General features: G+C 58.3%; 52 protein-coding genes and 6 pseudogenes (1 of these 58 running past the window's edge). 25 read left to right on the top strand and 33 right to left on the bottom strand.

Translation table 11 applies throughout. The features are described 5' to 3' along the window. Positions 1-532 (bottom strand): DUF1214 domain-containing protein (locus tag EKN06_RS16185; RefSeq protein ID WP_164844058.1); only part of this gene is annotated, 532 nt, incomplete at its 3' end. A 230-nt stretch (positions 533-762) separates the two neighbouring features. Here EKN06_RS16185 and EKN06_RS12160 point away from each other — a divergent pair. Continuing rightward, positions 763-1470 (top strand): IS6 family transposase, encoded by a 708-nt coding sequence (locus EKN06_RS12160; protein ID WP_127613176.1) that lies wholly within the window; start codon positions 763-765, stop codon positions 1468-1470. A 256-nt stretch (positions 1471-1726) separates the two neighbouring features. Here EKN06_RS12160 and EKN06_RS12155 read toward each other — a convergent pair whose 3' ends face one another. The 5 genes from EKN06_RS12155 to EKN06_RS12135 all read right to left on the bottom strand — a co-directional run bounded on the left by EKN06_RS12155 (position 1727) and on the right by EKN06_RS12135 (position 6442). Further along, positions 1727-2494, bottom strand: a complete 768-nt coding sequence (locus EKN06_RS12155) for a tyrosine-protein phosphatase (protein WP_127613175.1) — start codon at positions 2492-2494, stop codon at positions 1727-1729. 157 nt (positions 2495-2651) lie between these two features. Continuing rightward, the gene (locus tag EKN06_RS12150; RefSeq protein ID WP_127613174.1) at positions 2652-3257 is read right to left on the bottom strand and encodes a hypothetical protein; all 606 of its coding nucleotides are present in this window, start codon (positions 3255-3257) and stop codon (positions 2652-2654) included. Next, the gene (locus EKN06_RS12145) at positions 3257-4750 is read right to left on the bottom strand and encodes a hypothetical protein (RefSeq protein ID WP_127613173.1); all 1494 of its coding nucleotides are present in this window, start codon (positions 4748-4750) and stop codon (positions 3257-3259) included. The genes EKN06_RS12150 and EKN06_RS12145 overlap by 1 nt, the downstream gene beginning before the upstream one ends. Positions 4751-4809: 59 nt before the next feature. Continuing rightward, positions 4810-5505, bottom strand: a complete 696-nt coding sequence (locus tag EKN06_RS12140) for a PEP-utilizing enzyme (protein WP_240654894.1) — start codon at positions 5503-5505, stop codon at positions 4810-4812. Between the two features lie 154 nt (positions 5506-5659). After that, complete coding sequence (locus EKN06_RS12135; protein WP_205693887.1) at positions 5660-6442, bottom strand: SDR family NAD(P)-dependent oxidoreductase; 783 nt, start codon at positions 6440-6442, stop codon at positions 5660-5662. A gap of 421 nt (positions 6443-6863) precedes the next feature. Here EKN06_RS12135 and EKN06_RS12130 point away from each other — a divergent pair, with 421 nt between their 5' ends. Beyond that, positions 6864-9446, top strand: a complete 2583-nt coding sequence (locus EKN06_RS12130) for a TonB-dependent receptor (protein ID WP_127613170.1) — start codon at positions 6864-6866, stop codon at positions 9444-9446. Between the two features lie 182 nt (positions 9447-9628). Here the strand turns inward: EKN06_RS12130 and EKN06_RS12125 are convergent, their stop codons facing one another. Then, on the bottom strand, positions 9629-10345 hold the full coding sequence (locus tag EKN06_RS12125; protein WP_164844057.1) for a GntR family transcriptional regulator: 717 nt from the start codon (positions 10343-10345) through the stop codon (positions 9629-9631). A 489-nt stretch (positions 10346-10834) separates the two neighbouring features. Between EKN06_RS12125 and bioB the strand changes: the two genes are divergently transcribed. After that, positions 10835-11788, top strand: coding sequence for a biotin synthase BioB (gene bioB / locus EKN06_RS12120; protein ID WP_240654908.1), 954 nt, complete (start codon positions 10835-10837; stop codon positions 11786-11788). An 81-nt stretch (positions 11789-11869) separates the two neighbouring features. Here bioB and EKN06_RS12115 read toward each other — a convergent pair whose 3' ends face one another. Continuing rightward, the gene (locus tag EKN06_RS12115; RefSeq protein WP_127613167.1) at positions 11870-13057 is read right to left on the bottom strand and encodes an acyl-CoA dehydrogenase family protein; all 1188 of its coding nucleotides are present in this window, start codon (positions 13055-13057) and stop codon (positions 11870-11872) included. Between the two features lie 767 nt (positions 13058-13824). On the opposite strand from EKN06_RS12115, the gene EKN06_RS12110 reads away from it, so the two are divergent. The 9 genes from EKN06_RS12110 (at position 13825) to EKN06_RS12070 (ending at position 23732) form a co-directional block, all read left to right on the top strand. Continuing rightward, complete coding sequence (locus EKN06_RS12110) at positions 13825-15579, top strand: pyruvate, phosphate dikinase (protein WP_127613166.1); 1755 nt, start codon at positions 13825-13827, stop codon at positions 15577-15579. Between the two features lie 13 nt (positions 15580-15592). Next, entirely contained in the window at positions 15593-16090 is a 498-nt protein-coding gene (locus tag EKN06_RS12105; RefSeq protein ID WP_240654891.1) for an acetyl-CoA carboxylase biotin carboxyl carrier protein, read from the top strand. Positions 16091-16100: 10 nt separating this feature from the next. Next, positions 16101-17462 (top strand): acetyl-CoA carboxylase biotin carboxylase subunit, encoded by a 1362-nt coding sequence (locus EKN06_RS12100; RefSeq protein WP_127613164.1) that lies wholly within the window; start codon positions 16101-16103, stop codon positions 17460-17462. A 138-nt stretch (positions 17463-17600) separates the two neighbouring features. Further along, positions 17601-19064, top strand: coding sequence for an AMP-binding protein (locus EKN06_RS12095; RefSeq protein ID WP_127613163.1), 1464 nt, complete (start codon positions 17601-17603; stop codon positions 19062-19064). Between the two features lie 94 nt (positions 19065-19158). Further along, positions 19159-19605, top strand: coding sequence for a biotin/lipoyl-containing protein (locus tag EKN06_RS12090; protein ID WP_127613162.1), 447 nt, complete (start codon positions 19159-19161; stop codon positions 19603-19605). A 173-nt stretch (positions 19606-19778) separates the two neighbouring features. After that, the gene (locus EKN06_RS12085; RefSeq protein WP_240654889.1) at positions 19779-21167 is read left to right on the top strand and encodes a pyruvate carboxylase; all 1389 of its coding nucleotides are present in this window, start codon (positions 19779-19781) and stop codon (positions 21165-21167) included. Between the two features lie 13 nt (positions 21168-21180). After that, positions 21181-22371: a thiolase family protein gene (locus tag EKN06_RS12080; protein WP_127613160.1), complete on the top strand. Its 1191-nt coding sequence runs from the start codon at positions 21181-21183 to the stop codon at positions 22369-22371. A gap of 151 nt (positions 22372-22522) precedes the next feature. Then, entirely contained in the window at positions 22523-23230 is a 708-nt protein-coding gene (locus tag EKN06_RS12075; RefSeq protein WP_127613159.1) for an IS6 family transposase, read from the top strand. A gap of 124 nt (positions 23231-23354) precedes the next feature. Further along, positions 23355-23732: a S1C family serine protease gene (locus EKN06_RS12070; RefSeq protein WP_240654886.1), complete on the top strand. Its 378-nt coding sequence runs from the start codon at positions 23355-23357 to the stop codon at positions 23730-23732. 51 nt (positions 23733-23783) lie between these two features. Here EKN06_RS12070 and EKN06_RS12065 read toward each other — a convergent pair whose 3' ends face one another. From EKN06_RS12065 to groES, 5 genes are all read right to left on the bottom strand, one after another. Beyond that, positions 23784-24284, bottom strand: coding sequence for an Hsp20/alpha crystallin family protein (locus tag EKN06_RS12065; protein WP_127613158.1), 501 nt, complete (start codon positions 24282-24284; stop codon positions 23784-23786). A gap of 103 nt (positions 24285-24387) precedes the next feature. After that, positions 24388-24897 carry an Hsp20 family protein gene (locus tag EKN06_RS12060; RefSeq protein WP_276317285.1) on the bottom strand — a complete coding sequence of 170 codons (510 nt, stop codon included), beginning with the start codon at positions 24895-24897 and terminating at the stop codon, positions 24388-24390. 218 nt (positions 24898-25115) lie between these two features. After that, positions 25116-25307, bottom strand: a complete 192-nt coding sequence (locus EKN06_RS12055) for a DUF465 domain-containing protein (RefSeq protein ID WP_066560826.1) — start codon at positions 25305-25307, stop codon at positions 25116-25118. A gap of 157 nt (positions 25308-25464) precedes the next feature. Then, positions 25465-27084 carry a chaperonin GroEL gene (gene groL / locus EKN06_RS12050; protein WP_127613157.1) on the bottom strand — a complete coding sequence of 540 codons (1620 nt, stop codon included), beginning with the start codon at positions 27082-27084 and terminating at the stop codon, positions 25465-25467. Positions 27085-27137: 53 nt separating this feature from the next. After that, complete coding sequence (gene groES, locus EKN06_RS12045) at positions 27138-27452, bottom strand: co-chaperone GroES (RefSeq protein ID WP_127613156.1); 315 nt, start codon at positions 27450-27452, stop codon at positions 27138-27140. 264 nt (positions 27453-27716) lie between these two features. Here groES and EKN06_RS12040 point away from each other — a divergent pair, with 264 nt between their 5' ends. Both EKN06_RS12040 and EKN06_RS12035 read left to right on the top strand, forming a co-directional pair. After that, positions 27717-27950, top strand: coding sequence for a hypothetical protein (locus EKN06_RS12040; protein WP_127613155.1), 234 nt, complete (start codon positions 27717-27719; stop codon positions 27948-27950). Next, positions 27947-28216 carry an usg protein gene (locus EKN06_RS12035; protein WP_007013261.1) on the top strand — a complete coding sequence of 90 codons (270 nt, stop codon included), beginning with the start codon at positions 27947-27949 and terminating at the stop codon, positions 28214-28216. Before EKN06_RS12040 ends, EKN06_RS12035 begins: the two co-directional genes overlap by 4 nt. 209 nt (positions 28217-28425) lie before the next feature. On the opposite strand, the gene EKN06_RS12030 is transcribed toward EKN06_RS12035, so the two are convergent. Genes EKN06_RS12030 through EKN06_RS12015 form a run of 4 tightly spaced genes read right to left on the bottom strand, consistent with a single transcriptional unit; the run spans position 28426 to position 31131 of the window. After that, the gene (locus tag EKN06_RS12030) at positions 28426-29301 is read right to left on the bottom strand and encodes a sigma-70 family RNA polymerase sigma factor (RefSeq protein WP_127613154.1); all 876 of its coding nucleotides are present in this window, start codon (positions 29299-29301) and stop codon (positions 28426-28428) included. Next, a complete protein-coding gene (locus tag EKN06_RS12025) occupies positions 29285-29749 on the bottom strand; it encodes a carboxymuconolactone decarboxylase family protein (protein ID WP_127613153.1) in 465 nt (154 codons plus the stop codon). The genes EKN06_RS12030 and EKN06_RS12025 overlap by 17 nt, the downstream gene beginning before the upstream one ends. 36 nt (positions 29750-29785) lie before the next feature. Further along, entirely contained in the window at positions 29786-30379 is a 594-nt protein-coding gene (locus EKN06_RS12020; RefSeq protein ID WP_240654883.1) for a glutathione S-transferase C-terminal domain-containing protein, read from the bottom strand. Then, a complete protein-coding gene (locus EKN06_RS12015; protein WP_127613152.1) occupies positions 30376-31131 on the bottom strand; it encodes an SDR family oxidoreductase in 756 nt (251 codons plus the stop codon). Before EKN06_RS12015 ends, EKN06_RS12020 begins: the two co-directional genes overlap by 4 nt. A 192-nt stretch (positions 31132-31323) precedes the next feature. Between EKN06_RS12015 and EKN06_RS12010 the strand changes: the two genes are divergently transcribed. Then, complete coding sequence (locus EKN06_RS12010; protein ID WP_127613190.1) at positions 31324-32067, top strand: isocitrate lyase/PEP mutase family protein; 744 nt, start codon at positions 31324-31326, stop codon at positions 32065-32067. 288 nt (positions 32068-32355) lie between these two features. Here the strand turns inward: EKN06_RS12010 and EKN06_RS12005 are convergent, their stop codons facing one another. The 3 genes from EKN06_RS12005 to EKN06_RS11995 form a co-directional block, all read right to left on the bottom strand. After that, positions 32356-33159, bottom strand: coding sequence for a hypothetical protein (locus tag EKN06_RS12005; RefSeq protein WP_127613151.1), 804 nt, complete (start codon positions 33157-33159; stop codon positions 32356-32358). 145 nt (positions 33160-33304) lie between these two features. Beyond that, positions 33305-34150, bottom strand: coding sequence for a hypothetical protein (locus EKN06_RS12000; protein WP_127613150.1), 846 nt, complete (start codon positions 34148-34150; stop codon positions 33305-33307). A 100-nt stretch (positions 34151-34250) separates the two neighbouring features. After that, a complete protein-coding gene (locus EKN06_RS11995; protein WP_240654880.1) occupies positions 34251-35426 on the bottom strand; it encodes a S8 family serine peptidase in 1176 nt (391 codons plus the stop codon). 113 nt (positions 35427-35539) lie between these two features. Between EKN06_RS11995 and EKN06_RS11990 the strand changes: the two genes are divergently transcribed. The 4 genes and pseudogenes from EKN06_RS11990 to EKN06_RS11975 form a co-directional block, all read left to right on the top strand. Further along, a complete protein-coding gene (locus tag EKN06_RS11990) occupies positions 35540-36046 on the top strand; it encodes a sigma-70 family RNA polymerase sigma factor (protein WP_127613148.1) in 507 nt (168 codons plus the stop codon). After that, a complete protein-coding gene (locus EKN06_RS11985; protein WP_127613147.1) occupies positions 36043-36732 on the top strand; it encodes an anti-sigma factor family protein in 690 nt (229 codons plus the stop codon). The genes EKN06_RS11990 and EKN06_RS11985 overlap by 4 nt, the downstream gene beginning before the upstream one ends. 74 nt (positions 36733-36806) lie before the next feature. After that, on the top strand, positions 36807-37052 hold the full coding sequence (locus EKN06_RS11980) for a DDE-type integrase/transposase/recombinase (protein WP_127613146.1): 246 nt from the start codon (positions 36807-36809) through the stop codon (positions 37050-37052). Continuing rightward, positions 36986-37690, top strand: a pseudogene (locus EKN06_RS11975) (IS6 family transposase); the annotation flags it as partial. The gene EKN06_RS11980 and the pseudogene EKN06_RS11975, both read left to right, overlap by 67 nt. Here EKN06_RS11975 and EKN06_RS11970 read toward each other — a convergent pair. The 3 genes and pseudogenes from EKN06_RS11970 to EKN06_RS11960 all read right to left on the bottom strand — a co-directional run. After that, positions 37682-40417, bottom strand: coding sequence for an EAL domain-containing protein (locus EKN06_RS11970; RefSeq protein ID WP_240654905.1), 2736 nt, complete (start codon positions 40415-40417; stop codon positions 37682-37684). The pseudogene EKN06_RS11975 and the gene EKN06_RS11970 overlap by 9 nt on opposite strands. 720 nt (positions 40418-41137) lie before the next feature. After that, the gene (gene ctrA / locus EKN06_RS11965) at positions 41138-41833 is read right to left on the bottom strand and encodes a response regulator transcription factor CtrA (RefSeq protein WP_127613189.1); all 696 of its coding nucleotides are present in this window, start codon (positions 41831-41833) and stop codon (positions 41138-41140) included. 187 nt (positions 41834-42020) lie between these two features. Continuing rightward, positions 42021-42297 (bottom strand): annotated as a pseudogene (locus tag EKN06_RS11960) (transposase); the annotation flags it as partial. Positions 42298-42514: 217 nt separating this feature from the next. On the opposite strand from EKN06_RS11960, the gene EKN06_RS15700 reads away from it, so the two are divergent. Further along, positions 42515-42685, top strand: a complete 171-nt coding sequence (locus EKN06_RS15700) for a hypothetical protein (protein WP_164844056.1) — start codon at positions 42515-42517, stop codon at positions 42683-42685. A gap of 176 nt (positions 42686-42861) precedes the next feature. Next, entirely contained in the window at positions 42862-43692 is an 831-nt protein-coding gene (gene istB / locus EKN06_RS11950) for an IS21-like element helper ATPase IstB (protein WP_127613143.1), read from the top strand. A gap of 41 nt (positions 43693-43733) precedes the next feature. Here the strand turns inward: istB and EKN06_RS11945 are convergent, their stop codons facing one another. Both EKN06_RS11945 and EKN06_RS15990 read right to left on the bottom strand, forming a co-directional pair. Then, positions 43734-44267, bottom strand: a complete 534-nt coding sequence (locus tag EKN06_RS11945) for an IS5 family transposase (RefSeq protein ID WP_240654902.1) — start codon at positions 44265-44267, stop codon at positions 43734-43736. Between the two features lie 26 nt (positions 44268-44293). Continuing rightward, positions 44294-44347: pseudogene (locus tag EKN06_RS15990) on the bottom strand (hypothetical protein); the annotation flags it as partial. Positions 44348-45055: 708 nt separating this feature from the next. Here EKN06_RS15990 and EKN06_RS11940 point away from each other — a divergent pair. Next, a complete protein-coding gene (locus EKN06_RS11940; protein ID WP_164844055.1) occupies positions 45056-45652 on the top strand; it encodes a PilZ domain-containing protein in 597 nt (198 codons plus the stop codon). A gap of 168 nt (positions 45653-45820) precedes the next feature. On the opposite strand, the pseudogene EKN06_RS11935 reads toward EKN06_RS11940, so the two are convergent. The 3 genes and pseudogenes from EKN06_RS11935 to EKN06_RS11925 form a co-directional block, all read right to left on the bottom strand. Next, positions 45821-46051: pseudogene (locus EKN06_RS11935) on the bottom strand (integrase core domain-containing protein); the annotation flags it as partial. A gap of 126 nt (positions 46052-46177) precedes the next feature. Continuing rightward, positions 46178-47277, bottom strand: a protein-coding gene (locus tag EKN06_RS11930) for an IS3 family transposase (RefSeq protein ID WP_420810793.1) whose coding sequence is annotated in 2 segments (ribosomal slippage) — positions 46178-47016 and positions 47016-47277 — 1101 coding nt in all. Because the reading frame shifts where the segments join, the coding sequence is not laid out codon by codon here. Between the two features lie 75 nt (positions 47278-47352). Continuing rightward, a pseudogene (locus EKN06_RS11925) lies at positions 47353-47810 on the bottom strand (integrase core domain-containing protein); the annotation flags it as partial. Between the two features lie 752 nt (positions 47811-48562). Between EKN06_RS11925 and EKN06_RS15695 the strand changes: the two are divergent. After that, on the top strand, positions 48563-48712 hold the full coding sequence (locus EKN06_RS15695; protein WP_164844054.1) for a hypothetical protein: 150 nt from the start codon (positions 48563-48565) through the stop codon (positions 48710-48712). 678 nt (positions 48713-49390) lie between these two features. Continuing rightward, entirely contained in the window at positions 49391-50281 is an 891-nt protein-coding gene (locus EKN06_RS11920; protein WP_127613141.1) for a GGDEF domain-containing protein, read from the top strand. Positions 50282-50653: 372 nt separating this feature from the next. Here the strand turns inward: EKN06_RS11920 and EKN06_RS11915 are convergent. From EKN06_RS11915 to EKN06_RS11895, 5 genes and pseudogenes are all read right to left on the bottom strand, one after another. After that, a pseudogene (locus EKN06_RS11915) lies at positions 50654-51046 on the bottom strand (Ros/MucR family transcriptional regulator); the annotation flags it as partial. 310 nt (positions 51047-51356) lie between these two features. Then, positions 51357-51740: a hypothetical protein gene (locus EKN06_RS11910; RefSeq protein ID WP_127613139.1), complete on the bottom strand. Its 384-nt coding sequence runs from the start codon at positions 51738-51740 to the stop codon at positions 51357-51359. A gap of 143 nt (positions 51741-51883) precedes the next feature. Then, positions 51884-52267 carry a PilZ domain-containing protein gene (locus tag EKN06_RS11905; RefSeq protein WP_127613138.1) on the bottom strand — a complete coding sequence of 128 codons (384 nt, stop codon included), beginning with the start codon at positions 52265-52267 and terminating at the stop codon, positions 51884-51886. Positions 52268-52881: 614 nt separating this feature from the next. Next, positions 52882-53835, bottom strand: coding sequence for a hypothetical protein (locus tag EKN06_RS11900; RefSeq protein WP_127613137.1), 954 nt, complete (start codon positions 53833-53835; stop codon positions 52882-52884). Further along, positions 53835-55265, bottom strand: a complete 1431-nt coding sequence (locus tag EKN06_RS11895) for a glycosyltransferase family 2 protein (protein ID WP_205693886.1) — start codon at positions 55263-55265, stop codon at positions 53835-53837. Before EKN06_RS11895 ends, EKN06_RS11900 begins: the two co-directional genes overlap by 1 nt. Before the next feature lie 150 nt (positions 55266-55415). On the opposite strand from EKN06_RS11895, the gene EKN06_RS11890 reads away from it, so the two are divergent. After that, positions 55416-56356: the 5' portion of an IS3 family transposase gene (locus EKN06_RS11890; protein WP_240654873.1), read on the top strand. The gene runs 232 nt beyond the window's last position; the window shows 941 of its 1173 coding nt (coding positions 1-941); its start codon is at positions 55416-55418; its stop codon lies off the right edge, out of view.

The raw sequence follows: 56356 nt of genomic DNA, 5'->3' as shown, positions 1-56356 counted from the left end.
GACAGACATTCAAGGAACGACGCTCAGCCGCGCTGGCTGAGTGGCAGAACCTTGCGGCATAACTGCGGCAAATCTTGGGTTGTTCTGTGCCAAGTGGAGAGAGGTTAGCGTCGGACTGACACCACCAGTTTTGTCCTTCTCCGTGTGCCGGTGGCGTCGAGGCGACGGTGACGACCACACTTCCGTCCGGCTCACGGATCAATCCTGCCGTACGATCCCCTACAGAGTAGCGATTTATCGGATTTGGTATCATGTGACCTAGATCGTCGTAAGCCGTGATCGACCAAAAGGCATTTACCGGGGGCAAGGCGTCAGCGGCAAATCGAATGCGATACCGCTTCGCGCCGTGCAAGGGCCGACCATCGGCATCTACCCGACCGATAGGGTAAACAGCCTCCTCGGGGATAGCGACGTAAATTTGGTCTTTTGCGACGGCTGCTCGAAGAAGCCAGTCTGTACCAAAGCGCGGTCCGCGATAGTTGGTCGTCCACCCATTCTGCTGAGTGCCAAGGGTAAGTGAAGCCTCCGCCACTTGCGATCGACCCGTGGCAAAGCCTTCGTCAAGCAGCGATAATTTTCGCGCGGAAAGCGTCTCAGGACGAAAGCCCTGATCGGGAGTTATACCTATCTCGGCGAGCGACTGGACGATTTCACGTTCCTCCGCATTAACGTGCCATCCCTGCAGTAACGACCCTAGGCGATAGTAAAAGGGGCAGTGTCAAAGGGATGACCGGGCAGGGGGGTGACTGCTAGCTGGGCCAGATGAGCAAGGCCCATAATCCGTTCAGATACTTCCACTCCTCGCCGGACGTCATCCGCATGGTGGTGATGCTGTACGTGCGATATCCGCTGTCCCTGCTGAACGTGGAAGACTTGCTTTTCGAGCGCGGCTACGACCTATGCCACGAGACGGTTCGGCTCTGGTGGAACAGGTTCGGACCGATGTTCGCTGCCGACATCCGGCGCCAGCGGGTCAACCGGATGAAGGGGTTTCGCCAGTGGCGTTGGCACCTCGACGAAATGTACGTGAAGCTGAACGGCGAGATGGTCTATCTGTGGCGCGCGGTTGATCACGAAGGCGAGGTTCTCGAGTCCTACGTTACGAAGAAACGGGATAAATCTGCGGCTTTGGCATTCATGAAGAAGGCGCTGAAACGCCATGGCAAAGCCGAGACAATCGTCACAGATGGGCTGCGTTCCTACCCTGCGGCGATGAAGGAACTCGGCAACGAGGACCGTCGCGAGATGGGGAGGTGGCTCAACAATCGCGCCGAGAATTCGCATCTGCCATTCCGACGACGAGAGCGCGCCATGCAGCGATTTCGGCGAATGAAGTCACTGCAGAAATTCGCATCAGTCCACGCTTCCATTCACAATCACTTCAACTCGGAACGTCACCTCGTCGATCGCCAGACTTACAAGACCCGTCGCTCGGCCGCCCTGGCCGAGTGGCAGAATCTTGCGGCATGAGGGCGTAATCGTCTGGGCTTCCTTGCGCCCGGTGGAGACGAGTTCGCATTGGACTGACACCACCTGGTGGATCTCAATCCCGTACTTTCAGTTCGAAGACTGAAACCACCCTCGGAACGCCGGTCCGCCGGGGCAGCGGCAGGAAAGCGGGTCGGCAGGGCCTTTGTCGATAGGCCTGCCTATTCAGCGGATCCGATCGCGGCGCCCCGCCAGGGTGCCAGCTGCCGGGCTACGAGAGCCCAAGGGATGAGTCCTTTTAGCTTTCGAGCGCAGTGCGGCGGATGGACTCAATATCCGCAGCACCTATTCCAAGCTGGGAGAGGTAACCCTCCGCCCCGCCATGCTGGTCTTCAAGGTGCGCAAACATGGCTTCGAGATAGCGGCGGTCGGATTGTACGACCGGCTCCCATATCTCTGCCGGCACTTCGGGCGGCGTATGCTCAAGATATCGCGTTCGAATAAGATCGATGTGAGCATTTGTCATGATGTAGTCGTCATATATATCATCGCGAGAGCAGCCCAGGATCTCTAGGAACAACGCAGCCACGATCCCCGTACGATCTTTCCCGGCAGCGCAATGGAAGAGCAACGGCGTCCGATCGTCTTTCAGAAGTTGAAAAATATCGAGAATGGACTCGGCATGCTCATAAGGGATCGTTCGATACAATTTTAACATGGCTTCGACGGCAAGCGATGGTTGTATTACGGGCGCACTCATGACTTCTGGAAATCCTGCCGCGCTGTCTTTATAATCTCTGCTGTAGATTTTAGCCGTGCCGAATTTGAATGATTCGCCGGGACGGCGCTCCCGCTCCAGTGAAGACCGGAGATCATAGATGGTGGCCAAGTCCAGGCCGCGAAATATCCTCGTGTCTTCGTCGGTAAGTCCAAACAGTTCACCGGACCTGAAATATCTTCCGCGCTTTATTCTTCTGCCGCCCAGGCCGATCAGCCCGCCTAGGTCCCGCAAGTTTGCCATGCCCGTGAGAGGTATATGGCGACCGGCAGCAAATTTCTCGCCCATACTCACTGAGCTCCAGATTTGATAAAGTGTCCGGTCATTAGCCCGCTCCCTTTACGCCCCCCCCTTTGCGGTACCGATCCGAAATCCGGCTCCGATGCGTTGGGCGATCAATCGCCTGAGATTGCGCTCGCCGCGTCCTGGGTTCAGGTCGGCCGCGTCACTCCGCGCGCTGATTGCCTGTAATGCGCAGCAGATCCTCATGCAGTTCAAACCAGAGGGTGTGATAGCTTTCGATCTTCACGTCGCTTACCCACTCGATTTCACCCGCTTCCGCGCGTTCCAAAGCCCGAGTGAGTGCGGCCGTGTAGAAGGTTAACCGGGGGATCCCCTGGCTCAATTTCGCCAGGATCACTTCCACGCGGTCGTGGATTCCCCCCAGCTTGTCGATGATCGCCATGTCATAGGATTCATCGCTATGATCATTGGCGACGGTCTGGCCGCCGACATTGACTGATTGCCAATCCGTAATGAGCGACTTCAGCTCGATGTTGACATGCTCGAAACTGTTATAGGCTGCCAGGAAGACATCGTTGCGGCGAATATCGGCATATTGGCGCGAGTAATCGGCATCGAGCGCCACACGTGCCAGCGGACCCAGCGTATAGGCGCCCGATATTTCGACGACCCGGCCCGACTGCGTCGCTTCATTGAGCCGCATCGCCACCTTCTCATGTGGCCAGCAAATCAGCCTCGCCACATCTTCGGGACGGGCATATTTTTTAATGGCGAGCCCGTGAAAGACCAGAGTTGCATCCATATCCATCACTGGCCTCCCGCAAGCTGCACGCCAGTGCCCCTGCCCTTCATCGTTCGAGATGTGCGCTGATCGATCTTGTAAAGTTCGTTTGCCAGGTCGGTATGCGCATTATATTTGACCCAGGTATCGCAAAGATACCGATATTCGGGCGAGCAGATATCGGGACGAGTCTCGCGAGCCGCGGCATTGTACTCCGACAACGTCATTTTGCCGCGTGTCGTCTGGTAGGTATCGACCTTTGGGTCTAGATAGGTGCCCCCCGGCAGCGTTCCTCCGACCGAGGGCACATAATCTTCACCGGCCAGGATCGAGTAGGGAAGAGGCGTGATCGTGCCGCTGGGCCCGTCAGAGTGCTGCATCATCGTAAACGGGGAACGTTGTTGCGTCGGCAACGTGATAGAACCGACAAGTTCGCCCAGAAAACTGTCCGCATATTCGTCGTTCAGCAGCGAGCGGAAACGTTCGGCGCGCGGGTCTATTTCAAACCAGTCCTCCACCTCGAACACGCCGGCGATGTGCGCAAGGTCCTTGATTACGGCAAAATAGGTGAACGCTCCGGCATCGAGCAGCTGGTCGCGCGACCAGCCCGCCATCCGCATCCAGAGCTTGTTGGTCGCGTCCTTGATCCGGTTGCCGAGATCGACAAAGGTCGCCGTCAGCTCTTCCGCCGACCCCATGCCGACCGGGATATAACCGCCCGAAAGCGGATCGGATGTATATAGGCCGATTCCGGTCATCATGTCGGGAACGAACTCAGGCTTGGATTCAAAGCTGCCCCAGTCATCGACGATGTCGAAATGGCACCCCTCGGTCGCCATCGTCACCGTCAGATTGTTATACGGTATCTCCGCCGCAACGCCGTCCAGCCATGGCAATGAGCATTCGCCCAGGTCCATGAAATCCCGGATCAACAATTGCCGTGTACCGTCCAGCCTGAACGGCCCGGTATTGTGAAGATTCAACCGGCTTTCACAGGCGGAGAGGAAGCAATATTGAGATGTCGCGGCCATAAAGCCGTGCGCCGCCTCGTGGAGCGGATCGCCCGACGAACAGTCGAACATGTCCGCCGCGAACACTTCCAGCAGACGGTGCGGCGCAATCTGCGCGCGATGCCCGAATTCACGGTTGGTGAGATGCCCGTCGTTGCGATGGCGGGCCAACTGAAAGCGTTTCCAGAAATCGAGTACATAGACGATGTCCTCGGCCGCGTCCTGGGGACGGATCAACCCATAGGACAACAGGCATTCGCGACCGAGCAGATAGAAGGCGGGCAGGCTCCAGCCCATATGCAGGCTCCCTACCTTCACCCCCATATTGCGGGCGAGATCGCCGAGTTCCTCAGCCGTCATCCTTTCCTCGATCTTGCGCAGCAGGGAGGGGTAGCGATAAAAGGCGTTCAAATAGGAAAACAGGATGTATGCCGAAACGGGAAATAATTTCGATCCCTGCACCGTGCGCGTCAGGCACAGCCAATAGGTTTCATCCCCATTAGTCTGCATAACATTGTTAGCTTCAAGCAATTGTGCGTAGGAAAGCGGGGTTTGAGGACTTTTGAAAATCATCGCGGAAGCCTCCAGATGTGTGCCGTCATTTCCTGCCCTGCTTGATAGGCCTCGGCGGTCTTGGCCGGGGCACTGACCTCCACTTCGACACTATCGCCATCCCGAACGCCTGAAAGCTTTGCGTTCATCAGGCACGGGATACCAAACTCCCGGGTCAGGATACCCAGATGCGAGCGCACGGTTCCGCCCGCGCAAATAACGGCCGTGAACTGTTCGAGAATCGGCGCGGTCAGCGTACCGCCGCTGTCGGCGATGATGGCTATCGTCCCGGCGGGAACACCGTTGCGCATATAGTCTATGACGTCCTCGCTCGTGCGAACATAGCGCGCTATGCCCACGATGTTCGTATTGCGCCGGACCACATTGTCGCCGCATCCGCACAATTCGCGTCCAGCCTCGTCCGGGGAAGCTGTCGGCGCGTCGGGATGAGCGAAGGCGCCTCCCCCATCAGCGTCCGCATCGTCGGTGGACTTGTATATTTCCGGCCGATCGCGGGCAGACGCATTCGACGAGGAGGAAAAGCGGTATCCCGTCGCGAGGATCTTGCCCTCAAGGGCGTCGATGTCAGCCTTCGTGACCAGCGCTTCCGAAGTGCCCAAGGCGAATGAAGACCAATCCCCTCCGCTCTCTTCCAGCCTCTTTCTGACGAGATCACGGACGAGGCCGTTGACCGCCTCGACGAGCGGGAACACCGGCGCGCGGTAGAAATAGTCGGTGTCCGTGTATAGCCTCATACATACTCCCAAAACTTCCCCGATCCATCTCAAGAGGCGGGTTATCAGCTTTTACGCTTCGCATGATCGAGCAGGGCCGTGCGGCGGGGCCGCGATCATGCCCATGCGCGCATCAGACGCTGGCGGTCGTGCCGCCGTCGATTACCAGGGTCGAGCCATTGCAATAGGAAGCTTCGTCGGAAGCAAGGAAAAGACACCCGTTTGCAATTTCGATGGGACGGCCGGCCCGCCCCATCGGCGACAACTGGGTCGCGGTCGATTCATCCTCGAAGTGATGAATCATGCTGGCGATCATCGGCGTATCGACGAACCCGGGACACAGACTGTTCGCGCGGATGCCATCCTTGGCGTAGGCGATGCAGAGCGAGCGGGTGAAGTTCACCACAGCCGCCTTTGCCGACGAATAGGCGTGAGCATCAGCCGTGCCGCCCAGTCCGAAAATGCTCGCGACATTGACGATCGAACCGCTGCCCTGCTCGATCATGTGGGGCAGTACCGCGCGGGCTGCATAGAAGCAGGCATCCAGATCGACGCGCATGACTTCGCGCCAGTTGCCGTCGGAAAGTCCGTTGGCGGCACCCATACTGCCGGGCAGCACGTCCTTGAGCGCATAACCGACACCCGCCGCATGAACGAGTATGTCTACGCGGCCATAGCGTTCGATCGTAACGGCGATCACATTATCCATCGCACCGGAATCGCCGATATCGGCCGCAACCACGAAACCCTCGCCGCCAGCCTTCGAAATTTCACCCAACGCGTCATCGAGATGCGATTTGGTACGGCTGGTTCCGACAACTCGCGCACCTTCGGCAGAAAACAGATTGAAGCAGGCGCGGCCGATGCCGGAACTTGCTCCAGTAATAACCGCAACTTTATCAGTTAGCCGCCCCATATTCCTCTCCATGATTCAGCACACTCATTTCTTATTTTTTGGGATGTCGTTTCCCATATTCGACGCTGCTGGCCTTAATATGCGAAACCACTAATAACTATGACTTTACTTCAGCTTAGTATCGGAATGCGTGCCTTGCACGACCTGTTCGCGTTTCAGAGACACGAATCATGTAGAATAAGAATGTAGGACAGTCAACCTCCCCGACGCTTTTGAGGCTACAGGATGTCCTACAATTCCGTAATATCGAGTTGACCTACAGTAGCTTTGGCCCTAGCACGATAGCGCACAAATCGAATCGTGCTGACGAATCGCTCGGTTCACTGCGGTTCCCAGGACAGCCGGCAAGGCGAAGCCCAGCCTCAAACCGTGGGGCAGCGGAGCCAAGCGACTTTCGAGCAGAGGCAGTGATCAGCCAATATTGGCGATCGAGACGACAAAAATGGAGGGGACTGTAAAAATGGAGGGGACTGTTATGTCGAGAAAGATGCACAGCCAATATATGTTGCTGTCGACTGTGGCGATTATCATGTCCGTTACTGCTCCGGCCGTAGCGCAGGCTCAGGCAAATGACGCCGTGCCTGAAGCAGCCGATGCCGACGGATCATCCAGCACCGTGGACGAGATCATCGTCACGGCCAATAAGCGCGAGCAGAAACTCAGCGATGTCGGCGTTACGGTTACAGCACTGAGCGGGGCAGCGCTGAAAGCACAGGGCATATCCGACATTGCATCTCTCGCTCAATTGACGCCGGGCCTGACCTACGCGCCGACGCCGAGCAGCACGCCGGTGTATACCATCCGCGGCGTCGGATTCTTCGAACCATCCCTGGCGGCCTATCCCGATGTCAGCCTTTATCTCGACCAGGTGCCCATGCCCTTTCCTGTCCTCGCGACCCATGTCGCGTTCGACCTAGAACGGGTCGAAGTGCTGAAGGGGCCGCAGGGAACCCTCTTTGGCAACAATGCAACGGGCGGCGCGGTGAACCTGATTCATGCGAAGCCGACGCCGACGTTCGAGGCCGGCGCCGATCTTAGCTACGGCCGCTTCAATACCGCTGAACTGAACGGCTTTGTGAGCGGACCGATCTCCGATACACTCACTGCCCGCTTCGCTATTCGCGCTGTGCGCGGGGATGATTGGCAGAAAAGCTATACGCGCACCAACCAGCCCGTGCCGCCGGAATATCTGGCCGTGGGTGTGCCGGACAATCCCGGACGCAGGCAGGATACGCTGGGCGCCAAGAACAACACCGCCGCCCGGCTGACGCTGGATTGGAAGCCGTCCGATCGGCTGAGCACCTCCTTTGTTCTGACGGGCTGGCTGGACCGCGATGATCCGACCGCGCCGCAGAAAATCGCCACCCAGCCTGGCAATCTTCCCGGCTCGACTGGCCCTGCGGGAACCGTTCCGGCCGATCTACCGATCTTTCTCTATCCCGTCGCGCCGAATAACGCCCGGGCGGCTGACTGGACGCCCAGCATTCGGCCCTATTCCGACAGCAAATACTGGCAGACGTCCCTTCGCGCCGACTATGAACTGAACGATGACCTGACGCTTACCTCGATCAGTTCCTACGCCAATCTGCGGTTCCTGAACGCCAATGAATATGACGGCACGGCTCTGATAGCGACCGATCTTGCCCGCGACTATGGGCGGATCAACACCCTCTCGCAGGAAATCCGGCTGGCCAATGCACCCAGAAATCCGCTGAGGTGGGTTCTGGGGGGCAACCTCGAACGGTCGCGTGTCTATGAGGTGATCGACTATCGTTATGTCGATGCTTCGACGTTCTTCGTCCTTGGCCTACCTGCCAACCGCTATGATTCCGACCAGAAGATGCGCAATTACGCACTATTCGGAAACGTCGAATATGATCTTGCCGACTGGTTGAAGCTGAAGGGCGGCGTACGCCATACCCGGGCCAATCGCAGCACGGTCAACGCGGGCTATCAGGCCCCCGGGACTTCGGAACCGGGACCGTTCGGGCCCGACGCCACGACCAATTTCTTCAACGCAATCTATCAGGCTGTCTTCGGCCCGCGGGTGCCACTGGTCACGGTGGGAGAGTCCTACGTCATCGATACGCGCGTCAATCCGGACGGAACGCCGGTCGACCCGGCAACCTACCTCATCCCGGGCCCCTTCCGGGATAAGCTCAAGGAACGGAACACGTCATGGAGCGTGGGCGTCGACATCAAGCCAAAACAGGGTCTGCTCGCCTATCTGAACGTGTCGAAGGGCTATAAGGCGGGGAGCTATCCGACCCTGTCGGGCGTAATTTACGACGCCTACTCTCCCGTTGTGCAGGAAAAGCTGCTGAGCGTCGAAGGAGGCATCAAGGCCGACTTGTTCGACAGGGCGGTGTCCTTCAGTGGCGCAGCTTTCTATTATGACTATCAGGACAAGCAGACCAGGGCCAAGTTTGTGGATCCGATCTTCGGCCCGCTGGACAAGCTGGTGAATGTGCCCAAGTCCAAGATCAAGGGTGCAGAAGCCGAAATCAGCCTTCGTCCGGTCGAAGGCCTGACAATGACTGCGGGCGTCACTTATCTTGATGCCAAGGTGGATAAATATGTGGGGGTCATCGACGAAGCGACCGATCCCGTTAGCGGCCTGAGAATTCCAGTGACCGCATCCTTCAGCGGCGTCGATCTGCCTTTCGCGCCAGACTGGCAATATTCGGCGCGTGCGGATTATAACTTCCCGCTGTCCCAAAGCCTCGGCGGGTTCGTTGGCATCGGCGTCAACGGTCAGTCGAAATCGATCGGCATTCTAACGGTGTCGGAGGCGGAACGCAGCGTCTACGAGATTAATGCCCGTGCGATCGTGAACGCCAATATCGGTATCAAGTCTTCGTCTGGAGACTGGAAAGTCCAGATTTGGGGAAAGAATATCTTCAACAAATATTATTGGACGAGCACTATTCGTGCATATGATGTCGTGATCCGCTATCCGGCAAGGCCGGCCGAATATGGAGTTACTCTTTCCCATCGTTTCTGACGTCAGAGGCGAGCGAAGGTATCTGGCTCCATGACTTCAAGGTCATGGAGCCAGTTGCTTCACAGGTGGAAATGCTTTCTTGAACCGAACGCGGCGGTAAAGCGCCACGGTGCGGCGCTTCAGCTTTGCTGGGACAGCTCAATTGCGCGACTCCTGAGTCAGTCCGCCCAGCAGTCAGGCGCTCAGTCGGGCGCGAACGCCCCATCGGGCATAGCCATCGTGGTCTCAATGTTCCGCTTCATATGGCGCCGCATGGCACGCTCGGCGGCTTGCGGATTGCCGACAATGACGGCGTTGGCAATGGCGACATATTCGGCCAAGCGCTTTTCGATGTCGTCCGGGCCGAAGAATTGCTGGGTCTGCAATCGTATCAGATGAACGCGCTTCGTGGGCATCACGGACTCAAGCTGGGTATTTTTCCCGACTTCTATGAGCAAATCATAGAATTGCCGCCGCCGCTCGAAAAGCTCGGGTGTGCTGGTCCGGCTCGATGTCAAGAAATTCAGCCATTCCTGCATCAGTCGTTTGCGCTCGCCGGACGTATCATCGGCGACTGCTTCCGCCGCCAGACGCGCAATCAGCGCGGTAAGCGATTCCAGCACGATTTCGAGGTCCAGCACCTCGCGCCTGGTCAAGAGGCGGATATAGGCCCCGCGGTGCGGAGTCAGCGTGACGACTCCTTCGGCGTCCAGACGCTTCAGTGCCTCGCGAACCGGCCCGCGGCTCACGCCAAGCGCCTGGGTGAGATCAGCCTCGATAAGCTTCTGCCCCGGTACGTAGCGCCCAGTCAGAATGCCGCGGGTGATGGCGTCAATCACCCGCTCGGGCGAACTCAGCGGAATGTCCGACGACATCCCCGTTTCAGGAAATGCCAAGCGCTTCCGGTCTTTGATCTTCACGAAAGCCATATTCACCTTGCAGTTTTATTAGGAGAAATCAGCCCAAGGAGTAAGCGCACCCCCGCGCCCTCTTCCATTCCGACGCCATTTACACCGACCAACCGCCAGGAAGCGGTCGAATTCAGCGATGGACGCGCCAGGCGACATATCCTCACAAATCCAAATTGTAGTGCATTTTCGTATTTCATCAACCCTTATCGCTCCGTTGTTTCAGCGCCGACGGTTGCGGACGCCGCCCCCTCTCTCCAAGCGATACATCGTCTATCTAAGACTGATGGATTGTAGGGCAATAATGTCTATGCATAATGTCCTTCGATATGCTATGGATTACTCTCGCTTGCGCCGCGTGGCCGCAGGATCCGCACGACCGACGTTTCAAAGGCGATTCCTCGCTGCTGGAAGACGGGCGAAAAGAGAGGTTAGATGGATGTCAGAAGCAACCGATGTGCTTGCAAAGCCGGATTCCATTCAGGGGGGGGATCGAGTTCGATCACCGCCGATGAAATTCGCCAGTTGTTCGATTGCGCGTTTCCCGAACTGGTCTTCCATGCCCACAGGGTGCATATCCAGAATTTCGACCCCGGGGTCATACAACTCGCCACTCTGCTCTCGATCAAGACCGGCGGGTGTCCTGAAGATTGTGGATATTGCACGCAATCCACGCACGCAGACAGCGGAATAAAGGCTTCTCGCCTCATGGACGCCGACGCGGTGCTGGCGGCAGCGCAGACCGCGCGCGATCGCGGGGCCACCCGCTTCTGCATGGGTGCGGCATGGCGCAATCCCAAGGATCGCGACATGGGCCGGCTGTGCGAAATGGTACGCGGGGTCAAGGCGATGGGCCTCGAAACATGTATGACTTTGGGGATGCTGAGCGAGAAGCAGAGCGAACAGTTGGCCGATGCAGGACTCGACTTTTATAATCACAATCTGGACAGTTCCCGCGATTTTTATGGGAAGATCATTACCAGCCGCGCCTATGATGATCGCCTGTCCACCCTCGCCCGTGCGCGCAAGGCTGGAATGGCGCTATGTTGCGGCGGCATCCTGGGCATGGGCGAAACTCGAAACGACCGCGTGGACCTGATACATGAACTCGCCCGGATGGATCCGGCGCCGGAGAGCGTGCCCATCAACGCACTGGTGCCTGTCGAGGGGACGGCGCTGGGCGATCAAAGCGCGGCAGGACAGTTGCAGGACATCGATCCGTTGGAATTCGTCCGTACCGTCGCCGTCGCACGAATCGCCATGCCAGCATCGGTAATCCGCTTGTCGGCAGGCCGCGAGGCGATGTCCGACGAGTTGCAGGCGCTTTGCTTCCTGGCAGGCGCAAATTCCATCTTCTCCGGCGACGTCCTCCTCACGGCGCCCAACGGCTCCGCGGACCGCGACCGGAGACTGTTCGACCGCCTCGGCCTGCGCGCGGCCCCGCAAGACATCTAGGCGGCCGAGGGCTGAGCAGCTAAGCCGACCCTCACAAATCCGACCATGTTGGCCAGGCTTGTGGGGGTGCGGCGGTTATGTTCAGGCAGCAGCTGGCTGTGCAGCTTGCCAATCGCGCTTGATCTTCTTGGCCAGACTCCAACGATGGACTTCCGACGGGCCGTCGTAGATACGAAATGCTCGCACCTCCCGGAATATCAGTTCGACGATCGTGTCGCGGCTCACGCCGGTGCCCCCCATGATCTGCACGCATCGATCGGCGACACGAAACAGAGCTTCAGAGACCGCAACCTTCGTCATCGAGCTTTCCGTCGTTCCGGGAGCGCCGGTATCCAGCGTGTGCGCACACCAGTCGGTTATGAGCTCCGCCTGTTTGAGGTCGATGAGATTGTCGGCCAACATGAATCCCACGCCTTCATGGTCCACCAGCGGTTTGCCAAAAGCCAGCCGGCGGTTGGCATAGGCGGTCGCGATCTCCTGCGCCCGTAAGCAAGCCCCGTGCCAACGCATGCAATGCGAAAGCCGCGCGGGCGCGAGACGGATCTGGGCATATTTGAAGCCCTCGCCGCTGTTACCCAGCATCTGATCGGCAGGAACTCGGAGATTTTCTATGGCAACAACCGCATGTCCGCCCGGCATCGTCTCGTCAATGGTGTCAATGACACGCTCCACGCGGATTGCCGGATCCGGAAGATCGACCAAGAACATGCATGCGCCCTCGCCTGACTGCGCCATGACAATGCCGACCTGCGCGCCTTCGACGCCGGTGATGAACGCTTTGCGGCCATTAATTACCCAATGATTGCCGTCGCGCGCGCAGCTCGTCATCATCATGGATGGGTCTGACCCTGCGCCATTCTCGGACGCTGGTTCGGTCATGAAAAAGGCCGAGCGCGCACGCCCCTCGACCAGCGGACGCAGAAAACGCGCCTGGAGTTCCGAATTGGCGATCTTCCCAAGCAGGAACATGTTGCCTTCATCGGGCGCAGCCGTGTTCAACGCGACGGGGCCGAGCGGGGATAGTCCGGAAGCCCTTAGCACTATTGCGGTTTCCCGCTGCGACAAATGGTTCCCGTCGGTCAGGATATGCGGCGTCATCAGCCCCGCTTCGCGCGCATGGGTCCGCATATCCCCTACCATTTCTTCAGAAGGGCCGTGCGCGCCCCAGCGCGCGTCGGTTTCATAAGGGATGATTGTTTCCCGCACGAAGTGCTCCACACGTTGCGCGAGTTTTCGCGCCTCTTCGATTCCAATGCCATGTCCACTCACAAATGTTTCCTTTCCGTTGATCTGAAGAAGCGAGAGGGGTGTCGACAGCGCGCCGCGGGCGGGCCGCCTGCTACCTGTAAGAAGACTCTATTGGGTGCTGGCCGGGGATGTTCGGCGCTGCGCCTTCGAGCGGCGTCCATACAGTCTGTTCGATAAGTTGTCCGGCAGAAGCTTACTAAAGAAGGACGATTATGTACAGTGATATTGTAGGACAATCAAGGCGCTATATGGGTTGTTCTAGCCGTCCCGACGAGGAGCGCAGGGCAACGGATCGCAGGCCCAGCTTCGACCCTGCGCCCACGCTGACGTCTGCGGCACCGAAAAGCTATAAACGAGCCGTTGACTGTCCTACAATTTTATTGTACATGATTCGGCAAGAGCATTGAGGGATTACAACGAAAGGACGTCAAAAGGGGCGGTAGCGGTACGTTTTTGGTCCGAATGAATCTATCAGCGGTGCAATTGCGCCCTTTGCAGTGGAGCAAGAATGGGCACGTGTTGATACCAGCCAAGAACTAGTGCCCCGTTCTCTTCTTCTGCCCGCTTTTCAAACGCCGCTGGCATTAGGCCATCGCAGCCAAGGCGAAGTACTCTGGCCTGTCTGCGGATCCTGCGGCGTGGGTATACACAAGACAGTGCCGCACAGCGCCCATGATTGCCAGGATGACCGAGCGTCATGATGGACAAGCGGTTGATGCTTGGGAGCGGTCGGCAGAATTGCAATTTAGCGCGGAGAATCGCGCCATCATTGGGTGAGGAGGCCTGAAATGCTCACTTTGATCGGCGATTGGGTCATCCCGATCGACGGAACGTCATTGCCCGACAAAAGCGTCATCGGGGGCAAGGCCTGGTCGATCGCGCGAATGCGGAGGCTGGGGTTGAGCGTCCCGCCCGCGTTCGTCATCACGACGGTAGCCTGCAAAGCATATTTTGAACGGGGCGGCCTGACGGAAGAGCTTGAACAGCAGATCGATGCCGGCGTGAAATGGCTCGAACAGGTGAGCGGGCGCAGGTTGGGCGCCGGTCCTTCCCCCCTTCTCGTGTCGGTTCGGTCGGGAGCACCCATCTCGATGCCGGGCATGATGGATACAGTGCTGAACCTGGGCATCACTGCGGAAACCGAGAAATTGCTGGCTGAGGAATGCGGATCACCACATTTTGCCCACGATACGCACCGGCGCTTTCTCGATCTCTACGCCAGTGTCGTAATGAAGGCGCCTTCGCTCGAACTGTCGGGCCAGGGCGATCCGGAGCAGTGGCACGGCGCAATCCGGACGGCAACAGGCAAGGATGTGCCGGAAAATGTCTCCGAGCAGCTTCGCGCGACAGTAGTCGCCGTCTTCGATTCTTGGAATTCGCGCCGCGCCAAGCGCTATCGGGCACATCACGGAATCGCCGAAGACCTCGGCACTGCCGTGACGGTGCAGGCGATGGTATTTGGCAACCGCGATGAACGTTCGGGCACGGGCGTCCTTTTCAGCCGTAACCCGCTCACCGGCGAGCGTAAGCCCTATGGGGAATATCTGCCCCGGGCGCAGGGGGAAGACATTGTTTCGGGCAAGCACACCCCCCAGCCACTAAGCGCGATGCAACGCGATAATCCCGCCGCACTTGAAGAACTGCTGCGAGCGGCGGAACAACTGGAACAGACAGAATGCGACGTCCAGGATATCGAGTTCACCATCGAGAGTGGAAAGCTTTACCTGCTCCAGACGCGGACCGCCAAGCGCGCGCCGCACGCGGCCGCACGCATCGCCGCCGATATGGCGATCGAAGGATTGATTGAGCCAGCGGAAGCTCTGACGCGCATATCGCCCGAACAGATCCGCACGATGTTGCGTCCGCGCTTGGCAGAAGACGCTGCGACGAGCGCGCATGTTCTGGCGACGGGCGAAAGCGCATCACCCGGCGTCGGCTACGGCATCGTCGTTGCCGACCCGGATGAAGCCGAACGGCGCGCGCAGGCGGGTGAGCAGGTGGTCCTTGCCCGCGTCACGACCAGCCCCAATGATCTCCACGGCATGATCGCCGCCTGCGCGATCTTGACGGAACAGGGCGGGTCCACGTCGCACGCGGCCGTAGTCGGCCGGGCGCTGGGCAAGCCCTGCGTGGTGGGATGCGGCGCGGGAACGGTTGAAGCGATTGTGGGCCAATGGGTCACGGTCGATGGGCAGGCCGGCACGATTTTTGAAGGACGGCTGGCGGTGGTCGCGCCGGATGAAGAGCATGATCCCGTGTTGAGGCAGCTCATCTACTGGGCACGGGAACGGACCTTGGTAAAAGTTGAAGCGGCGGGCAACGCCGATACCCCGGCCACGCCATTCGACCAGATAGATATCGGAAATCGAAGCGAGCTCGCCGCGGCATTCGAAGCGCTCAAGCCCGGCGCTACGGTGTCGGGCGCCATCTTCGCGGAAAATGACGAAGCCGTGCGAAACGCGATTGCTGCCGGCGCATCGACCATCGTCACTCGACCCCAACTCCCTGCCCTTCTGGCAGCCGTTAGCGCCGCTCCGCGCTGAAAGGACAAATTGCGTGGGAAGCCTGCCTTTTCAAGATATCGAGAAAATTGCCTGCGCGTTCGAGCGAAGCGAGTGGCGGACGCTGCACTTGCAGATCGGCGATGCGGAACTTTTCCTTGCCAAGGATGCCGATGCCCGGCCGCCGTCTGCTGCTGCGGCGCCCGTCACGACGAAATCCGGGACGAGCAACCAGCCAGAGCGGGCGCCCGTCCGGCCGGCCGCCAAGGCGAAACCCGAGGACACCGCGCCAGCGGAGATACCCGATGGGTGGAGCGTGGTGACGGCGCAGAGCCTTGGCACCTTTTACCGTGCGTCCAAGCCTGGTGCGCCAGTATTCGTAGAAATCGGTCAGGCGGTTACGCCCGAAAGCGAACTTTGCCTGATCGAGGTCATGAAGCTGTTCACCACCATGCGCGCGGGCATCAGCGGTACTGTGCGCCATATCTATGGGCGGGACGGTGATCTGGTAGAGGTCGGCCAGCCACTGTTTGTGATCGAACCCGATGCCTGAGGGGGACACCATGAGGCACAAGCTCTTCGTTGCCAATCGCGGTGAGATAGCGCTCCGGATCATCCGTTCGGCCCAGGAGCTGGGGCTGGAAACCGTCCTTGGTGTATCCAGTGCCGACGTTGACAGCGTCGGGGCACAACGGGCTGACCGCGTCGTGGTCCTGGGCCCGGCCCCGGCACGCGATTCCTATCTCGACGCCGCCCTGGTCGTGCATGCGGCCAGGGAAACAGGCTGCACCGCCCTCCATCCGGGCTACGGCTTTCTATCGGAGCGCGCCGAACTGGCCGAACTCTGCCGGCGCGAGGGATTGATCTTCGTCGGTCCCGGGCCGGAGTCGATCCGGGCCGTTGGCGACAAGCTTTCCGCTCGTGCACTCGCACGGCAAGCGGGCGTCCCGCTGACGAGCGGCAGCGAAAAGGTCGGCGACGTAGCGCAGGCGCTGACTATCGCGCAGGATATCGGATATCCCGTCATCACCAAGGCTTCGGCGGGCGGCGGCGGTCGCGGCATGGTGGTTGCCTACGGCCCCGACGACCTCAAGACCTCGTTCGATCAGGCGTCCACCACCGCGCGCGAGGCATTTGGCGACGGCACGCTCTATCTCGAACGCTATGTGGAAGTGGCCCGCCATGTAGAAGTCCAGGTCGTGGGCGACGGCGAGGGGCGCATAGTCCATTTCGGTGAGCGCGACTGCTCAGTTCAGCGCCGCTACCAGAAGATGATAGAGGAAGCGCCCGCCGCCATCCTTCCTCCTGAAGTCCGCAGCAGGCTGCAGGAAGCGGCAATCTCGCTGCTCTCGTCGATCAACTATCGCAATGCCGGGACGGTAGAGTTCCTATACGATGTCGAGCGACAGGATTTCTTCTTCATGGAGGTAAACGCCCGCATCCAAGTGGAACATCCAGTCTCCGAAGAGATTACGGGAGTCGATCTGGTAGCCGCCCAGCTGCGGCTCGCAACGGGCACCGGATCGTTGCCCGATCAGGCGCAAGTGCAAACTCACGGCCATGCCATCGAGGTCCGCATCATCGCGGAAGACCCGGAAAATGATTTTGCGCCAAGTCCGGGTCGCATCACGCGCTGGGAGCCGCCGGTCGGCAAGGGCATTCGGATCGACAGCGCCGCCCAGGCCGGCACGCTGGTCTCCCCTTATTATGACAGCATGATCGCCAAGCTGATCGTTCATGCCGACAACCGCGAAGCGGCAGTAGCGCTGTTGGCCGACGCACTGGACGCATTCGTGATCGAAGGGATCGCGACGAACATTCCCCTACTGCGCGAAATCGTGGCTCATGAGGATTATCGCGCCAACGCCATCAACACCCGCTGGCTGGAAACGACTTTCCTGCCGAACCGCCAAACCGCCCGCTAGAGCGGCGACGCCGAATATCGATATGGAATATGCAGTGCAGGCACAGCGTCGCGATAGTCAGAACCATGGTACGACGAGTATATCTGGCATGGTTTTGGCGTGCTGGCTGCGGATCTGCGAAACAGGAAGTTCACGGACATGCAAATAGGATCCATCATTCGCCAAGCGGCTCTCTATTATGGCGATAAGCCCTGTATCGTCGAAGACGAACGCATAGTCAGCTTCCACGAATTCGACGCGCTGACAGACCAGATCGGCCATGCTCTGATCGCGGCGGGATTGCAGCCTAGCGACAGGGTCGGCGTTCTGCTGCCCAACGGTATCGACTGCCTCGCGGTCTACTACGCGATCGCCAAGGCAGGTCTTGTCCGGGTCTCGTTAAATACGCGGGAAACGCAGGATGATCATCAATATAAGTTGTCGGATAGCGGCAGTCGCGCGATCGTCCGCCTGCCCGAAGGCCCGGAGCTGGAAGTTGAAATCGACCTGGACGTGGCGCAACTGCTGCGCGCGGATGACCATGATGATGGTCCCTGCGCCATCGACCGCGCACTCGATGCGCCGTATCGTCTGGGCTATACCGGCGGGACGACCGGCCGTCCGAAAGCCGTTACCCTGACGACCCGCGGCGAACTGGCGGAACTTACCGCTTTCCTCGTCGACCTTGTTCCGGACATCGGCCCGGATGATAAGCTCCTGCATGCCGCGCCGATCGCCCATGCTTCGGGCGCTTTTTTCCTGCCTGCTCTCATCCGGGGCACGACAAGCATCGTCATGAGTAAATTTGACCCCGCTGCTTTCGTCAAACTGGCGGAAGAAACACGCGCGACGATGACCTTTCTCGTTCCGACCATGCTGGCCATGATATTGGAGGAGGAAAGCCTTGCAGGAGCCGACCTTGCCCTGCGCCGGATCGCATATGGCGCGTCGCCCCTTGCCCCCGCGTTGCTCGCAAGGGCCGAAGCGCGTTTTGGGCGCGTCTTCGCCCAGACCTATGGCCAGGCCGAAAGCCCGATGGTCATCACCTGCCTCAAGCCCGAGGACCATGACCGGATCAGCTCCTGCGGTCGCCCCTATACGGGCGTGGAGGTCGCGGTGTTCGATGACGAAGATCGCCCCCTGCCGCCTGGCCAGGCGGGCGAGATCGTGTGCCGCGGTCCGCAGACCATGGCCTATTACTGGGGGAGGCCCGAAGCTACGGAAGCCGCGTTCCGCAACGGCTGGCTTCACACGGGCGACATCGGCACGGTGGACGAGGACGGGTTCTACTATCTGCTCGACCGCAAGAATGACATGCTCATTTCGGGTGGCTACAATATCTATCCGCGTGAAGTGGAAGACGTGCTCCTTTCGTACGATGGCGTATTGGAAGTGGCCGTAGTCGGCCTTTCCGACGAAAAATGGGGTGACCGCGTCCATGCCGTGGTATCCGGTCGGCCGGACCTCGACCCGAACGCCCTGCTGCGGTTCGCAAAAGACCAGCTCGCCAACTATAAATGTCCCAAGTCCATCGACGTGTGGCCCGAACTGCCCAAGAGCGGGGCGAACAAGATCCTGCGCCGCGAAGTTCGCACGCGCCTTCTTGCAGAAGCGGGGGCCTGAGCGATGGACAGTCCGTCCCTCCGTTCAGACCATCCCGTCTCACCTTCAGCCGTGGCTCTCAACCCTCCCGCTGTTAGCATCAGGAGCAGCGGCCATGAGTGAAGGTGCAGTTGAACTAACCCTGGACGATGTCGACGCATTCATCTCGCTGATCGACAAGGCGGGTTGGCGGCAGATCATCGTGCGCGCCGATAATTTTCGAATCATCCTGTCCAAGGCTTCGGACTTGTCCGGCTTCAATTTCGAAAGCGCTGGCGAGCCGGCGCTGAAAGCCGCTGAAGTGGAAGCTGCGGATGCACCCGTCACCATCTTGCGCGCACCCCATCTGGGCACTGTCCTGTTCCATGACAAAGAGGGTGGAGAGCTGCCGGGGGTCGGTGACAGGGTCCATGCCGGGCAAGTCATCATCGCACTGCGCGTACTCGACCAGATCAGGCCGGTCCGGGCTCCCATCGATGGCGTGCTGAGCGAACTGCAGGTGCAGGACGGGGATCTGCTTGAATACGACCAGCCGCTGCTCTCCATCACTCCGGGGCCCTGATAGCGCATCCCGATGGGCAATGCGGCCTGAAGCCGGATCGCCGAGCGAACAGATTTCTACCCCGTCTCGAACGGATGGGCTGATGAATACCCAAGGAGAGCAGAATAATGGCGCATGTTCACTTTCTCGACGAGACGCTCCGCGATGGGCAGCAAAGTCTCTGGGGAATGCGGATGCAGGCCGGGATGGCCTTGCCAGCCGCCCCCTATCTTGACCGCACGGGCTTTCGGGTGGTGGATTTCAGCGGCTCCAATCAGTTCGAGGTGCTGATCCGGCATTGCCGGGAAAATCCCTGGGCAATGATGGATGCCATGATCGAGGCAATGCCGAATTCGACCATTCGATGCGGCATGCGGTCCAATGCGTCAGTCACGTTCCGCACGACACCCGACTCCCTCATGGACGCCTGGATGCGGCAGCTCAACCGACATGGCGCGCGAAGCTTCTGGATTTACGATGTCCTCTTCAACATTGACAAGATGTTGAGGCTTGCGGCGGTTGCCAAGGAATTCGGCTCCGAAGTGGCCGGCGCGATCATGTTCACGCTCTCACCCGTCCACGATGATGCCTATTATGCGGATAAGGTGAACAAGCTGTCGGTGTCTCCGAATGTCGATACGATTCTGCTCTATGACACGGCTGGTGTGCTGGAAAAGGAACGTCTCCAGACTCTCCTGCCCGCGATCATTGGTGCCGCGCGCGGCAAACCCATCGAATTTCATGCCAACAATATCCTGGGTCAGTCGGCCAAGGCCTATCTTGATGCGATAGATCTCGGCGTGTCGATCATCCACACCGCCAGCCGTCCGCTCGCCAACGGTCCTTCAGTTCCTTCGACCGAAATCATGGTCAACAACATAGAGCTGCTGGGTCACAGTCATGATCTGAACAAGGACATGCTGGCACCTGTCGCGGAACATTTCGAGCGCGTTGGCAAGGCCGCGGGCTTCCTCGTCAACCAGTATAATGAGTATGATATTCTTTCCATCCAGCATCAGATACCGGGCGGGATGACGGGTACGCTGAAGGCGCAGCTGGCTCAGCACGGCATGAGCGACAGGCTAACCGAAGTGCTGCACGAAGTAGCGCTCGTCCGGCGCGAACTGGGTTATCCCGGCATGGCGACGCCATTTAGCCAGTTGGTGGGAATTCAGGCGGTACTGAATGTCGTCAATGGCGAGCGCTACAAGATCGTGCCCGATGAGATCGTCGAATATGCTGCTGGCTATTATGGGGAAACCGTCGCTCCGATCGATGCCGAGGTGCTGGACCGGATAATGACCAGTTCGCGGGCGAAGGATATCCTTAACTCCCCGTCGGAACAGCCCAGCATAGAGGAATTGCGCAAGCGCTACGGCACCGATGACGATGACGAACTGATCCTGCGGGCGCTCATGCCAGAGAGCGATCTGGAACGGATGCGCGCCGCTGGTCCGCTCAAGCAGACCTTCCCGCTCCTCTCGTCGCGGGAATCCCAGATGATCGTGGACCTCGCGCGCACGATCAATTTGCCGCTCGTCCAATACAGCACCAATGGGCTTTCCGTCGAAATGGCTCGCTGAGAAGGAATAGTTGATGCGCCGCGCCGTCATCGTCGATCTCGTCCGGTCCCCGTTCATTCGCGCTCGTTCCGACAGCGTGTTTGCAGGACTGCACCCGGTCGATCTTTATGCCCAGATCTTGTCCGCACTGGTCGAGCGGACCGGCATCGATCCCGCGCTGGTAGAAGATGTTATCACCGGATGCGTCCTGCAGGTCGGCGAGCAGGCGGGTAATATCGGCAGGCAGGCGGTACTGGCGGCGGGCTTCCCCGACAGCGTGCCGGCGGTGACGCTCGACCGCAAATGCGGCTCCGGCCAACAGGCGATCGACTTCGCGGCCCAGGGCATAATCGCAGGCGCCTATGACGTAGTCATCGCCGGCGGGGTCGAAATGATGAGCCTTTTGCCCATGCGCGCCAATCGCATCGGTCGAGATTCGGAAGGGCCGCTTTTTCACCAGCGCTATCCCCAGGGGCTTGTACGCCAGGGCATCTCGGCGGAGCTGATCGCCGCCCGGTGGCAGGTTTCGCGCGACGATATGGACAAGCTCGCATTGCGTTCTCACCGGCTCGCCGCGAAGGCCGAGGATGACGGCCTGACCGGGCGGACGATCGTCCCCATTCAGGTTCAAAAGGATGAACTCTCTTGCGCCGTCGATCGCGACAGCGGCATCCGCCGCGATACCGACGCGCAAAGGCTTGCTGCTCTCCAGCCATCCTTCCAGGACGAGCAGATGGCCCTGCGCTTTCCGCAGATCGAGTGGAGCGTCACGGCCGGCAACTCCAGTCAGTTGACCGACGGTGCGGGTGCGGTGTTGATGATGGAGGAAATGACTGCGCTCCGCCTCGGCCTGACTCCGCGCGCAGCAATCACGCATTTCGCGGTGGTCGGGGACGACCCGCTCATCATGCTGGCTGGAATCATACCGGCCACGCGAAGGCTGCTTGGCAGAGCAGGGCTTTCCATCGATGCCATCGACGCATTCGAAGTCAACGAGGCGTTCGCGTCGGTGGTCCTTGCGTGGCTCAAGGAAACCGGCGCCACGCTCGACCGCTGCAACATATTGGGCGGCGCGATCGCATTGGGCCACCCGGTGGGCGCATCGGGCATCCGGCTGATGGCGAATCTGGTCACTGCGCTGGAAGTGAAGGCCGGCCGCTACGGTCTGCAAACCATGTGCGAATCCGGCGGACTGGCCAATGCGACCCTGATCGAACGCCTGTAGCCTTACTGGCGACCAACGCCAGAGGGCATCGTCAAGTTAACGGATTGAGCGCGCAGGAATCCGCAATTCCAAGATTTCACCCATTTGCAGCGGACACGGCGGCAGTGTCAAAAGGATGGCCGGTCAGAGAACGGCCTGCTAGCCGGAGGGGATGAGCAAGGCCGAGAATCCATTCCGATACTTCCATTCGTCACCAGATATCATCCGCATGGTCGTGATGCTGTACGTGCGATATCCGCTGTCGCTCAGGAACGTCGAGGACCTCCTTTTCGAGCGCGGTTACGACCTTTGCCACGAGACGGTTCGGCTGTGGTGGAACAGGTTCGGACCGATGTTTGCGGCCGACATTCGACGGCAGCGCGTCAGTCGAATGAAGGGCTTTCGCCAATGGCGGTGGCACCTCGACGAGATGTACGTGAAGCTGAACGGCGAGATGGTGTATCTTTGGCGCGCCGTTGATCACGAAGGTGAAGTCCTGGAGTCCTTCGTCACGAAGAAACGGGACAAATCTGCGGCTTTGACCTTCATGAAGAAAGCATTGAAACGCCACGGGAAGGTGGACACCATCGTTACCGATGGCCTGAAATCTTACCCGGCCGCGATGAAGGAACTCGGCAACCAGGACCGTCGCGAGATGGGGCGATGGCTGAACAACCGGGTTGAAAATTCGCACCTGCCATTCCGCCGACGAGAACGGGCGATGCAGCGATTTCGGCGAATGAAGTCACTGCGGAAATTCGCCTCGGTCCACGCCTCGATCTCCAACCATTTCAATCAGGAACGCCACCTCATCGATCGACAGACATTCAAAGCACGACGCTCGGCGGCGCTCGCCGAGTGGCAGAAGCTTGCGGCATAACTGATTGAAGGCCTAGCTGTTCTTGCGTCAAGTGGAGAGAAGTTAGCGTCGGACTGACAGCACCATCGGGATCAATACCGCGATATACAGTCCCTCCGGGGCATCGGCAGGAATCGGCTTTGCTGTGCCGGTCGACACGGTGATGCGCGTTGTGCCGCAGCTCATTTCCGAGGGGCGCTATACGCGGCCCAGCCTTGGCCTCGAAAGCGACGACGATATCAACGACCGGCTCAAGCGCGCTTCAGGGATCGAGGGTGTTTTTGTCCTGCGGGTCGATCCCGGGTCGGTAGCCGAGCGCGCCGGTCTGGTCGCAGCGCAGCGCACAAGGCGCGGCGTGGCTCCCGGGGACATCGTTACCGCTATGAACGGCAAACCTGTTTCGCGGGTCGGCGACCTGCTCGCCCGCCTTGACGACTTTCGGGTCGGGCAAAGCGTTGAACTGACGTTGATGCGCGGCGGCGAGGTGCGAACGGTCAGGCTCGAACTCGAACCGGGAAGTTGATGCACAAAGAAGGGCCGGTCCCATGGGCAGGACCGGCCCTCTTGGCTGCCATTAACTGGCGTAGATCGGGATCGTCTTGCGGCCTTTTGCCGCTTCTGAGGTACGCGGAACTCTAACGGTCAGAACACCGTTTCGGAAAGCGGCCTCGACCTTGTCTTCGTCAATCTGCGAGGGAAGACCGATGCGGCGCTCGAAGCGGCCGTAGCTGCGTTCGGAATAGCCGCGTTCCTCGTCGCTGGTCTCGGACTTCTTCTCACCCCGGATCACCAGTTGATGATCGTCCAGCCTGATTTCGATGTCTTTTTCCTCCATGCCCGGCAGTTCGGCCATGACACGGATTTCCTTGTCGTTCTCCGACAACTCCACACGCGGCCAGCCAATGCTGCGTCCGATGGACGGCAGCGAGGGCATGGAAAACCCGCGAAACATGTCGTCGAACAAGCGATTGATATCCCGGTGAAGCGACATCACCGGATGATCGACCCGCTCCTCCTGCCGGGGAACGATGTCCTGGCCCTGGCTTTTCCAGGGAATGAGATCGCGGATAGCCATCTCGACATTCCTCCTATTTTCCGACTGGTTTAGGCAAAGCCTCGTCAAGTGGGGCAGGTGCGGTTGCACCCACCCCGCCGAGGATTTGCCCGGTTATTGAGGCTCAGGCCGCCTTGTCTTCAGTCAGCTGCGGCGTGTCGTCATTGACGTGCTTGCTGCTTCCGATCGCGATCTTGCGCGGCTTGAGCGATTCCGGGACGATCCGCTGGAGCGAGATCGTCAACATGCCGTGCTCATAGTCCGCATCGCGCACTTCGACATAGTCGGCCAGCTGGAACCGGCGCTCGAACGCACGGGCAGCAATACCGCGATGCACGAAATCCACACCGTCTTCGTCTTTCTCGTCCTTCTGACCGGAGATGACGAGCTGGTTCTGCTGTGCGGTGATGTCGATTTCGTCCGGACGGAAGCCAGCAACCGCCAGAGTGATCCGGTAGCTGTCCTCGCCGGTGCGGACGATGTCGAAGGGTGGGTAGCTATCCTGCGTCTCAGCGCGGAAGCTGTTCTCGAGCGCATCGAAAAGCCGATCGAAGCCGACGGTCGAGCGGCGATAGGGGGTCAAATCAAATGCAGTTCTCATTTCCAAATCCTCCTTGTTGAGCAATCTGGGCATGAGAGGCGCCGGGAACCAAGAGCCGACGCCCTCTGTCCAACCGAACCCGTTATGGCATCCGGTACTGATAAAATTAGGAAACGCGCATTTGGTTTCAAGACCTGATAAAAACTTTTTATCGGTTTGTTTTCCGTGCCTTGCAAGAGAAATCCAGGCACACCGATAGAGGGGCGCCTGGCCTTCTTCCAGGAAAATATGTGGTAGGACGCAGTCCGTTCCTACGCGGTCAGCCGACCGCTGCTCGCGTGATCGGAAGCCCAGCTTTGCATCTGGTCCTTGAGCGCCAGTTTGAGCTTCTTCAGGCGGGCAATCAGAACTTCGTCAGGCCGGGTTCGCTTGCTTTCCAGTCGGATCTCGTCCTCCAGCCGCGCATGTTCGCGTGAAAGATACTCCAGATACCTGTCGGTCATCATCTCCTCCTCTCTCATTAGACATTAGACCGATTTTCTGATGTCGCCGTTTTCGGAACCTGCCTTTTTTCGAACAGCGTGTGCAGGCAGCTAAGCAGCACTGCCGTGCACTGGAGGATGGGAGAGCGCAGCGTGATACCGCGCTCTCCACACCCTGTTAGAAGTCCATCGCAGGCATCGGTGCGGGCGTGTCTTCCTTGGGCAGTTCGGCCACCAGCGCCTCGGTGGTGATCAGCAGCGAGGCGACTGAAGCCGCATCCTGCAGCGCTGTGCGCACCACCTTGGCCGGATCGATAACGCCCGACTTCACCAGGTCTTCATATTCGCCGGTCGCGGCGTTGAACCCGTGGTTGTAGTCGTCGCCCTCGAGCAGCTTGCCGACGATATAGGCACCGTCCTCGCCGGCGTTCTCGGCGATCTGACGTGCCGGCGCGCGCATCGCGCGGCGGACGATGTCGATACCCGACTGTTGGTCGTCATTGGCTGCCTTGAGGCCGTCGAGCGACTTCAGGGCACGCAGCAGCGCGATACCGCCGCCGGGCAAGATGCCTTCTTCGACAGCCGCACGGGTTGCGTGCAGCGCGTCATCGACGCGGTCCTTGCGCTCTTTGACTTCGACTTCGGTCGCGCCGCCGACACGTATCACGGCCACGCCGCCCGCCAGCTTGGCCACGCGTTCCTGCAGCTTTTCACGGTCGTAGTCGCTGGTCGTGGTCTCGATCTGGGCGCGGATCTGGCTGACCCGGGCGTCGATATCGGCACGGTTTCCGGCGCCATCGACAATGGTCGTGTTGTCCTTGTCGATGATGACCTTCTTGGCCCGGCCGAGCATGCCGATCGTGACGTTTTCGAGCTTGGTGCCGAGTTCCTCGCTGACGACGTTGCCGGCGGCAAGGATGGCAATGTCCTCGAGCATCGCCTTTCTGCGATCGCCGAAGCCCGGAGCCTTGACGGCAGCGACCTTCAGGCCGCCACGCAGCTTGTTGACCACGAGAGTCGCCAGCGCCTCGCCTTCGACGTCTTCCGCGATGATGAGCAGCGGTTTGCCGGACTGCACGACCTGCTCAAGCAAAGGAATCATTGCCTGGAGATTCGACAGCTTCTTCTCGTGAATGAGGATGTACGGATCCTCGAGTTCCACCTTCAGCTTTTCGGCATTGGTCACGAAATAGGGCGAGAGATAGCCGCGGTCGAACTGCATGCCCTCGACGGTTTCGAGCTCCGTCTCAAGGCTCTTGGCTTCCTCGACCGTGATCACGCCTTCATTGCCGACCTTCTCCATCGCCTCGGCAAGGATTCGGCCGACGGTTTCGTCGCCATTGGCGGAAATGGTTGCGACCTGCGCGATCTCGCTGTTGGCCGACACCTTCTTAGCATGGCTTTCGAGGTCCTTGACCACGGTGCCGACGGCGAGGTCGATACCGCGCTTCAGGTCCATCGGGTTCATGCCGGCAGCAACCGCCTTGGCACCTTCGCGCACGATGGCTTGGGCCAGAACGGTGGCGGTGGTCGTGCCGTCACCCGCCTTGTCGTTCTGCTTGCTGGCGACTTCGCGCAGCATCTGCGCGCCCATGTTTTCGAACTTGTCCTTGAGTTCGATTTCCTTGGCAACGGTGACGCCATCCTTGGTGATGCGGGGAGCGCCGAAGCTCTTCTCGATCACCACGTTGCGCCCCTTGGGGCCGAGAGTTACCTTGACCGCATTTGCAAGCGTATCCACGCCGCGCAGCATGCGATCACGCGCGTCAGACGCAAACTTTACTTCCTTCGCAGCCATTTTGGCCTGCTCCTTTCTCTTCTTTCGATTGAACTGAAGATTGGGTTGATTGCTTACGCCGCCTTCTTGAGTTCGGCGGTGGTTTCGATGATGCCGAGAATGTCGCTCTCCTTCATGATGAGCAGGTCCTCGCCATCAATCCGCACTTCGGTGCCGGACCACTTGCCGAACAGGACGCGGTCGCCTGCCTTGACGGCGGGTTCCACCAGCTTCCCGGAATCAACACGCGCACCAGGGCCCACGGCGACGACTTCGCCTTCCATCGGCTTTTCCTTGGCGGTGTCGGGGATGATAATGCCGCCGGCCGTCTTTTCTTCGGCCTCAATGCGGCGAACCAGCACGCGATCGTGCAAAGGTCGGAAATGCATGCATAACCTCCATTACAAAGCGAAATGACTTACAGCGCCTCCACCGGATGATCGGCAGGAGGCAGTGCGCGATCTAGTTTTGCTGAAAACGGCTTCAAGAGGTCCAAACCAAATTTTTTGGCACTCGCCGATTGCGACTGCCAATGGGCACTTTCCGTACGCCTTATCAGGGTCTTGACGGTCTGAAATGGACTCAACAAAATATGGTGAGCGGAGCAATCCGCAGTGAGTGATCAGCGGCAAGGCAGAAAGGAGGATGTTCCTATGTCGCAACCATTCGCGCGCTACCTGCATCCGTTCGATGTAGCGCATCATCCCTCGCTTGAGCCCGAAGTGAAGCGAGCCATCCTGGCTTCCTGGGCGTCCGATCGGCATGCCGTCGAAAATCATCCTGCAATGCGCCAGTCTCCCGAACTCAAAGCTCCGGTTTCCGTTGACGATGTATTCGCGGCACTGCGCTCGCTCGACGGCCCAGACAGCCAGCCCACCTTGCAATGACCGACCGCGCTTTCCTGGTTCAGCTAGAAGGATACGGGCTGACCACGGCAGAAATCTGCTATTTCATGCCGGATCACCCCTCGCTCCTGCAGATTTATGCCTGGCAGGAATACGATGCAGCACCGGATTTTCCGGTGCTGTTCGATTTCCTCGCGCATTGGCGGCGCGAGATCGAGGCGGAGATAAGGTCAGTCCGAATCGCCCATGAGAAAATGATCCGGCCAGCGAGCTGGCGTTCGGCGGACGGCGTGATCTCGTGGGAGTAGCAGAGCCGGGTGATTGAGCTTGCAGGCCCGTATTCATGCTAATGGAAACGAACTGCTGACTAGCAAAATCTAGAAACCTTCGCCCACTTGAGAGGCAGCTTTCCCATTTTCTCGCACTGAAAGCTGCCAGTCGGTTTCCGGCCCAACACTCGCCGGTACAAGCGCAAAGAGATATATCTGCGGGAAATCTCAATGACGAGACCTGCTCGTCACTGGACCAAACCAGGAGCCCCCACGATATGGAGTAGCTTGTCAGGGTTCCGTGTCTTGTAGATGGCGGTTATCCGGCCGTCATCGATTTCAAATGCCGTTGTCTGCAAGATGCCATTGTACCTGCTGACGTACCCTGGCAGCCCATCGATCCAGACGCGCTGAACAATGATTTCGGAACTGCCGTACTTCCTGAACAAGCCCGCATAGAGGCGCAGTGACTTCTCAATACCGACGATTGCGTTCGGGAACGCATGAACCTTCCCACCTCCGTCCGAAACGACCTTCACTGCTTCGCCGAGGATTGCCTGAAGCGCGGCAATGTTGCCGGTGCTTGTGGCGTCAAAGAACGCCTTCGCAATCCGATCTCCTTCTTCGCGATCGACGCTGTAACGCGGTCTGTCCAATTGCACATTGCGCCGGGCGCGTGAGGCCAGCTGCCTGACCGCCGCCACGTCGCGGTCGAGGGTTGCTGCGATCTCAGCCATCGGTGTGTCGAACACGTCATGCAGCAGAAACGCCGCGCGCTCCAAGGGTGACAGTCGTTCGAGAGCCAGCATCAAGGTCAAGGTCAGGTTATCGGCTCTGAGATCGTCATCTGGCTCCGGAAGGGGATCGGGCAACCAGCTGCCGATGTAGGTTTCGCGGCGAACGCGGGCAGACTTCATCGCATCAAGGCAGAGTCGGGTGACGATCCGGCTAAGAAATGCGGACGCATTCTGCACTGCCCACAGGTCCGTGCGCTGCCAGCGTAGCCAGGCGTCCTGCACGACGTCCTGCGCCTCGCTGACCGAACTCAGCATGCGATAGGCCAAGCGCAGCAGCCGCGGTCGTTGCGTCTCGAATATTTCAGTCGCGTCAGGCAGTTGGCGCATGACTTTTCCCGGTCGGATGAATGGCGCGCAGGCCTACCTGCAACCGGTTCCACAGGTTGATCGATCCGATGGCCAAGGTCAGATGGACCCGTTCCACTTCATCGAACGCTGCCTCGACGAGTGCATAATCATCGTCCGGTGCTCCGGTGCGCGAAACGTTCGTCAGTGCTTCAGTCCATGCCAGAGCGGCCCGTTCGCGCGCCGAATAAAGCGAGGATTCACGCCAGGCGTCGAGCAGATAGATGCGCATCTCGCTCTCGCCATTGGCCCGCGCCTCAATGGCGTGCATGTGCAGGCAATAAGCGCAGCCGTTCATTTGCGAGGCGCGCAATTTCACGAGCTGGAGCACGGTCTTGTCCAGGCTTGCGGCAATGGCGCCTTCGACCGCGTACATGCCTTTGATGGCAGCGGCGGCCTTCGCAAAAGGATTGTCGATACGGGGTACCATTAGGAATCTCCGTTCTGTCCTATATCAGGTTTCGTGTCAGAGCAGACCTTCGGTTCGAAGGGCTGCGATGACCGCTGGCCGCTCACGCATACGCTCGCGCAAATGCGCCATTGGCCCGGGAACGGCGACCTCGAAGCGCTTGGCCCACTCCAGCATGACGAACAGATAGAAGTCGGCCACCGTGGGCTGGTCGCCAAAGAGGAAGGGCCCCTTCATTTCATTACTCATCAGGGTCAACAGGCCGGTCACCGTCTCAGCAGCCCGCGCTCGCTCGGCCTCCGAGCCGCCGTGCCACATCGGTTTGAATGCGCGGTGCAGTTCGGTCGAAATGAAGGCCAGTGCCTCTACCAGCCGGCTTCGTCCGAGCGGACCCGGTGGCGCGAGATGCGGATGCAGGGTCGCCAGATAATCGAGCACGGCGATGTTTTCGGTAAGTAGCTGCCCATCTGCCAAAGTCAGGGCTGGAACATATCCTTTTGCGCTCACCGTCCTGAAGTCGATCCCGCTTTCCGTCATGTGAGTGCGAATGTTCACACGCTCAATATCGAACGGATCGCCGATCTCATGAAGCGCGATGTGATCAGCCAGGCTGCAGGCAGCCGGCGCATAGTAGAGTTTCATCCGGCTCATGTCCGCAACTCCCCGCGATCCAGGAAGGTCTGGAACGCCGTTGGTGCGATCAGGGCAGGTCCGGCGGGGATCAACGACAATTCGTCGAGCACCACTCCGAAATATGCGGCAGTATCATCCGATACCACGACGCGAGGATCGCCTGCAGCGGTCAGGAATCGGGCGACCATGACTGAGATCGGCTGACGCTCCGGTCCGGCAATCTCGACCACTGCGTTCGCTGGTTCGGCCAGGGCAATGTCGGCAACGGCGATCGCAACATCGTCGGAAATGATCGGCTGGATTAAGGCCGATGACAGGCGAACGGTGCCGCCTTCCGTGGCACCGTTCGCAATCGCTCCCATGAATTCGAAGAACTGCGTGGAGTGGATGATCGTATAGGGAGTTCCGGATGCCTTGATCAGCTCCTCCTGCGCCTGTTTGGCGCGAAAGTAACCGCTCGCCTGCAATTTCTCCGTGCCCACTACCGACAGCGCGATGTGGTGGTGCACACCTGCCTTGCTAGCGGCGGCAAGCAGATTCCTACCCGAAACCTGGAAGAATTCCATCGCTGTGGCATCTTCGAACGAAGGAGAGTTGGCGAGGTCGATGACGATCGAAGCCCCTTCCAGAGCGGTGTCCAGCCCGTCACCAGTGATGGTATCGACGCCGGTCGAGGGCGCGGCTGCGATCGCTTCGTGGCCGCGTGCGTTCAACTCTGCGACCGTTTTTGAACCGATCAGGCCGGTTCCTCCGATGATGACAATCTTCATGTTCGTGGCTCCTTTGGGATGCTTCACGAACAAGACGATGCGAAGCAGGCCAACGTGACATGGACCCGTGCATTTTTCTGCAGAGTACTAACTGGATTGCGATGAACGGGCTCTCAGAGAGGCGGCTTTACGACAGTGCATCTGAAGCATATCAACGCGTGCCAATTTCAGTTTTCAGTTCGAGGGACCCTCATGCCGTCCAGTTTTGAAACCTTCGCGGCGCTACATGTCCCGGGAAGCCCGCTCGTGCTGTATAATATCTGGGATGCCGGCAGCGCCAATGCTGTCGCTGCGGCTGGAGCGAAAGCTCTCGCAACCGGTAGCCATCCTGTCGGGGACGCGAGTGGCTTCGGTGACGGTCATAAGGTTCCCCTCGACTATGTCATCGAAAATGCCCGGCGAATTCTCGCCGCAACGGACCTTCCGCTGACGGTTGATTTCGAAGGTGGGTACTCCGTCGATCCGGCGCGAGGGGCTGCAAATGTCACCAGACTGAAAGAAGCAGGTGTGATTGGGTGCAACTTCGAAGATCAGGTGATCGGGGGTGAAGGTTTGCACCCCCTGGAAGTGCAGATAGAGCGAATATCCGCCATCCGGCGTGCAGTTGGCCAGGATTTTTTCCTCAACGCGCGAACCGACCTTTTTCTCAAGTCCTCCGATCATGACGAAGAACTCGTCGATCGCGTGATCGAGCGCGGTCAGGCATTTGCAGAAGCGGGTGCTAGCGGCTTTTTCGTTCCGCGCCTGGCTGACCCGAAGCAGGTTGAGCGAGTGGTGCGTGAGGTCCCGCTGCCGCTCAACCTGATCGCTTTTCCCGGCGCTCCTTCAAAGCAGGAATGGACGAAGGCTGGTGTAGCTCGAATAAGTCACGGGCCTTTTCCGTTTCGAAGGCTGATGGAGCAACTCCAGGATAACGCTCGCAAAGCCATGGCTTAAGGGGTTCTGCCCAACTGGTGAGAGAGCCTGCCAGCAACCCTGATCAAGGCACGTATTCGGCCACTTGAGCAGATGGGCCAGTAAAACGAAGAACCAGGCACGAACCTTAGGCCAGGCGGAACTAACCGGACGAAATGATCGCCGTGATACTTGTCACAACCCCGTGACCTGTGTTTATTCCCCAGCAAGGGCGACTTCAGCTTTGGTAAGCTGCTCGTCCAAAAGCTGCCAGTCCGTAACCGGCCCAGTTTAAGGCATTCGGCGGCCCGCCTTCAGCGGGACCGCCGATCAGTTCAATGCCACCCCGATGCGCAGGCCTGTCGCGAACTCTGGTGCACCTTCGGTAAGACCTGCGGAGCCATAGACACCAAGCGACAGAGCTTTGCCAATGCGGCTGTTCAGACCAGTGATCAGACGTTGGTCACTGGTAACCAGTTCGCTTGCGTTGTCGGCATAGCGGTAGGACACGTAAGCTTGTGTCTGGCTGCCAATCATAGCCGCAAGTCCTCCTGACGCGGCATAGCTGTCCTGCAACGAGTAGCCATCCGGGCTACCGGGCAGCGTATAGGTGAAGCTAGCGAAAGGTATGATGCCGCCGGAAAGCGGCTTCGATACTTCCGCCCCGAGGGTGTAGTCGGTTTCACCAGTGCCGAGATTGTCCTCTGCGGTCGGCAATTTGACCGAACCTGAAAGCGCCATGTTCACAATGTTCGTCGGGATAGAATAAACTGCGCCAATCTCGAGATCGCCCCAACCTTCGCGCGTGACGTTCTCGCCTTGCGGCTGGTTCGGATCGAACAGGATTGGCAGGCCGAGGACCCCACCCGGGACGACGTTTGCAGGGCCCTCGACCCGTCGATAGGGCAATGTCGCGATAAGCTGGAGGTCTCCTGTCGTCACCTTGAGGCTGGTCGGGACGGACAAAATGTTGATCTTTGTATCGGTGCCATAGTCGCCTTCTTCATATTCGACACCGCTCGATACCTCGATCTTGGGTCCATCGTTCTTCTCGGGGGCAACGGGTACGCCACTCTCATTGGCGAGCGCTGACACGGGCATGAGAAGAAGCGAAAGGGAAAGCAGGCAGCGCATGATTCTGGTCCTGTCATATTGACGCAAGCCAAGGTCACGCAAAGCAGCCGCCTCGCGTGCTAAAGCTTCCGTGGTGCTGTAATTGTCGTTCCAAGATGCTCCTGGAGAAACGTATGCTTCTCCAGGAGCACTGACGGTCGGGGGTTTATTCGGCTGTGGGTTCCTCAGCCTGCTGCTCGGCGACCTGGCGAACTTCGCCTTCGCTCATTGCGGACACTAGCGCATCGCCGCTGGCACTGAAATTGCCAGCCGGGAGCAAGGCATTCATGCCATCGACATTGACGAGCACCTGCTCGACCTGTCCTTGCGCATTGGCAACAACCTGGCTTACAGCGCCCAGCGTATTGCCATCGGGTCCGGAGACAGGCGTGCCGCTAGCAATTGCGAAGGCTCCATCGACCTGCGCAGCAGCACTGCCCGCGGCGGCGAGTTGACCGGCGGCAAGTCCGGTAATGCCATTGGCCGAACCCTGAGCGGTGCCGGAGACATTGCCCGCGACGTTCGCTGCGGTGTTCGCTGCACCATTAACCGTACCCTGGGCCTGAGTGGCAACGCTGCTCGCGGCCCCAACTGCAGAGCCCACAGTCGAGCGAACCTGATCGGTTCCGATCAACTGGGCATTGGCGCTGCCGCTACCTGAGGCCGATCCACTAGCCGAACCGGTTCCGGTAATATTTCCGACAGGGGCCTGGGTGGCGTGAGCAACCGAGCCTGCAATGCCAGCGTCTGCGCTACCATTGGCCGCAACGCTGCCGCTTCGCGTATCGACCGACTTGTTACCGTCCGCCTTAGCGGTGGCATCGACTGTGCCGCGCGTCGCGGATCGCACGGTCTCGGTCGGCGCGCTCAGCGGGCCGCCGATGGAGCCTTGACCGTTCAGGGTGCCGCCAATCATTCCGCCAAGGCCGCCACCACCGCCCAGAATCTGGGCGTGGGCAGGGGCCGCAGCAGCAAGAGCGACGATTGCGGTAGAGATAAAGAAGGTCTTCATGATCCTGTCCTTTCATCGATTAGGGAACGGGGCTTGGTCCGTCCGTTCGATGAGAAAACGGATCGCGTCGGACGTTTAATTCATGGCAGGCAAAAAAATTTCACGGACGGCAATCGCCGCATAGAAGGCCGCGACCGTAGGTATCGTCGGTGCCCTTCTTGCCGAGATCTATGGCTTCCTTATCGAGCTGCGTGATGATCTGTGATCTGTCGCCGGGATAGGCGGCGACTCTAGCGGCCACCAAAGGCACGGCAAACGAGGTGCCGCGTACTCGCGTACGCTCGCCCTCAGCGTTGCGGACACGCAGACCAGCGCCGGGCGCGGCGTAATCGAGATGTCTGGCCTTGCCAGCCTCGATCAAAGCGCGATTACGCCCGTCGACGGCCGTCACAGCCAATACGCTGTCATAGGACGCCGGATAGGCGGGCGGTGCCGCAGGACCATCGTTTCCGACTGCGGCGACAACGATCACGCCCTCGCGCTGCACAGAGGCGACCGCTCTTTCCAGCAAGGCGTTGCGGGGGCCGACCAGACTGATCGAGATCACTTTGGCACCGCCCTTGGTCAGCCAACCCAGTGCCTGGGCAATGGCCAACGCATTGCCGCCTGCTGGGTCATTACCGTAAACATCGGCCACGCGAATGTCCTTCACGCCCGCGTGTTCGAGGAGTGAGACGATCGCGCTGCCGTGATTGCTTGGATAAGGTGCGCCTTGGGCAAAGCCGCGCATGGCCGACGGCCTGACATGATTACCAGGCGCACCGTCGATCATGCCGACGGCAGAACGAATGGATGCTGTCGACGAGGTCAACATCGCCAGCGGGGGCGATGCGTTCGAACCACTAGCCGGGAAGTGAAGATTATCTGCGCTAATGGTGGCATCGGGTAACAGGGCCTGCAACGTTTTTTCAGCATCCGCCAACGAAAGTGAGCTGGGAACGCTCAGCCGCACCAGCCCTATATCCAGGCCGTCGATTTGCTCGGCACCCCGAATGACAAATCCTGCCTGCTGGGCAATGGCCAGCGCATCGGGATCAGCATCGAGAAGGAACAGCTCTCCGCGTCGTGCTGGATCGCCATTACGGTCCCGTTCCACGGCATCAGCATGATTACGCAAAAGGTTCGCAATCCTGTTGTCGCGAATGCGCAGCAGCTTGCCTGAAGCCCGCGCGATGCCGGCATTCGTATCCTCAAGCGTATCGCTGATCGTGTCCGTGACATCGCCCAGCGGCGGCAGGCCGATTGGCGGCAAGCCCAGTTGTGCCGTTGCCGGCATGGCTGTTGCCGCTAGAGCGGCCATAATCAGAAGGTAAATGGGTCTCATCGGTGCCATTGTTCAAAATTCTGCCTTAAGCATGGATGAAACGCACGGGCTCATCCGTTTAATCCATGAAAGGCAGAGAAACCCTGAGCAATCGTTTCGAAGATGGCGTGCTGGCCCTGTTGCCCCGGTTGCGGCGTTTCGCAATCGGCCTGTCGCGCGATCGGTCCGATGGAGACGATCTCTGCCAGATGACCATCGAGCGCGCTCTATCTCGTCGCGAAAGTTACGAGCCCGGCACGCGTCTCGACAGCTGGATGTACCGGATCATGCGGAATTTGTGGATTGACGAGCAACGTGCACGGCAACGCCGATCGCAGACATTCGCGTCGGAAGAGGCGGGTGTTTCCATAGGTGCTGTCGGTGGACAGGAAGCTGCAGTGGAGATCAACGATGTCGACCGTGCCCTGACGAGCTTGCCCGATGACCAGCGCGAGGCTGTGCTTCTGGTGATGGTGGAAGGCTATAGCTATCGCGAAGCGGCCGAGATCGTCGGATGCCCGGTGGGAACGTTGAATTCCCGTCTGGTTCGGGGACGCGATGCCTTGCTCGCGAAACTGGGGGAAGTGGCATGAGCGTGACTCGCGAAGAACTGGCGGCGTTTGCCGACGGCGAACTCGATCCCAAGCAGCACGCTGAAATCGAACGTGCCGTGGAGGCTGACCCGGAACTGGCGCGGGAGGTGGCCGCGCATCGCGCGCTGCGTGCCCGGCTGTCAGCGCATTACGCGCCGATTCTTGATGAATCTGTGCCGGAAAGTCTTGCCGCACTGTTGCGTCGCGAGGACAACGTCGTCGATCTGGCGGATCAACGCAAAGCCCGGTCTGGCATCCCGCGTTGGGGATGGATAGCGGGACCTGCCCTTGCGGCATGCCTTATCCTGGCCTTGTTCATCCCTCTTGGTTCTGCTCCCGAAGGATATGCCAGCCAACAGATTGCGACGGCTCTCGACGATCAGCTTGTCGCCACGCAACCTGCGAGTGCGCCCGTTCGTGTCCTGCTCAGTTTTCATGATGGTTCCGGTGCCTATTGCCGAGCCTTCGCTGCTGCCGAACAGGGCGGGATAGCGTGCAAGGATACGCAGGGTTGGCGTGTGCTGGAACGCCTTGACGGCGATAACATCAAGAATGGCGAATATCGTCAGGCCGGCACTGTCAGCGCTCAACTGATGGCACATGTGCAAGAGATGGCAAGCGGTCCTGCGCTTGATGCGGAACAGGAAGCAGTGGCGAAGGGAAGGCTTTGGAAACCAAGTGAGTGAATGTCCGTGATTTGGTTATTATGGCTTTGTCAGACTAAAATTGCGTAGCTGGTGGTAGATAGCTAGATTAGGGTATGGGCAAAGCATCTACCCCGGTCTGGCGGCTCGAAGTTGAGCACGTGAAGATAAAGGGGAAGCCGCGCTACCTCTGGAAGGCAGTGGATGAGGCCGGCGAGCTCCTCGACTTCTATGCGACGGAGGAGCGCGATGAGGTGGCTGCCCGACAGTTTCTCGAGCAGGCGCTGAAAGATCCATGGGCAAAACTAGAAATCCGTTCCGGTGCTTCAACTCGTCGCCGGAAGTCATCCGCGCGGCGGTAATGCTGTACATTCGTTATCCGCTTTCCTTGCGCAATGTCGAAGACCTGCTTTCCGAACGCGGCATCGACATATGCCATGAAACAGTGAGGTTCTGGTGGAACCGGTTTGGGTCAATGTTCGCGGCAGAAATTCGCAGGCAGCGTGTCAGTAGAATGAAGGGCTTCCGCCAATGGCGGTGGCATCTGGATGAGGTCTTTGTGAAGATCAATGGCGAGCGGCACTACATGTGGCGGGCAGTTGATCACGAGGGCGAAGTGCTCGAAAGCTATGTCACCAAGAAACGGGACAAATCCGCGGCGCTGGCGTTCTTGAAGAAGGCTCTGAAGCGTCATGGCAAGGCTGAAACGATTGTCACGGATGGCCTGAAATCCTACCCTGCCGCCATGAAGGAACTCGGCAATCAGGACTGCCGAGAGATGGGCAGGTGGCTGAACAATCGCGCCGAGAATTCGCATCTGCCATTCCGGCGACGAGAGCGAGCGATGCTGAGATTCCGACAGATGAAATCGCTACAGAAATTCGCCTCGGTCCATGCCTCCCTTCACAACCATTTTAATTCGGAACGCCATCTCGTCGATCGCCAGACTTACAAGACCCGTCGCTCGGCTGCGTACTCCGAGTGGCAGACCCTAAGTCAAGATCATGCTGCCATCCTCTTTCAAGAGTTGGGGTACATCCGCTGGTTGAATTGCCCTCCCGAAATAGAATCCCTGGCCCAATCTACATCCCTCATCAAGGAGCAACTGCCTCTGAAGTTCAGTCTCGATTCCTTCAGCCACGACATCGATTTTCAGACTTTTCGCAAGTCTGATCACAGCGGATACGATGGCTCGAACCTCATCATCAGTCGGCATCCTGTCCACAAAGGACCGGTCAATCTTCAGCACATCGACGGGATAGTCGCGCAAGTGCGACAAGGATGAGTGCCCTGTCCCGAAGTCGTCCAGTGCTATTCTTACTCCCGCTTTGCTAAGCAGCCGGAGAGCCCGACCGACGTAATCGGCACCGCGCTGCAAAAACACGTGCTCGGTCACTTCAACCTCGATCAACGAAGGGGGGATCGAGTTCTGTCTCATTCGTTCGAGAAACTTCTCGGCAAAATCGTCGCGAAGAAACTCGGCCGGGGCCGCATTGACCGCGATAAAACCGACCGGCATCTCGCGATCAAGCCAGCCGCGCGCGTCACGAAAAACCTTGCTTTGCATTATTTCGCCGATTTTCGCCGCCAGTTCATAATTCTTGAATGCTTCAGATATGGTGTCGGGTAGCTGGAGGCCGCGGGTACCATGACGCCACCTCAAAAGTGCTTCCAAACCTGCGATGCGCCCACTCTTCAAATCCACCTTAGGCTGATAGTGCGGTTCAATCGATATTTCGGTCAATTCGGCCCGCGCCATTGACAGCTGCGAGGCCACAACTTTTGCATGCTCAAGCATACCGCTTTGGAACATCAACGTTCCGCCGCGCCCCCCTTCTTTGAGTGCATAAAGGGCAACATCTGCGTTCTTGAGCAATTCGTTTGCATTTTTTGCGTTATCCGGAAAAATGGCGCCGCCGATGCTTGCTCCCGCGCTTACGCTCTGGCCTTCAAAACGGATCGGTCGTCGGAGCCGATTGACTATTTCATCGCCGATCTGGCGAGGATCGATCTTGTCCCTTTGATCTTCGAGGATAATGGCAAACTCGTCGCCACCCAGACGCGCCACAAAATCACTAGAACGGATCGCCCCCCTCAAGCGTTGCGCAATCACGGCGAGCACCTCATCTCCTGCAGGATGACCATGGGTGTCATTTATGTGCTTGAAGTGATCGAGATCAATGAGAAGAACGGCAACTTGACCTCCGGACTGCATGGTTCTGATCGTCGCTGCTCGCAGGCGGCTCGCGAATGCCCGGCGGTTGGGAAGATTGGTGAGAGGATCTTCTTCGCTCGCGCGTTTCAGTTCGCGTGCCGTCTCTCGCTGCTCCGTGATGTCGCGCGAGATTGAGAGCAGACGGTCAATTTCTCCTCGCCCATTCCTGACGGGAGATACAACTACGTCCCACCATTTTGGTTTGCCTGAAGCCGTGGGGCAGAATCCTGAAAACCGCGCGACCCGACCTGAAAGCGCGACCTCCAGAGCTTCATGCACCAAACTCTGGCTCTCGCTCGGCCAAAGTGACGCCCAGTGCCTTCCCTGGACCATTTCGGGCGATTTCAATTCCATGGATCGAATACCAGGGTCATTCATGAACCCGATCGTGCCATCGGGTCTGATTAACTTTATGCAATCTGCACTGGCATCAAGAAGGCTCTCCTGAAGCGTGCGAGCTTCGTCCCAGGCTTGCTGTGCATTAACGCGCTCGTGGATATCCGTGCATGTCCCGTACCAGCGCAAGATTTCGCCGCGCTCGTTCCTCTCGGGGTTGGCGCGTCCCAGCACCCAACGATATTCGCCGGAGTGGTGACGCAGGCGGTATTCTATCTCATATGGCTTACCTGTTTGCAGCGAGTGCCGCCACACGGACCAAGCCCGCTCCCGATCTTCAGGATGGAACATATTGCTCCACCCATCACCTTTGGTGGAGCCATCGGGAACACCTGTGAATTCGTACCAGAGTGGGCTGTAGTAATCATGAAAACCATCTGAGCGGGTCGCCCAGATCATTTGGGGTACGTAGGCCAATGTCCGTTTTAGTTTTTCTTCTCGATTTCGAGCAGCTTCCTCAGAGGCCTTGCGTTCATCGATGTTGCGAAAGAATACCGTGATGCCATCATCGATGGGTACAACGTGAACCTCGTACCATTGGTTGAGCCCTGGCAGGAACCCTTCGACATCACCTGGCTTGCCGCCTCGCATAGCTTCCTGGTAGGCTGGCCAGAAGGGCGTCTGTTCCAGTTGTGGAAATGCCTCGAGTATGTGTCGTCCGTATAGCGTCCCGTTGGTACCGATCTCTGTCTCTGCTCGCTTGTTGAGGTATGTGAACTGCCAATCGCGATCGAGGCTGAAAACGCAATCCGAAGTGGCTTCCAACACTTGTATAAGCCGATCAGCGTTCAGGCTCGCATTTTGCAATGCATCAGCACTCGTCTGCCGAAGATCTTGCTCTTCCGTTATGTCGGTGATCATGCCCTCAAGGAAGCGTGCCTCACCTTCGGGGCCGTAAATGGCGTGACCCTGCTCTCTCACATGCCGGATCGCTCCGGAACGATGTATCACCCGATAGGCGATGCCAAATGACCCCCTATTTTTGACGGCTTCGTCCACTGCTGCGTGTACATGCCGCAAGTCATTCGGGTGCATGATCTTTGCCCATCCCATTTCCCTGAATTCTCTAACGGGATAACCGGTGAGTTTCTCCACGTCCTGACTGACAAAGGTCATTTGCCACGGCGGCGGAACTTCGCAACGATAGAACGTGCAGGAGAGCACATCCAAAAGCCCCGGAAACTCCATTTGGCCCCCGGCAATCGGTCGCGTGGTACTCCGCGCACCCCCGAATCCCGCTTGTCCTGGTGCCAATCCTCTGCTGCAGATGTTCATCTTGCCCGCGCCACCCGAAAGGTCGCGCTTGCCGCCGTCCGCTGCATCATAGCCACACGCCTCGGAGATCATGAGCCTGATCCTCCTGCTGAAATGTTCTATATGGATAAAACTAATGACAATTTTCTTAAAAGATAAGGCGCGCGCGCGCGGATTTCCGGCTTAGCTTCGCAAGGTCTCTGTAATTCGCGAATGGCTGGATTCAGCCACTTGCGGCGGACGCAGTATACCACTCCGCGTTGGCGGCGGATCCGAACTTGCGCAAAGCCCATCACCAGCCGCACAATGCCAAGGCAGGCCCGGATCGGGCATGCTCCTAATGCCCACGGCCGGCATGAAAATCATAAGACAAGACGACGGTATCTGATATGAGATTGTTACGGACAAAGTAGAATCGCTATAGCGAGGCCCAATCTCATCGCTTGGCGTCAGCTTTGGCTCCCGTCATACGATCATGCAGGGGGGCGCAGTTCTCGCACGGCGCTCCTCGAAACCTGCCAGTCCGCCACCAACCTCGTTTTCGCCATCCGCGTGAGTTAATCCAGTTCAACAAGCGAACGATCAAGCCGCTGCAGAAAGTTCCTGCGGATCGCGCAGCACATAGCCGCGGCCCCATACGGTTTCGATGTAGTTGTCGACATTGCACGCCGTCGCCAGCTTCTTGCGCAGCTTGCAGATGAAGACGTCGATGATCTTCAGTTCCGGCTCGTCCATCCCGTTATAAAGATGGTTGAGGAACATTTCCTTGGTCAGCGTCGTGCCCTTGCGCAGCGAAAGCAGTTCGAGCATCGCGTATTCCTTGCCGGTCAGGTGTACGCGGGCGCTGTCGACTTCGACAGTCTTCGTATCGAGGTTCACCGAAAGCTTGCCGGTACGGATGACCGACTGCGAATGGCCCTTCGACCGGCGCACCACGGCGTGGATGCGGGCGACCAGTTCTTCGCGGTGGAACGGCTTGGTCACGTAATCATCGGCACCGAAACCGAACGAGCGGACCTTGGAATCTATATCCGCACTACCCGAAAGGATGAGCACCGGCGTCTGTACCTTGGCGACGCGCAGCTTTTTCAGAACGTCGTACCCGTGCATGTCGGGCAGGTTCAGGTCGAGCAGGATGATATCGTAATCGTAAAGCTTGCCCAGATCCAGGCCGTCTTCGCCAAGATCTGTCTGGTAGACGATGAAGCCGTCGGTCGTGAGCATCAGCTCGGTTGCCCTGGCGGTGGTCGGTTCGTCTTCGATCAGCAGGATACGCATGGTCATCGATCACTTTTCTATTTTCGCCAGTCTGCGTAAGGTAGATGAAGTAAAATGGTTAATGAATGGCGAAGTCCGACTGACATGCCCCTCCAGTGTGGTCTGATCGAACAGTGGCATCTGGCATCTGTCACAACAGGAACAGCAAAGCTGTCAATCGGCACTGGATATTGCAGGCCGATTCACACGCGTATCTCACTTTGCATCTCGAGCGAAATACGCGGTGGCTTTTTTAGGATGTCGCGCTCCTCGGTCACCCAGGCCAGTTCGTGCTTCAACTGGCGGATCTCGGCATCCTTACTCGCATCGCCCGACACCACCTTCGCCAGCTGCCGCTTCCAGGCATAGAGCGAGTGCTGACTGACGCCGAGCCGCAGCGAAACCTCCGCTACCGGATACCCACGCTCGGTGATCTGGGCCACCGCATCACGCTTGAACTCATCGCTGAAATTGGGCTTCCCCATCATCGCCTCCTGTCCTCAAAATTAGGATCGGAGGCGTCCAGAAATCTAGGGGTTATTCAATGGCGCTGTAAATCATGCGAAGATACAGAAAGTTAGCTTACTGATTTATTTTATTCACAACGCACATCGAATTTTCCGGTCGCGAACAGGAACTCTGCAGCCCGGCGGCACTCAATGTCCCATTGCATTGATGGTCGTTTCTTAATAGGCGATGCAAATGAGCCCGATCACCGAAATCGCCATTGCCGTCGTGTTCGGGACTATTGGCTTTTATTCGGCGATGGTAAGTTTTGATTCCTACCGTAAAAGCCGAATGCACAAAGATCTGGGCCTCGTTGTAGCCGGATTTTTTTTGGTTGGACTTGGGGTGGGTGTCATCATCCTTTGATGCTCGAACTAGACGCCGGCCCATTACGGCATCTATCCTCAACCTGCTGCACCGGTTGATCGACGGCAAGGACGGGAACCCACCCAGGATCGATGCCCCGCAGGCGCTGGCGTTACGCCGTGAGCCGAAGGCCAATGTGGCACGCTACGATGCCTTGCGCGGAAAGGATCTTCGCCATGCGTCATGATCCTGCCAGCGCTGCCGTGGTGGTCATGCTGCGCGGCCTCAAGATGTACGGTATGGCACAGGCTGCCGACGACCTGATCGAACAGGGCGCCCCGGCGTTCGGGACCGCGGTGCCGATCCTCTCCCAGTTGCTCAAGGCCGAAATGGCCGAACGAGAGGTCCGTTCGATCGCCTACCAGATGAAGGCAGCCCGCTTCCCCGCCTACAAGGATCTGGCCAGCTTCGACTTTGCTTCCAGCGAAGCGAATGAGGCCATGATCCGCCAGCTTCATCGCGGTGACTTTATCAATGGGGCGCACAACGTCGTCCTGATCGGCGGCCCCGGTACCGGCAAAACCCATATCGCCACGGCTCTGGGCGTGCAGGCGGTCGAACACCACCGCAAGCAGATGCGCTTCTTCTCCACCGTCGACTTGGTCAATGCGCTGGAACAGGAAAAGGTACTGAACAAGGCGGGGCAGCTTGCCGAGCGGCTGTTGCGCCTCGATCTCGTCATCCTCGACGAGCTGGGCTACCTGCCGTTCAGCCCGTCAGGCGGCGCCCTGCTGTTCCACCTGCTCTCCAAACTCTACGAGCGCACCAGCGTCATCATCACCACAAACCTGAGCTTCAGCGAATGGGCCAGCGTGTTCGGCGATGCCAAGATGACCACCGCTTTGCTCGACCGGCTGACCCATCATTGCCACATCCTCGGAGCCGCAGGCGTCGCGCAGCGACAAACCGGAAACGACAGCTTCCGCTTCAAGGCTTCCGCTGCCAGCGGCAAACAGAAAAAGGAGATCGTCCAAGCCTTGACCAAATCCAATACCAGAGAGCAATAAACACAACCCAACCCGGGTCACTTCTCCATGAAAATCCCGGGTCAACTCTCAGCGGAAATCAACAATGTGTGTGCGCATCGGTCGTAACGGGTGTGAATACGCCGCCAATCCTTGAGCTTGCCGAACATGTTTTCGACCTTGTGTCGTTGTCGGTAGAGGGCTGTATCGTGCGGGATAGGTACTTTTCGGTTGGCCTTTGACGGGATGCAGGCAGCAATGCCGCGCCTGGCCAAAGCAGCACGGAACCAGTCGGCATCATAGCCCCGGTCGCCAAGCAGCGCCTTGGCGCGTGGCAAGGCGTCGATCATCAGTGTCGCACCCTTGTAGTCGCTCATCTGCCCTTCGCTGAGCAGCAAGATCAGTGGTCGCCCCTTACCATCGCAGACGGCATGGAGCTTGGAGTTCAGACCGCCTTTGGTGCGTCCGATACGTCGGGGAACAGCCCCTTTTTTAGCAGGTTGGCCGCCGTGCGATGCGCCTTGAGATGCGTGGCGTCGATCATCAGTTGATCGGGCTTGCCATCCTTGGCGGCCAGTGCCGCGAAGATCCTGTTGAAGACGCCCATGCGGCTCCAGCGGATGAACCGGTTGTAGATCGTCTTCGGCGGTCCGTATTGCGCCGGTGCGTCACGCCATCGCAAGCCGTTGCGGATCACGAAGATGATGCCGCTGATTATCCGACGATCATCGACCCGAGACACCCGTGCGACAATGGAAAATACGGCTTGATCCTGCGCATCTGCGCTTCGGACAACCAGATCAGGTCACTCATGGCAGCGCCTCCTCGCGCCACCATTGAATCAACCGATCAACCGCTATGCAACCAGCTTAATAGGTCCTGAGCCTAGGTCATATCGTGCAGCTATGATCCAGACTGATCGAAAACCGCTCTAGTCTGGATTGGGAAGAGGCGGAAGTCGTTAACTCTTTGCGGTTACTGTATCTTTATATCGAAGCTTGTAGGAGAATTTTGAAGCTTGACGGCTTCTGGTTATCCTGCCGAGCGCCTCGATGCGAAGTGCCCCCGATGTCCAAGTGCTCGGCAGTCTCAGTAATGTTAGTTGGAAGCGCGTCGGTAGGAAAATTACACAATCAGAACGAGTAGCCCTCAGCTACGGAACGATATTGCGATTCTGATCTCAAATGAGCCGATATTCATTAAGCGACGGTTCACCGTGCCATCAACTCGTGGTGCCTACTTTAGATTGCAGTTGCTCTCGGTTATTGCCAGAGAATCTTAGTTTATACTGATCCACTCGCCACCGGCGTTTTCTTATTTGTGATGATCCTGACAGCTTCCGGTGCGCTTGTTCGGAAATTGACCCAAATAGCGTTTAACCGCTGTGAGAAGAGCGAGATAGATTTTGATTAACCGCCACCAACCCGACCGACGCTCAGAACGAAGATCAACATCAGTCTATCGACCAGCATTGATCCAGACCGAACATTTTTCCGGCTTTTGCATGATCCGGGACATTTCCTCGGCGGGCGTGAATGTCCAAGCCTTCGCTGACATTGCCGTCGGGCAAAAGGTTGCGGTTGAGTTCAGCGACAGTCTGAGATCTGAAGGTCAGGTCATTTGGGCCAAAAATAATCTAATCGGTATCAAATTTCATGAAGAAATTGACGAAGATCGCATCTTATGTGGCGCACTCCAGAGAGAGCAAGAACATAGCGATCGACCACTCAGGCTTGATATTGAATGTGATGCGTGTTTGAGCATTGAGGGCAAATCCATCCCTATTCGGGTGCGAGATATTTCGCAGCGCGGGATCAAGGCCGCTGCTTCTAGCTTGTCAGTTGGAGATGCGCCGGTCGTCTATCTTCCTGATCTGCCTCCAAAACGGGCCACTGTTCGCTGGACGCAATATGGTATCGCAGGCCTGCACTTCGATGTGCCTTTGCGATACGACGATCTCGCAACGTGGGCGATACGTTTGAATCAAGATAAGGTCGATTAACAGCTATAGCCGCGAAGGAAATGTCCAGTTGGTCATTTGCAAGTAGGTCGTGGACTAACGGGGTTCGAGGATAGGGTTCATTTATGCAGCTCCAGTCGGGTCGGTACTGAGGTGGTCCCGCCTTCTTGGACAGTTTGGCGGCTAAGTTAAGCTAATCCCGGTTGTCGTTCACGCCGCCTGTCTGATCATCAGATCATGGGGGGCATGCCCCCCATGATCTGATTGCCCGATCCTCCGATAGGCCTCGACCGGAGTTCGTCCGGCCAGGCCCGAGTGCGGGCGCTGGGTGTTGTAATAGGTGATCCATCGGCCAAGGCCAGCCCGCAGCTCTGAGCCGGTCTCAAAGGCATGGAGGTAGACGCACTCGTACTTCAGGGAGCGCCAGAGGCGCTCGATGAAGTCTGGACTTGTAACGGTTTTGTGCCGGTGACGTGACCCCCAGCATTCCTCCAGCTGGGATTAGAGCCGAACCGGTTTTGAGGGTCCCCCGGTTTCGTGTCCGGGTATAATGTCAGCTTCCGGCCTTCATCTGCCGGGGTTAACCCCGGCAGATGAAGCAAATTCGGCTGGCGTAAGCCAGCCCAGGGAGGTGTGAGGACGGCACTCGTTATAGTCCCGTCGCCACGCGTCTATCTTGCTCCTGGCATCGGCCAGAGACAAGAACCAATGGGTGTTCAGGCATTCGTCGCGGAACCGGCCATTGAAGGACTCCACGAAGGCGTTGTCGGTAGGCTTGCCAGGCCGCGAGAAGTCCAGCGTAACGCCGTTTTCGTACGCCCAGCGATCCAAGGCCTTCGAGATGAACTCCGGACCATTGTCCACACGTATGACGCGCGGGGCACCGCGGACCGATGCGATCCGGTCCATGGCCTCAACGACCTGCTCTCCCTTGATGCCCTGGTCGACGTCGATCGCCAGAGCTTCCCGCGTATATGCGTCGACAACGGTCAGGGCACGCAGGCGCCGACCATTGAACAAGGCATCCGAGACGAAGTCCATCGACCACATATCGTTAGGAGCCAGCGCCGCCGGCTGCCTCTCCCGCCGCGCTGCGCTGACATGCCGACGCGGCCGCTTGAGCCGTAAACTCAAGCCATCTTCCCGGTACAGCCGGTAGACTCGCTTGTGATTCACGACCCAGCCTTCACGGCGAAGCAGGATATAGATCCTGAAGTATCCGTATCGCATCCGGGTCTGCGCGATGTCCCGGATGCGCATGATCAGAGGCGTCTGATCGGCTCGAACCGACCGGTATCTTACGCTCCGTCGATCGAAGGTCAGCACCGCGCAACTACGCCGCTCGCTGACCGCATGACTCGACTGAACATACCGGACGATCTCGCGCTGCCGAGCAGGCCTCAGACTTTTTTTGACAGCACATCCTGCAGTATGTGCTTGTCCAGGCTGAGATCCGCCACCAGCTGCTTGAGCTTCCGGTTCTCGTCCTCGAGCTGCTTCAGCCGGCGTAGCTCCCCCACGCCAAGCCCGCCGTAGAGCTTCTTCCAGCGGTAAAATGTCTGCTCCGAAATCCCCATCCGACGCAAAACCTCTGCCACCGGCGTTCCTGTCTCCGCCTGCTTCAACGCGTAGGCGATCTGCTCTTCGGTATAACGACTTTTCTTCACGGCATGCTCCTTCAGCACGAGGATCACATTACCGGAAAACTCTCATTCAAACCGGAGGAAGAAATCGGGGGGACGTCATTTGTTGCGCATGAGCGCGGTTGAAGCAATGGGCTGCGTAGCGGAGCCCGTAGGGCGTAGCGAAGCAGGCCATTGCTTATCCAGTTCGGCGGCGAACGCCGCCGGGGTTGCGTAGCCAAGAGACGAGTGCGGTCTCTCCCGGTTGTAGTCTTCCACCCAGGCGGCGATCTCGACGCGGGCATGGGCTAGGCTGAGAAACAGCGTCTCGTTGAGCAGTTCGTCGCGCATGCGGCCGTTAAAGCTCTCGACGTAACCGTTCTGCATCGGCCTGCCGGCGCGATGTAATGCCACTCCACGCCGATCTCCCCGCACCAGGCCAGCACGGCATTGCTGGTGAGCTCGGTGCCGTTGTCGCTGACGATCATGCCGGGCTTGCCGCGCTGGGCGATCAGCTCTGTCAGTTCGCGCACCACACGGCGCCCGGAGATCGACGTGTCCGGCACCGCCGCCAAACACATCGACGACGAGGCTGGCAACATTGGTACGAGAAAACCGCTTCATGGCCTTCTGCGATTGGCTAAACACTTTGCCGCCTGGCGTGGAATTCGAGCAGCAACCGGAATATCGTTTCTTCGCCGATCTGAATGACGAGGAACTTCTTGCTGCGGAGCAAGAGCTGGTTCGACGGTATGCCGCTGTCGCTTGGTCACAGGATCATACCGTGGGAGTGCATACTGGTATCGCCAGACCCCTACGTCGGCCAGGCAACGACGTCGCGTAGGCTCACGGCTTGCGATACAGCGACCAGACCAATGTTGATGTGGCAGATATCAGGACTGCCAACGCGACGATCAGGGCAGGGTCGAGCAAAATCATGTGGGACCTCCGAATCCAGAGGTCCGTATACGTTCACATTTTCTTCGCTGTAGGGAATTATTTCTGCTTGCGTCTAGCCCTTGCAAACTATGGTCTGTTGAGATTCAGGATTCCCCCGAGGGGAATTTTCTGATTCAGACTTTGGATGGACAGACTTGTTTTGACGGACGCCCAATGGGCGAAGATGGCACCGCATTGCCTTGGTCACCCATTCACGCATTTGCTACCTCTCGCTACCGGCACCCCGATCGCATTGCTTGCAGCGAATGTCGAGCGGGTGACGATGGCAAGGTGCCGGCAATGGCAATGATGATTATTCTGTCGAAATGTCACATTTGGCGCTGTGCCGTGTTTCCGAGCGACTGGCGCGACAAATGTCATCGGCGCTGGAATGAAAGCGAACTTCACCGGCTTCAAAACCGAGATCGACGAACGACTATGGCGCATCGCCAATGCCGAACACGCCATGGGCCCTGGTGGCTTCAGACGGCAAGACCTCGGCCTATCCCCGCAGAAAACCTCTGCATCTCAACAATGTTGATCACTGACCTAACCTTAAAAGCCCGTTAGGGTTTTTATGAAACCACACTCCCGGCGAGAGCGGGGAGCGCAATATGCAGGTACGGATACACACTCAGGTAAATTCGGATGAGCGTCGCTGACGAGAGCGGAGGGATGCCCCAACAAGATCATAAGGGCAATTTCAAGGCGCCACCTTGGCAGTAAAGCTGCCTTTTGCGACAATGTGCTTCAGTTGGCAGGCTTAGAAAAAACGTCGAACTCAAATTCCTGGATGAGCTCACCACGCATGCCGAAACAGTCTTTCAGTCGGCAGCGCCTGCCGGCCTGCGGATTGCGGGCGATCTCATTCGATCGGCTTTCCGAGCTCAGGACCGCGCCGATCCTTGGGCATCGCGTCGTCGGACGTGACGACGTAGTCGTCATGGTTCGATGAGACGGGATGGGCAAAACCAGATAGGCTCAAGCGGCCAATCAAGCACGCAGTTATGATAAGGAGCAGAACCGCGAGCTCCCACGGGCCAGCGCCATCAATGCAGCCGTCGAAGGCCAGATGTTAGCACTCGACTACTTGCCAAGCCGTTGAAAATGCCCCCTTCATCATGCGGGGCGTCCACAGACGAACCGATGGTCCTAGCCTAGCCACAAAAATTGCGGTCGCACGGGGAAATTTTAACCTTAGGCGTTCATTCTCGGACGAATGAAGCAGTCTAAATATATTTCACAGAGAATCGTCGCGTCGGCTCCTGATCTGCCCAGCGGGATTGGCTCGCATATCCGCCCCGCGAACGTTGCGATAATCGCCGGGACTACCTTCGTCCTCTTGTCGCTTCTGGCGATGACCGGTGCCATCCCCGCAATGGTTTCCTCGGTATGTTTGATGGCAGCCGCACTTTTGATCCGTTGGAACAGCGGCCAGTTTGCTGGAAGACTGGCATCGATGATTGGCGTTGCAACGATCATTTTGACCTCTGTGGCAAATGATGCTCGACTCATCGATATGATCAGCATTGGCGCGGTCCTCCTTGCATCAGCTGAGTGGATGGGCTCATTGAGACGTTCTTTTGAGGCCGAAAAGGCTGCGGCTGATTTCGATGCGTTGACCGGAGCAGTCAGCAATTATGCCGTTCGGCGGATATTGAATTCGGAACTGATTCAGGCCCGTCAGGGAACGCGACAAATCGCCTTGCTTTTTCTCGATCTGGATAACTTCAAGTCTGTGAATGACCTGGAAGGACATGCAGCTGGCGATGCCCTCCTGAAGAGTCTAGTTGCGCGAATCTCGGAGGTGATCGGCGCGAGCAACATTATTGCCCGTCTTGGCGGCGACGAATTTCTCATTCTTCTGAAGGATGTCGATGGTCAAGGAGACATTCAGCTTACAGGCTTGGAATTGGGCCGGACTGTATCTTGTGTCAGACCGGGCCTGACCGCCAGCATTGGCGGGCTGGTCATTGATAGGGATTCAAAGCAAGAGCTCGATAGCATCTTATCGGAAGCTGACAGTCTCATGTACGCTGTGAAGCGGAGTGGCAAAGCGAGCCTCAAAATCGCTGGTTATGATGCCACTGAATTGGTCTTGGCTGCCTAGATCAAACCAGACTGATGCATCTCGCCCTTCCGCGCATGATCCTGACCGGCCATCGCTGTTCGAACGGATGTTCTGCTGGCGGGACTGAACCAGATCAGATCCTCCCGATAGTCAGCGCCATTACGCCCCCTCCCGGTTCAACGGGCGCCGACCTCAGGCGACGTCAGTCTTGGCGGTCTGCTTCTTCCTGGCCGGTGCGCGCTTGGCGGGCGCGGTCTGGCTGGCAGGCGCCTTGCCGGTCGTTGCCTTGGCCGCTGCGGCCTTGCGCGGCGCTGCCATTGTCGCAGTCGCTTTCGTTGCTGCCGCCTTGCCCGTTGCGGCCTTGCGCGGTGCCGGTTTGGCCGGTGCAGGTTCGGGTGCAGGCTGGGTGGCTTTACGGCCAAGGCCGATTTTCAGGGCCAGTTCGCTGCGCTTGGCAGCATAGTTCGGCGACACCATCGGATAGTCGGCCGGCAGGTTCCAGCGCTTGCGATAGTCATCGGGCGTCATGTTGTAATGGGTCATCAGGTGACGCTTGAGCATCTTGAGCTTCTTGCCGTCTTCCAGACAGACGATGTAGTCGGGCTTGACCGAAGACCGGACCGGGACTGCTGGTTCGGGCGGCAGTTCTTCCGTGACCGAAGTCCCGAGACCCGCGAGCGCAGCGTAGACAGTGCTGATCAGCGTTGCGACATCGCCGACCTCGACCGCATTGTTGCCGACATGGGCTGCGACAATATCGGAGGTGAGGGTGATGAGCGTTTCGGGGGTCAGGTCCTGGTCCATTACTGGCCTTTCATTTTGCTGCGTCGGATGCAGTTGCTCCTGCATCATGCTTCCTGCGGCGAATACGACCGGTCGCCAATAATCAGACCCGGTCGCAGAATACCACGATTATCGAAATTGCGATCGGACGCCGATAGCGACTTGTCCCGGTCGAGGATAGCCGCCTGTTGGTGCTGGTGGTGATGCGACAAATGGCAAGTGATACGCCCATGGCGTGAAGATCGCGGGACAGGCGATGTAACGGCAACCTCGGTACGGATGTTGGACGCCAACTGTTGCGTTGCACGGACCCGTTCGGTTGGCGGATACTTCAGGCGATCAGCGATCGTTGCTGCTCGGCCCAGTCCGATGTCCTGCCCACCAGCGCCAGGAACCGGTTGCCATCAAGATCGGCACGGGTCTTGCCGGCGAGGATCGCCTCGATCACGCCGGGCGACACCAGCGCCAGACGCGCCACCCGGGTCAGGTACGACGGATTGACGTTCTCGCGCCGGGCCAGCCTGGCGACATCGAGCTCGCCTCGGGCAAGCTCGGCCCACCAGCGGCGGCCCTTGACGAGAAGACCCAGCAGCGTCGGATCTGGATCGCTGGTAATGGTACAACCATTGTCGTGCACGAGGCGGATGGCGCGACCGCTGCGGGTCAGGCGGACCCGGGTCTTGCAGACCAGTTCGTTGGGCATGCTTTCAGGCATCTCGAACCTCAGCAGTTCGATCAGTCCCGATGGCGAGAGGACCAGATCGAGCCGGTCGGGGTGTACGATGATCCGGTGCAGCAGTGTCTTCAGCTTCGCGTTGCTGCCGCGCCTGAGATCGTCCGGTCTTTGGTCAGGTCGAGCTAGTCTTGAAGCTGCTCTAGCTCGCCGCGCAAGACCATCAAATGTTCTGATGGAGTGTCAGCGCGAGCTTCAGCGGCGCGATGGCTGGCAAGTATTTGGTTGAAGACAGCGGGATGAATTGGATTGTCAAATTGCACGCCCGCTTCTTTGCCTAGATGCAGCCATTTCAAGTGACCTTCGACAGGCGCATGGCCTGCAATTCGAAGCGTAACACGATCCTTGCGACGCAAACTTTTCGGGATGGACGTGATGCGACAGCCGCAATCAGACAGATCGACAACGGCAACCGATTGTCCAATGCCCACACCTTTTCGCAATTGGCCATCGGCTTTGAGCGACTGCCGTGCGTGCCGTCTGTCATCAAGAGATCGCATCTGCAACACCTGAGGTCTCCATATCAGTGTAAAGTCTGACCGAGCACTTCGGTCATGGTGGCACTCCGTCACGAAGTGCCCGGCAGACAAACCAGAAGCCTTTGAGCTTCATTGCAATTTTAGAGCTTTCGGTCTAAATCTATAATTAAGATAGATAGTTAACATTTCTTCTATCTGCGGCCGCATCTCGACCTTCTTTCGCTGGTGTCGTGAGACGAGGAAGCCGCGGTCCAGCGCGAGGCGGGATCGGTCAGCGCGATCCGCTTGGGCGTGACATCCGCCGGACGAGGCGCTGGTCCTCGAAAGGACTGGCAGATTGCCAAGCCAACGTTTCGCCAGCCCGACCGATGCACGACGAGGCGCTTGCTGACTGCGGCCTACATACGTGACCACCTGCTATTTTTTGGATCCCCAAGATCGTAGTCGATATGGACTAGCGACGACCGAGTGCGCGTCGGATAGATCTTCTGCAATCTCTATTTTCGTTCGTCCAGCGCGCGTCCCCAAAAGATCATGGAGACATCCGGGATCGCGCAAAATCGCTGGACAGGTAGAGTTGGGCAGTCGGTGAGCTACTCGACCACGTCGAAATTGGTGAGAAGGCGGACTTTTTCTGACGACTCCTAAAAGCGGAACGTGGCTCCCGCTCGGGCCATCAGATAATCGTAATTTGTTCCCCCAGAGATTGAATCATTGGTGTAGATCGCTTCGGCAAACACATCTAAATCGCTTGCTGATCGCGGACTTTCTAGTCGGAGTTGCCCGAACTTCGCTAGTTGCCAGCCTCCACCACTGCTGTGTTGCGCGCCAAAGCCAGCCCCCGCCAGATACATCCATCCCGAATTGGAAAAACGACGAGTTTGAATAAGCGGTAGAAGGCGGACAAAATCCTTCGGAGAGAAATAGTCGAACTCGCCAGGTTCGGTCGAATGGTAATAGCGAGCATCGAGTTGCGCACTTAGACCGATATCGGTCCTGACAACGTGAACATATTTTCCGCGTAAATGTAACCGTTCGTTCTTGCCTGAAAATTCCTGTACACCGGCGGTCAGCGCTATGGTGTTCGCATCATTGAGCAAGACATCAGTGCTGATGCCCGCGAAAGTATAGAAAATCCGTCTAGCCAGCCCTTGTTCGGTTTCGACGATCTCACGTTCGACGAATACGCTTTGAGACCAATCCGCTTTTCGAAATTCGGCATTGCCGAGAAGAGTTTTCCCGTCAGTACCGATCCGCGCCTTCCAACGCCAGTCGGCGCCCAGGTGATCGGCTAGATCGAGATAAATTCGCTCAGCTTCGTGATTTTCACCCGTAGCGGGATTGAACTTGGCATGCTCAATCGCAATACCAGCATATTTCTCTCGACCTTCGAAATTCAAAAGGGCCTTCCCGAGGACTTTTACTACGTCGGTGCCATCGGAATCGGTACTTGCCCAAATCTCTGATCCGGCTGCGGGGCGAACTGATTCACCGCTGATCGAGCGCGGCTCTTGAGCGGATGCAGCTGCAGACCACGCCAGCAGCCCTGCATATACTACGGTTGAGAACTTGACGGTCCCTAAGTTTTGCTTGCGCATCACTTGGTATCCCACTTTTTGCGGAAGCCGAGCAATTCGGCCATATAACCCCACACGCAAACGGGCTGCATGAGCAAACTGTAAGCTAAGGAATAAAACAGGAATCCGCCGAAATTGCGCCGCACGATCAATCCCTCGCGCTTATAGACACCCGATTGAATCCGGAAGACGACACCATTCCAAAGGATCGTCAGTGGGAGTACTGCAATGGTCAGCGGCCCCGCAATGTAAAAATACCCGAAGCATGCCAACACTATGCCGGGAATGAACACCAGCGTGTAAATGAGATCCAAAGGTAGAAAGCAAACATTCCACCATACAAAAAGCGTCGACAGGCGGCGATTGAATGCCAATTGCCAATGCGCCTTAAAGGCTTCCATAAGTCCGCGGGACCAGCGCTTGCGTTGCAAGGCAAATTGTCGGATCGTGGTCGGAACGTTGGTGAAAACCATTGCGTCATCAGCATATCCTATGCGGTAGTTGCGACGCAAAAGTGCCCAAGATAGGACGATGTCCTCGCCCACGCATTCAGGCCAGCCACCGACGTTTTCTAGAGCCTTTCGGCGGTAAATGGAGAAGGCGCCTTGTGCGACTAGTGTGCCATTGTACATGCCTTGCATGCGTTTTACCGAAGCGATGCCATGAAAATAGTCCCACTCTTGCGCACGACTCAAAAAATTTTTACGCGAATTTCGAACCATTACTGCGCCGGCTACCGCTTGCGTATTGGCCGGATCGGAAAGAAGGCGCTCGACGAGCTTGCGTAAACCGTCGCGCTTGACCCACGAATCCCCGTCAATGGTCAAGATGAGGTCATGCCGGGCCTGTGCAAGGCCATCATTCAATACTGCCGATTTTCCGCGATTTATGCCGAAGTCGATTATGCGCATTGAGATGTTTGGCGGGTAATTGAGTTCCGCGATGGATTTTTCCGCAATTGCGACAGTGTCGTCGCTGGATCCATCGTTGAGGACGAGGACTTCAACGGGACCGGCGTAATCCTGCCTACTAAGGCTAATCAGCGTATCCTTGATGGCCGCAGCCTCGTTAAAGGCAGCAACGAGTATTGTTGTTCCGGGGGATTTGGTGCCTGCAAGCCGAGGCGGCCTTCGGTCAAACATAAGGCTTGAGAGCAGAAACGCATTCATAAAGCCAGGCACATAGGCGATAAATGTGATGGTAATCACGGCGAAGGCAAAGCTAGTGACTGCAGCCAAGTCGCGTAACCACGGCAAGGACAGCCAGACGCTCGCCACCGTCCACCCGATGGCTATCAGGCAGGCTAGAACAAACTTTGCCGATAGCGGGAGATACAGCCTACGTTGAGCATGAACTTCTGGTTCGAAGACACCTGCTGCTTCTCGCTCGACGAGATCGAAAAGTGTGTCTCTTGCAGTGAAGCGCGAGTCGGAGATTGGTTGCATGTTCATCCGAAATCATTTGCGTTAAAAGGCATGAGATTTGGTTAATGCAGGTAAGATGAAATGTTCGTTGGCCGGTCGCCGACCAGTACGGTGAGGTGGTGCCGGTTTTTCGGACAGGATGCTAAGCTAATCCCGACCTGATGGATTGGTACGGGAATGAAGACGACGAGGAAGCGCTACAGCGCAGATTTCAAGGCCAAGGTCGCACTGGAGGCGATCCGTGGCGACCTGACGCTGGCGGAACTGGCAGCCAAGCACGGTGTTCACCACACGATGATTGCGTCCTGGAAGCGCCAGGCCCATCGACGGGATGGCGAGCACGTTCTCCGGCGCCGGCGATGCGGCCAGGGCCGTCAGCGAGAGCGAGGTGGAGAAACTGCACGCCAAGAACGGGCAGTTGGTGGTGGAGCGGGATTTTTTAGCGAAAGCCTTCGGTCGATGAGCGTGGACCGGAGGCGGGCGATGGTCGAACCTGCTCACCACCGCCTGTCGATCGCGGCGCAGTGCCGCCTGCTGCGGATGAGCCGCTCGTCGTTTTACTATGCGCCGGTGCCGGAAACGGAAGAGACGCTGGCGCTGATGGCGGCAATCGACGAGACGTTCATGGAGTGTCCGTGGTACGGCAGCCGCCAAATGGCGCGGCACTTGCGGCGAGCCGGGCACGATGTCGGTCGGCGCCGGGCGCGGCGGCTCATGGCGAAGATGGGGCTGACGCCGATCTACCAGCGGCCAAGGACCAGCGATCCGCACCCGCAGCACCTGGTCTATCCGTATCTGCTGCGCAAGCTGGTGATCGAGCGGCCCAATCACGTCTGGTGCGCCGATGTGACCTACATCCCGATGCGTCGTGGCTTCCTCTATCTGGTGGCGGTCATGGACTGGGCGACCCGCAAGGTGCTGGCCTGGCGATTGTCCAACACGATGGATGCGGGGTTCTGCGTCGCGGCGCTGGAGGAAGCACTGGCCCGCTACGGGAGGCCCGAGATCATCAACACCGACCAGGGCAGCCAGTTCACCAGCTTCGCCTTCACCAGCGTGCTGCGCGACGCCGACGTCCGCATCAGCATGGATGGCCGGGGGCGATGGATGGACAACGT

Origin of the sequence: Croceicoccus ponticola (assembly GCF_004004515.1) — a bacterium.
GTDB lineage: Bacteria > Pseudomonadota > Alphaproteobacteria > Sphingomonadales > Sphingomonadaceae > Croceicoccus > Croceicoccus ponticola.
Note: the sequence above shows the minus strand (reverse complement) of the source record. Positions and strands in the feature narration are given on the sequence as shown.

What these genes read in the sequence shown, in the direction of transcription:
- EKN06_RS12055 (WP_066560826.1), bottom strand. Translation starts at nt 25,307, where the DNA reads ATGACCGACAGGTATCTGGAGTATCTTTCACGCGAACATGCGCGGCTG.
- EKN06_RS12010 (WP_127613190.1), top strand. Translation starts at nt 31,324, where the DNA reads ATGCCGTCCAGTTTTGAAACCTTCGCGGCGCTACATGTCCCGGGAAGC.
- EKN06_RS12085 (WP_240654889.1), top strand. Translation starts at nt 19,779, where the DNA reads ATGCAGGCCGGGATGGCCTTGCCAGCCGCCCCCTATCTTGACCGCACG.
- EKN06_RS12100 (WP_127613164.1), top strand. Translation starts at nt 16,101, where the DNA reads ATGAGGCACAAGCTCTTCGTTGCCAATCGCGGTGAGATAGCGCTCCGG.
- EKN06_RS11995 (WP_240654880.1), bottom strand. Translation starts at nt 35,426, where the DNA reads ATGCCGGCAACGGCACAACTGGGCTTGCCGCCAATCGGCCTGCCGCCG.
- EKN06_RS12150 (WP_127613174.1), bottom strand. Translation starts at nt 3,257, where the DNA reads ATGGATATGGATGCAACTCTGGTCTTTCACGGGCTCGCCATTAAAAAA.
- EKN06_RS12145 (WP_127613173.1), bottom strand. Translation starts at nt 4,750, where the DNA reads ATGCAGACTAATGGGGATGAAACCTATTGGCTGTGCCTGACGCGCACG.
- EKN06_RS12095 (WP_127613163.1), top strand. Translation starts at nt 17,601, where the DNA reads ATGCAAATAGGATCCATCATTCGCCAAGCGGCTCTCTATTATGGCGAT.
- EKN06_RS12075 (WP_127613159.1), top strand. Translation starts at nt 22,523, where the DNA reads ATGAGCAAGGCCGAGAATCCATTCCGATACTTCCATTCGTCACCAGAT.
- groL (WP_127613157.1), bottom strand. Translation starts at nt 27,084, where the DNA reads ATGGCTGCGAAGGAAGTAAAGTTTGCGTCTGACGCGCGTGATCGCATG.
- EKN06_RS12135 (WP_205693887.1), bottom strand. Translation starts at nt 6,442, where the DNA reads ATGGGGCGGCTAACTGATAAAGTTGCGGTTATTACTGGAGCAAGTTCC.
- EKN06_RS12030 (WP_127613154.1), bottom strand. Translation starts at nt 29,301, where the DNA reads ATGCGCCAACTGCCTGACGCGACTGAAATATTCGAGACGCAACGACCG.
- EKN06_RS12065 (WP_127613158.1), bottom strand. Translation starts at nt 24,284, where the DNA reads ATGGCTATCCGCGATCTCATTCCCTGGAAAAGCCAGGGCCAGGACATC.
- EKN06_RS11970 (WP_240654905.1), bottom strand. Translation starts at nt 40,417, where the DNA reads ATGACCTTTGTCAGTCAGGACGTGGAGAAACTCACCGGTTATCCCGTT.
- EKN06_RS12155 (WP_127613175.1), bottom strand. Translation starts at nt 2,494, where the DNA reads ATGGGCGAGAAATTTGCTGCCGGTCGCCATATACCTCTCACGGGCATG.
- EKN06_RS12060 (WP_276317285.1), bottom strand. Translation starts at nt 24,897, where the DNA reads ATGCCCAGATTGCTCAACAAGGAGGATTTGGAAATGAGAACTGCATTT.
- EKN06_RS15700 (WP_164844056.1), top strand. Translation starts at nt 42,515, where the DNA reads ATGAGCCCGATCACCGAAATCGCCATTGCCGTCGTGTTCGGGACTATT.
- groES (WP_127613156.1), bottom strand. Translation starts at nt 27,452, where the DNA reads ATGCATTTCCGACCTTTGCACGATCGCGTGCTGGTTCGCCGCATTGAG.
- EKN06_RS12035 (WP_007013261.1), top strand. Translation starts at nt 27,947, where the DNA reads ATGACCGACCGCGCTTTCCTGGTTCAGCTAGAAGGATACGGGCTGACC.
- EKN06_RS11985 (WP_127613147.1), top strand. Translation starts at nt 36,043, where the DNA reads ATGAGCGTGACTCGCGAAGAACTGGCGGCGTTTGCCGACGGCGAACTC.
- EKN06_RS12015 (WP_127613152.1), bottom strand. Translation starts at nt 31,131, where the DNA reads ATGAAGATTGTCATCATCGGAGGAACCGGCCTGATCGGTTCAAAAACG.
- EKN06_RS12025 (WP_127613153.1), bottom strand. Translation starts at nt 29,749, where the DNA reads ATGGTACCCCGTATCGACAATCCTTTTGCGAAGGCCGCCGCTGCCATC.
- EKN06_RS11895 (WP_205693886.1), bottom strand. Translation starts at nt 55,265, where the DNA reads ATGAACATGCAACCAATCTCCGACTCGCGCTTCACTGCAAGAGACACA.
- EKN06_RS11980 (WP_127613146.1), top strand. Translation starts at nt 36,807, where the DNA reads ATGGGCAAAGCATCTACCCCGGTCTGGCGGCTCGAAGTTGAGCACGTG.
- EKN06_RS12005 (WP_127613151.1), bottom strand. Translation starts at nt 33,159, where the DNA reads ATGCGCTGCCTGCTTTCCCTTTCGCTTCTTCTCATGCCCGTGTCAGCG.
- EKN06_RS12000 (WP_127613150.1), bottom strand. Translation starts at nt 34,150, where the DNA reads ATGAAGACCTTCTTTATCTCTACCGCAATCGTCGCTCTTGCTGCTGCG.
- EKN06_RS15695 (WP_164844054.1), top strand. Translation starts at nt 48,563, where the DNA reads ATGAAAGCGAACTTCACCGGCTTCAAAACCGAGATCGACGAACGACTA.
- EKN06_RS12090 (WP_127613162.1), top strand. Translation starts at nt 19,159, where the DNA reads ATGAGTGAAGGTGCAGTTGAACTAACCCTGGACGATGTCGACGCATTC.
- EKN06_RS12110 (WP_127613166.1), top strand. Translation starts at nt 13,825, where the DNA reads ATGCTCACTTTGATCGGCGATTGGGTCATCCCGATCGACGGAACGTCA.
- ctrA (WP_127613189.1), bottom strand. Translation starts at nt 41,833, where the DNA reads ATGCGTATCCTGCTGATCGAAGACGAACCGACCACCGCCAGGGCAACC.
- EKN06_RS11920 (WP_127613141.1), top strand. Translation starts at nt 49,391, where the DNA reads ATGAAGCAGTCTAAATATATTTCACAGAGAATCGTCGCGTCGGCTCCT.
- EKN06_RS12080 (WP_127613160.1), top strand. Translation starts at nt 21,181, where the DNA reads ATGCGCCGCGCCGTCATCGTCGATCTCGTCCGGTCCCCGTTCATTCGC.
- EKN06_RS12020 (WP_240654883.1), bottom strand. Translation starts at nt 30,379, where the DNA reads ATGAGCCGGATGAAACTCTACTATGCGCCGGCTGCCTGCAGCCTGGCT.
- EKN06_RS11900 (WP_127613137.1), bottom strand. Translation starts at nt 53,835, where the DNA reads ATGCGCAAGCAAAACTTAGGGACCGTCAAGTTCTCAACCGTAGTATAT.
- EKN06_RS12040 (WP_127613155.1), top strand. Translation starts at nt 27,717, where the DNA reads ATGTCGCAACCATTCGCGCGCTACCTGCATCCGTTCGATGTAGCGCAT.
- istB (WP_127613143.1), top strand. Translation starts at nt 42,862, where the DNA reads ATGCGTCATGATCCTGCCAGCGCTGCCGTGGTGGTCATGCTGCGCGGC.
- EKN06_RS11990 (WP_127613148.1), top strand. Translation starts at nt 35,540, where the DNA reads ATGAAAGGCAGAGAAACCCTGAGCAATCGTTTCGAAGATGGCGTGCTG.
- EKN06_RS12160 (WP_127613176.1), top strand. Translation starts at nt 763, where the DNA reads ATGAGCAAGGCCCATAATCCGTTCAGATACTTCCACTCCTCGCCGGAC.
- EKN06_RS11910 (WP_127613139.1), bottom strand. Translation starts at nt 51,740, where the DNA reads ATGCCTGAAAGCATGCCCAACGAACTGGTCTGCAAGACCCGGGTCCGC.